Annotated in this window: 57 protein-coding genes (1 of these 57 only partly in view); 22 read left to right on the top strand and 35 right to left on the bottom strand. The window is 61.9% G+C overall.

The window, feature by feature from the left end; translation table 11 throughout:
* Positions 1–69: 69 nt before the first annotated feature.
* The 3 genes from PVZ78_RS13400 to PVZ78_RS13410 form a co-directional block, all read right to left on the bottom strand.
* Positions 70–1,086 (bottom strand): ABC transporter substrate-binding protein, encoded by a 1,017-nt coding sequence (locus PVZ78_RS13400; RefSeq protein ID WP_009048480.1) that lies wholly within the window; start codon positions 1,084–1,086, stop codon positions 70–72.
* A 118-nt stretch (positions 1,087–1,204) separates the two neighbouring features.
* Positions 1,205–1,402, bottom strand: coding sequence for a hypothetical protein (locus PVZ78_RS13405; protein WP_038579802.1), 198 nt, complete (start codon positions 1,400–1,402; stop codon positions 1,205–1,207).
* The gene (locus tag PVZ78_RS13410; RefSeq protein ID WP_031286381.1) at positions 1,399–1,848 is read right to left on the bottom strand and encodes a hypothetical protein; all 450 of its coding nucleotides are present in this window, start codon (positions 1,846–1,848) and stop codon (positions 1,399–1,401) included. The genes PVZ78_RS13405 and PVZ78_RS13410 overlap by 4 nt, the downstream gene beginning before the upstream one ends.
* Positions 1,849–2,392: 544 nt before the next feature.
* Between PVZ78_RS13410 and PVZ78_RS13415 the strand changes: the two genes are divergently transcribed.
* Both PVZ78_RS13415 and PVZ78_RS13420 read left to right on the top strand, forming a co-directional pair.
* Positions 2,393–2,623, top strand: a complete 231-nt coding sequence (locus tag PVZ78_RS13415) for a hypothetical protein (protein WP_016701793.1) — start codon at positions 2,393–2,395, stop codon at positions 2,621–2,623.
* A gap of 66 nt (positions 2,624–2,689) precedes the next feature.
* The gene (locus tag PVZ78_RS13420) at positions 2,690–3,082 is read left to right on the top strand and encodes a hypothetical protein (RefSeq protein WP_028682674.1); all 393 of its coding nucleotides are present in this window, start codon (positions 2,690–2,692) and stop codon (positions 3,080–3,082) included.
* A gap of 20 nt (positions 3,083–3,102) precedes the next feature.
* Here the strand turns inward: PVZ78_RS13420 and PVZ78_RS13425 are convergent, their stop codons facing one another.
* From PVZ78_RS13425 to PVZ78_RS13500, 16 genes are all read right to left on the bottom strand, one after another.
* Positions 3,103–3,321: a hypothetical protein gene (locus PVZ78_RS13425; RefSeq protein WP_009048476.1), complete on the bottom strand. Its 219-nt coding sequence runs from the start codon at positions 3,319–3,321 to the stop codon at positions 3,103–3,105.
* A gap of 131 nt (positions 3,322–3,452) precedes the next feature.
* Complete coding sequence (locus tag PVZ78_RS13430) at positions 3,453–5,078, bottom strand: methyl-accepting chemotaxis protein (protein WP_273828791.1); 1,626 nt, start codon at positions 5,076–5,078, stop codon at positions 3,453–3,455.
* A 217-nt stretch (positions 5,079–5,295) separates the two neighbouring features.
* Positions 5,296–5,700, bottom strand: a complete 405-nt coding sequence (locus tag PVZ78_RS13435; RefSeq protein ID WP_007923643.1) for a TraR/DksA family transcriptional regulator — start codon at positions 5,698–5,700, stop codon at positions 5,296–5,298.
* A 442-nt stretch (positions 5,701–6,142) separates the two neighbouring features.
* Positions 6,143–7,165: an ABC transporter permease gene (locus PVZ78_RS13440; RefSeq protein ID WP_007923642.1), complete on the bottom strand. Its 1,023-nt coding sequence runs from the start codon at positions 7,163–7,165 to the stop codon at positions 6,143–6,145.
* 70 nt (positions 7,166–7,235) lie between these two features.
* Positions 7,236–8,816 carry a sugar ABC transporter ATP-binding protein gene (locus PVZ78_RS13445; RefSeq protein WP_273828792.1) on the bottom strand — a complete coding sequence of 527 codons (1,581 nt, stop codon included), beginning with the start codon at positions 8,814–8,816 and terminating at the stop codon, positions 7,236–7,238.
* Between the two features lie 70 nt (positions 8,817–8,886).
* Complete coding sequence (locus PVZ78_RS13450; protein WP_009048473.1) at positions 8,887–9,813, bottom strand: sugar ABC transporter substrate-binding protein; 927 nt, start codon at positions 9,811–9,813, stop codon at positions 8,887–8,889.
* Between the two features lie 54 nt (positions 9,814–9,867).
* Entirely contained in the window at positions 9,868–10,053 is a 186-nt protein-coding gene (locus PVZ78_RS13455; RefSeq protein ID WP_009048472.1) for a hypothetical protein, read from the bottom strand.
* Positions 10,054–10,183: 130 nt separating this feature from the next.
* Entirely contained in the window at positions 10,184–11,242 is a 1,059-nt protein-coding gene (locus PVZ78_RS13460) for a Gfo/Idh/MocA family protein (protein ID WP_009048471.1), read from the bottom strand.
* A 273-nt stretch (positions 11,243–11,515) separates the two neighbouring features.
* A complete protein-coding gene (locus PVZ78_RS13465; RefSeq protein WP_273828793.1) occupies positions 11,516–12,376 on the bottom strand; it encodes a sugar phosphate isomerase/epimerase family protein in 861 nt (286 codons plus the stop codon).
* A 274-nt stretch (positions 12,377–12,650) separates the two neighbouring features.
* Positions 12,651–13,661 carry a Gfo/Idh/MocA family protein gene (locus tag PVZ78_RS13470; protein WP_101282254.1) on the bottom strand — a complete coding sequence of 337 codons (1,011 nt, stop codon included), beginning with the start codon at positions 13,659–13,661 and terminating at the stop codon, positions 12,651–12,653.
* 34 nt (positions 13,662–13,695) lie between these two features.
* Complete coding sequence (gene iolD, locus PVZ78_RS13475; RefSeq protein WP_273828794.1) at positions 13,696–15,630, bottom strand: 3D-(3,5/4)-trihydroxycyclohexane-1,2-dione acylhydrolase (decyclizing); 1,935 nt, start codon at positions 15,628–15,630, stop codon at positions 13,696–13,698.
* A gap of 143 nt (positions 15,631–15,773) precedes the next feature.
* Positions 15,774–16,595, bottom strand: coding sequence for a TIM barrel protein (locus PVZ78_RS13480; RefSeq protein ID WP_273828795.1), 822 nt, complete (start codon positions 16,593–16,595; stop codon positions 15,774–15,776).
* Positions 16,596–16,630: 35 nt separating this feature from the next.
* Complete coding sequence (locus PVZ78_RS13485) at positions 16,631–18,130, bottom strand: CoA-acylating methylmalonate-semialdehyde dehydrogenase (RefSeq protein WP_273828796.1); 1,500 nt, start codon at positions 18,128–18,130, stop codon at positions 16,631–16,633.
* Positions 18,131–18,174: 44 nt separating this feature from the next.
* Complete coding sequence (gene iolB / locus PVZ78_RS13490) at positions 18,175–18,984, bottom strand: 5-deoxy-glucuronate isomerase (protein ID WP_273828797.1); 810 nt, start codon at positions 18,982–18,984, stop codon at positions 18,175–18,177.
* On the bottom strand, positions 18,981–19,874 hold the full coding sequence (iolE, locus tag PVZ78_RS13495) for a myo-inosose-2 dehydratase (protein WP_273828798.1): 894 nt from the start codon (positions 19,872–19,874) through the stop codon (positions 18,981–18,983). The genes iolB and iolE overlap by 4 nt, the downstream gene beginning before the upstream one ends.
* Before the next feature lie 277 nt (positions 19,875–20,151).
* On the bottom strand, positions 20,152–22,089 hold the full coding sequence (locus tag PVZ78_RS13500) for a bifunctional 5-dehydro-2-deoxygluconokinase/5-dehydro-2-deoxyphosphogluconate aldolase (protein WP_273828799.1): 1,938 nt from the start codon (positions 22,087–22,089) through the stop codon (positions 20,152–20,154).
* Positions 22,090–22,411: 322 nt separating this feature from the next.
* On the opposite strand from PVZ78_RS13500, the gene PVZ78_RS13505 reads away from it, so the two are divergent.
* Positions 22,412–23,332, top strand: a complete 921-nt coding sequence (locus tag PVZ78_RS13505) for a MurR/RpiR family transcriptional regulator (RefSeq protein WP_009048462.1) — start codon at positions 22,412–22,414, stop codon at positions 23,330–23,332.
* A gap of 3 nt (positions 23,333–23,335) precedes the next feature.
* Here PVZ78_RS13505 and PVZ78_RS13510 read toward each other — a convergent pair whose 3' ends face one another.
* Positions 23,336–24,202 (bottom strand): patatin-like phospholipase family protein, encoded by an 867-nt coding sequence (locus tag PVZ78_RS13510; protein ID WP_273828800.1) that lies wholly within the window; start codon positions 24,200–24,202, stop codon positions 23,336–23,338.
* Between the two features lie 272 nt (positions 24,203–24,474).
* On the opposite strand from PVZ78_RS13510, the gene PVZ78_RS13515 reads away from it, so the two are divergent.
* Entirely contained in the window at positions 24,475–24,942 is a 468-nt protein-coding gene (locus PVZ78_RS13515; protein WP_009048460.1) for an NUDIX hydrolase, read from the top strand.
* 384 nt (positions 24,943–25,326) lie between these two features.
* The gene (locus PVZ78_RS13520; RefSeq protein WP_016701777.1) at positions 25,327–25,932 is read left to right on the top strand and encodes a glutathione S-transferase; all 606 of its coding nucleotides are present in this window, start codon (positions 25,327–25,329) and stop codon (positions 25,930–25,932) included.
* A gap of 164 nt (positions 25,933–26,096) precedes the next feature.
* Here the strand turns inward: PVZ78_RS13520 and hcnC are convergent, their stop codons facing one another.
* The 5 genes from hcnC to PVZ78_RS13545 all read right to left on the bottom strand — a co-directional run bounded on the left by hcnC (position 26,097) and on the right by PVZ78_RS13545 (position 30,246).
* Positions 26,097–27,353: a cyanide-forming glycine dehydrogenase subunit HcnC gene (gene hcnC / locus PVZ78_RS13525; protein WP_273828801.1), complete on the bottom strand. Its 1,257-nt coding sequence runs from the start codon at positions 27,351–27,353 to the stop codon at positions 26,097–26,099.
* Positions 27,346–28,755 (bottom strand): cyanide-forming glycine dehydrogenase subunit HcnB, encoded by a 1,410-nt coding sequence (hcnB, locus tag PVZ78_RS13530; protein WP_124354876.1) that lies wholly within the window; start codon positions 28,753–28,755, stop codon positions 27,346–27,348. The genes hcnC and hcnB overlap by 8 nt, the downstream gene beginning before the upstream one ends.
* Positions 28,752–29,069 carry a cyanide-forming glycine dehydrogenase subunit HcnA gene (gene hcnA / locus PVZ78_RS13535; protein WP_016701774.1) on the bottom strand — a complete coding sequence of 106 codons (318 nt, stop codon included), beginning with the start codon at positions 29,067–29,069 and terminating at the stop codon, positions 28,752–28,754. Before hcnA ends, hcnB begins: the two co-directional genes overlap by 4 nt.
* 209 nt (positions 29,070–29,278) lie before the next feature.
* Entirely contained in the window at positions 29,279–29,818 is a 540-nt protein-coding gene (locus PVZ78_RS13540; RefSeq protein ID WP_273828802.1) for a hypothetical protein, read from the bottom strand.
* Positions 29,819–29,907: 89 nt separating this feature from the next.
* Positions 29,908–30,246 carry a hypothetical protein gene (locus PVZ78_RS13545; protein WP_273828803.1) on the bottom strand — a complete coding sequence of 113 codons (339 nt, stop codon included), beginning with the start codon at positions 30,244–30,246 and terminating at the stop codon, positions 29,908–29,910.
* Between the two features lie 184 nt (positions 30,247–30,430).
* Between PVZ78_RS13545 and PVZ78_RS13550 the strand changes: the two genes are divergently transcribed.
* Together PVZ78_RS13550 and PVZ78_RS13555 are read left to right on the top strand one after the other, a co-directional pair.
* Positions 30,431–31,114 carry a response regulator transcription factor gene (locus PVZ78_RS13550; protein ID WP_007930717.1) on the top strand — a complete coding sequence of 228 codons (684 nt, stop codon included), beginning with the start codon at positions 30,431–30,433 and terminating at the stop codon, positions 31,112–31,114.
* Positions 31,092–32,486: a sensor histidine kinase gene (locus PVZ78_RS13555; protein WP_081361912.1), complete on the top strand. Its 1,395-nt coding sequence runs from the start codon at positions 31,092–31,094 to the stop codon at positions 32,484–32,486. Before PVZ78_RS13550 ends, PVZ78_RS13555 begins: the two co-directional genes overlap by 23 nt.
* A gap of 149 nt (positions 32,487–32,635) precedes the next feature.
* On the opposite strand, the gene PVZ78_RS13560 is transcribed toward PVZ78_RS13555, so the two are convergent.
* From PVZ78_RS13560 to PVZ78_RS13570, 3 genes are all read right to left on the bottom strand, one after another.
* Positions 32,636–32,884 (bottom strand): DUF1652 domain-containing protein, encoded by a 249-nt coding sequence (locus tag PVZ78_RS13560; RefSeq protein WP_009048452.1) that lies wholly within the window; start codon positions 32,882–32,884, stop codon positions 32,636–32,638.
* A gap of 11 nt (positions 32,885–32,895) precedes the next feature.
* Positions 32,896–33,147 carry a CsbD family protein gene (locus PVZ78_RS13565; protein WP_103331709.1) on the bottom strand — a complete coding sequence of 84 codons (252 nt, stop codon included), beginning with the start codon at positions 33,145–33,147 and terminating at the stop codon, positions 32,896–32,898.
* 135 nt (positions 33,148–33,282) lie between these two features.
* The gene (locus tag PVZ78_RS13570; RefSeq protein WP_273828804.1) at positions 33,283–34,782 is read right to left on the bottom strand and encodes a helix-turn-helix transcriptional regulator; all 1,500 of its coding nucleotides are present in this window, start codon (positions 34,780–34,782) and stop codon (positions 33,283–33,285) included.
* Between the two features lie 190 nt (positions 34,783–34,972).
* On the opposite strand from PVZ78_RS13570, the gene PVZ78_RS13575 reads away from it, so the two are divergent.
* Entirely contained in the window at positions 34,973–35,506 is a 534-nt protein-coding gene (locus tag PVZ78_RS13575; protein ID WP_038579858.1) for a GNAT family N-acetyltransferase, read from the top strand.
* 311 nt (positions 35,507–35,817) lie between these two features.
* Here the strand turns inward: PVZ78_RS13575 and PVZ78_RS13580 are convergent, their stop codons facing one another.
* Positions 35,818–37,137 carry a sigma-54 interaction domain-containing protein gene (locus PVZ78_RS13580; RefSeq protein ID WP_273828805.1) on the bottom strand — a complete coding sequence of 440 codons (1,320 nt, stop codon included), beginning with the start codon at positions 37,135–37,137 and terminating at the stop codon, positions 35,818–35,820.
* A 240-nt stretch (positions 37,138–37,377) separates the two neighbouring features.
* On the opposite strand from PVZ78_RS13580, the gene PVZ78_RS13585 reads away from it, so the two are divergent.
* The 10 genes from PVZ78_RS13585 to PVZ78_RS13630 all read left to right on the top strand — a co-directional run bounded on the left by PVZ78_RS13585 (position 37,378) and on the right by PVZ78_RS13630 (position 45,896).
* Positions 37,378–38,262, top strand: a complete 885-nt coding sequence (locus PVZ78_RS13585) for an MBL fold metallo-hydrolase (RefSeq protein ID WP_038631737.1) — start codon at positions 37,378–37,380, stop codon at positions 38,260–38,262.
* A 34-nt stretch (positions 38,263–38,296) separates the two neighbouring features.
* Positions 38,297–39,574 carry an NAD(P)/FAD-dependent oxidoreductase gene (locus PVZ78_RS13590; RefSeq protein ID WP_038631734.1) on the top strand — a complete coding sequence of 426 codons (1,278 nt, stop codon included), beginning with the start codon at positions 38,297–38,299 and terminating at the stop codon, positions 39,572–39,574.
* Positions 39,571–40,395, top strand: coding sequence for a sulfite exporter TauE/SafE family protein (locus PVZ78_RS13595; protein WP_273828806.1), 825 nt, complete (start codon positions 39,571–39,573; stop codon positions 40,393–40,395). Before PVZ78_RS13590 ends, PVZ78_RS13595 begins: the two co-directional genes overlap by 4 nt.
* Before the next feature lie 206 nt (positions 40,396–40,601).
* A complete protein-coding gene (locus tag PVZ78_RS13600; RefSeq protein ID WP_273828807.1) occupies positions 40,602–42,179 on the top strand; it encodes a phospholipase effector Tle1 domain-containing protein in 1,578 nt (525 codons plus the stop codon).
* Positions 42,179–42,832: a DUF2931 family protein gene (locus PVZ78_RS13605; RefSeq protein ID WP_169913227.1), complete on the top strand. Its 654-nt coding sequence runs from the start codon at positions 42,179–42,181 to the stop codon at positions 42,830–42,832. The genes PVZ78_RS13600 and PVZ78_RS13605 overlap by 1 nt, the downstream gene beginning before the upstream one ends.
* A 75-nt stretch (positions 42,833–42,907) precedes the next feature.
* Positions 42,908–43,567, top strand: coding sequence for a DUF2931 family protein (locus tag PVZ78_RS13610; RefSeq protein WP_273828808.1), 660 nt, complete (start codon positions 42,908–42,910; stop codon positions 43,565–43,567).
* 75 nt (positions 43,568–43,642) lie between these two features.
* Positions 43,643–44,299, top strand: a complete 657-nt coding sequence (locus PVZ78_RS13615; protein ID WP_273828809.1) for a DUF2931 family protein — start codon at positions 43,643–43,645, stop codon at positions 44,297–44,299.
* 205 nt (positions 44,300–44,504) lie between these two features.
* Entirely contained in the window at positions 44,505–44,939 is a 435-nt protein-coding gene (locus PVZ78_RS13620) for a YeeE/YedE family protein (RefSeq protein WP_053268776.1), read from the top strand.
* A 2-nt stretch (positions 44,940–44,941) separates the two neighbouring features.
* Positions 44,942–45,361, top strand: a complete 420-nt coding sequence (locus PVZ78_RS13625) for a DUF6691 family protein (RefSeq protein WP_029526518.1) — start codon at positions 44,942–44,944, stop codon at positions 45,359–45,361.
* 64 nt (positions 45,362–45,425) lie between these two features.
* Complete coding sequence (locus PVZ78_RS13630) at positions 45,426–45,896, top strand: GNAT family N-acetyltransferase (RefSeq protein ID WP_273828810.1); 471 nt, start codon at positions 45,426–45,428, stop codon at positions 45,894–45,896.
* Between the two features lie 108 nt (positions 45,897–46,004).
* Here PVZ78_RS13630 and PVZ78_RS13635 read toward each other — a convergent pair whose 3' ends face one another.
* Together PVZ78_RS13635 and PVZ78_RS13640 are read right to left on the bottom strand one after the other, a co-directional pair.
* Positions 46,005–46,691: a hypothetical protein gene (locus PVZ78_RS13635; RefSeq protein ID WP_273828811.1), complete on the bottom strand. Its 687-nt coding sequence runs from the start codon at positions 46,689–46,691 to the stop codon at positions 46,005–46,007.
* On the bottom strand, positions 46,691–47,668 hold the full coding sequence (locus PVZ78_RS13640) for a hypothetical protein (RefSeq protein WP_273828812.1): 978 nt from the start codon (positions 47,666–47,668) through the stop codon (positions 46,691–46,693). The genes PVZ78_RS13635 and PVZ78_RS13640 overlap by 1 nt, the downstream gene beginning before the upstream one ends.
* A gap of 589 nt (positions 47,669–48,257) precedes the next feature.
* Here PVZ78_RS13640 and PVZ78_RS13645 point away from each other — a divergent pair.
* Positions 48,258–48,539, top strand: coding sequence for a fructose-bisphosphate aldolase (locus PVZ78_RS13645; RefSeq protein ID WP_273828813.1), 282 nt, complete (start codon positions 48,258–48,260; stop codon positions 48,537–48,539).
* Between the two features lie 454 nt (positions 48,540–48,993).
* Here the strand turns inward: PVZ78_RS13645 and PVZ78_RS13650 are convergent, their stop codons facing one another.
* From PVZ78_RS13650 to PVZ78_RS13665, 4 genes are all read right to left on the bottom strand, one after another.
* Positions 48,994–50,109: a hypothetical protein gene (locus PVZ78_RS13650; RefSeq protein ID WP_273828814.1), complete on the bottom strand. Its 1,116-nt coding sequence runs from the start codon at positions 50,107–50,109 to the stop codon at positions 48,994–48,996.
* Positions 50,093–51,970 (bottom strand): DNA cytosine methyltransferase, encoded by a 1,878-nt coding sequence (locus PVZ78_RS13655; RefSeq protein WP_273828815.1) that lies wholly within the window; start codon positions 51,968–51,970, stop codon positions 50,093–50,095. Before PVZ78_RS13655 ends, PVZ78_RS13650 begins: the two co-directional genes overlap by 17 nt.
* 498 nt (positions 51,971–52,468) lie before the next feature.
* On the bottom strand, positions 52,469–53,362 hold the full coding sequence (gene sigJ, locus PVZ78_RS13660) for an RNA polymerase sigma factor SigJ (RefSeq protein WP_273828816.1): 894 nt from the start codon (positions 53,360–53,362) through the stop codon (positions 52,469–52,471).
* A 2-nt stretch (positions 53,363–53,364) separates the two neighbouring features.
* Positions 53,365–53,805 carry a carboxymuconolactone decarboxylase family protein gene (locus PVZ78_RS13665; protein WP_273828817.1) on the bottom strand — a complete coding sequence of 147 codons (441 nt, stop codon included), beginning with the start codon at positions 53,803–53,805 and terminating at the stop codon, positions 53,365–53,367.
* 206 nt (positions 53,806–54,011) lie between these two features.
* Between PVZ78_RS13665 and PVZ78_RS13670 the strand changes: the two genes are divergently transcribed.
* The 3 genes in view from PVZ78_RS13670 to PVZ78_RS13680 are tightly spaced (at most 10 nt apart) and all read left to right on the top strand, a layout consistent with a single transcriptional unit that may run on beyond the window.
* Complete coding sequence (locus PVZ78_RS13670; protein WP_096373841.1) at positions 54,012–54,557, top strand: PAAR domain-containing protein; 546 nt, start codon at positions 54,012–54,014, stop codon at positions 54,555–54,557.
* 10 nt (positions 54,558–54,567) lie between these two features.
* Complete coding sequence (locus tag PVZ78_RS13675; RefSeq protein ID WP_124303714.1) at positions 54,568–55,350, top strand: hypothetical protein; 783 nt, start codon at positions 54,568–54,570, stop codon at positions 55,348–55,350.
* Positions 55,347–55,386: the beginning of a DUF7079 family protein gene (locus PVZ78_RS13680; RefSeq protein WP_080710522.1), read on the top strand. It continues 329 nt past the right edge of the window; 40 of the gene's 369 nt are visible here — the first part of the coding sequence; it begins with the start codon at positions 55,347–55,349; its stop codon lies off the right edge, out of view. The genes PVZ78_RS13675 and PVZ78_RS13680 overlap by 4 nt, the downstream gene beginning before the upstream one ends.

Below are 55,386 nucleotides of genomic sequence, written 5' to 3' on the forward strand. Positions count from 1 at the left end.
CAGGGTTACGCAAACTTCTGTAGGAGCGAGGCTTGCCCGCGATAGCGATCTCACTCTCACCGCAATCTCTCAATCGAGACTGGCACTGACCTTATCCGCCACATCCCCGGGCAACCACGCCCGCCACACCTGCGGATGCGCCTTGAGAAACGCCCGCGCCGCTTCCCGGGGCGGCGTGTGCTTCTCGCTCATCTCCGCCAGGGCCTTGTTCAGCGCCTCGATCGGCAAATCGACCTTGCCGAAGAACTCGGCGATCTGCGGGTACTGCTTCTGGAACGGCGTGGACACGCCGATGGACAGCTTCGAAGCCAGAGAGCGCGTGGGGCGTGGATTGGGGTGGTCGGCGTCGGTCAGGGTTTTCCAGGCCTCCGCATCGAACGGCGGCTCCTCCAGCTGGATCAGCTTGAAGCGACCGAGCAAGGGGGTCGGCGACCAGTAGTAGAACAGGACCGGCTGGCCGCGACGGATCGATGAAGTGATCTCGGCGTCCAGCGCCGCACCGGAACCGCTGCGGAAATTCACATAGCTGTCGGTCAGGCCATAGGCCTTGAGCTTCTGCTTGTTCACCACTTCCGAGGTCCAGCCGATGGGGCTGTTGAGAAAACGCCCCTTGCCCGGGCTTTCCGGGTCCTTGAACACATCCTTGTAGCGCGCAAGGTCCGTGACGCTGCGCAGGCCCGGCGCCAGTGGCTTGATGCCCTTGGCCGGGTCGCCCTTGACCACATATTCCGGCACCCACCAGCCTTCGGTCGCGCCCTTAACCGTGTCGCCCAGGGCCGCTACCTTGCCCTCGGCCTCGGCTTTGACCCACACCGGGCTGCGTCCGGCCCACTCTTCGCCGATGACCTGGATGTCGTTGTTGGCCAGCGCGGTTTCCAGGGTGATGGTGGTGCCCGGCAAGGTGTCGGTCGGCAGGTCGTAACCCTTCTCGACGATGGTGCGCAGGATATCGGTGATCAGGCTGCCGCTTTCCCAGTTCAGGTCGGCGAAGTGGATCGGCGCCGGTGCCGCCCAAGCGCCGGCGGGCGCCAGCAAAATACCCAGGCCGAGCAGCGCGCCGCCCAGCAGTGTCCGCAGTCCTTTCATGCCTGTGCCCCTTGTGCCGTTCACAGCGTTGCAGGATGGTCTCGCGGTTTGGCACCGCAAGCCTCTGACTAATTGAGTCATCTGACTGTAGTAGAGGTTCCTGCTTTCGACGGGGACTTCAGTTTTCGCCCTGCTCCTGCAGGCGCTGCAACTCGCGGCGCACCATGCTGGCGTATGCCGCAGGCTTCAGGACATACAGCTGCGAAGCCACCCAGGCCAGCCAGGCGCCTTGCAACACGGCTTTCTGTTCGAACAGGCGCTGGGCCTCGGCGCGGGCGCGCGCAAGATGCTGCTGATGGAATTCGGCGCGGCTCACTCGCTGGCCTTGAAGCTCACCAGTTCACCCTTGCGCCATTTGGCGGCCTTGCCGGTCACGGCTTTCAGGGTCTTGGTCAGGCCTTCCTGCAACTGCTGGTTGGCGGCGAACACCGTCACTACGCTGTGGCCTTCCTTGAACAGGATGGCGTGGCCGTCGGCGGTGCTGACAAAGGCGTATTCGCCCAGGCCGTAGACGGTCAGCTTGATCTCGCGAAAACGGATTTCGAACTTGCCGCCTTCACGGCTGGGCAGGACCGCCGCGCGGAAATGATCGCCGACCTTGAGTTCCAGGCGTGGCTTGTCGTCCACGACCAGCGCCGTCTCGGTATCGATTTCGGCGACGTAAATGCCTTCCGGCGTCTGTTCGGTGATGTAGACGAAACGTGACTGGAACTGTTTGACCAACTTTGCGCGCAAATCGCCCAGGACGAACAACGCGTGCATATCAAGATTACTGACTGCCAAGGAAAGATCCCCGAAACTGAAAATGACTCTGCCCGCGTAAACGACGGACAGCAGAAAAAGGCGGCCGAACCGGCGCCGTGACTCCACATGAAAACAATCCGAAAAAGCACCACTCGCCAACGCGTAGGCGCAAACACCGGTTCGCCCCTCCCCAGGACAACCGGAAGGACTACCGGACCGTTTGGCCCGCATCAAGCGCAGAAGAAGTGGTTCCGACCCGCCGAGAAAGCTGCGCACTCACTGTCGATCGGAAAACCTCACGATCCTTTCGTCACCCTTAATGGGACGGGAGTGCTGCAGGTAAACATCAATCTCTGACTGCCGGGGCAATTCTAGAGCAACTTTATGTATTCAGAGCAACCCATGCGTGAGCAAATCGCTGAAAAAACCTCTTTTATCCTGCCGGTCAGCCACTTGCGTGACTTAACTCAGCCATCGACGGGCAACAACTGCCATACTGCCGCGACCTTGAAGCCAGCCACCGGCCAGCTTCACCAGCATATTTTCCAGGGGAAAGTCGGACGTGACGGAATTCGATATAGGCGAGTTTTTCATTCATGGCGAAGCCCGGGACGTCGAGGGCGAGTTCCAGGCCGTGATCGTGATGCGCGCCAAGCCACCGCTGCGCACCGTGCGCTACCACCAGGTGGAAAAGGACCGTTGGTTCAAGACCGCGGAACTGGCCGAAGCTGCCGCCAAGGACGCCGCCCGCGCCCTCAAGCAGGCCGTCGACCAGGGCGCCCTGAACCTCTGAACCCACAGTAAAGGATTGCCGCGCCCGACCGACATATTGGCGAGCCTTCCTGTAAAGAGCGCCATGATGATCGACCTCAACCCACCTGCCCGCCTCCCGTCCCTGGCCGAGTTCGCCCTGCCAGGCGCGGCGGGCAGCGAAAGCCCGGCGAGCGATCCGTTTGACCTGCGCACCGCGATCACCCGGGCGACCAACGCTGCTCCCGACGGCGTGCTCGAAGCGAAAAAGAAACGCATCAGGCTGCTGCGCAAACAGATCGAGCAATTGCAGCAACGGCTGCGCAAGGCCAACGAGCGCCTGGCGATGGTGCAAAGCGCCGCCCGGCATCGCACAACCGACGCGCACATGCAGGCCTTGTCCGCCGCCCGGGCCCAGGCGCAGGCCGCCAGCAGCGCCTTGTCGATGGCCCAGGTGGCACTGTTCCAGGCCGAAAGCGCGGTGATCGGCAGCGAGGTCTGAAGGCGCGGGTGCCTGCGCCCTCAGGCCGAACGGCTGAACAGCGGGTGTCCGGCCTTGTCCCGCGCCAGCTGGGCCAGCCAGGACGCCTGGCATTCCACGGCCTCCTCCCGGCTGGCGAACGGCGCGCCGCGGCGCTCGCCATTCACCAGCACGACCCAGCACACATTCAGCCCGACCGCGCGAAAGGTGGCCGGTACACCGCTACCAATCATCACTGCGACATCGACTTTGCTTTGCATGAGGACTTCTCCTGACAACTAGTTAGCTAGCTAACAATGTCGTCATACTAATGAGTTCCCATACTGGGAAAAAGCCATCTCTTGCACAGCTTCGTTGCAGGGCCGGTAACAATGGCCGGCCCTGCCCGGCTTCAGCCGCGCGCGGCCTCGACAGCCTGCTCCGGCTTGTAGCCCAGGCGCAGGCCGCCCCAATGCCGGCCCTTGACCCTGATCGGCACCGACAAATCGTGCATCAGCTCGCCGGTATCGCGAGTATAGGTTTGCAGCAACAGTGGCTGCTGGTGGCTGCCGCAGCGGATGCCGGTGCGGTCCTCGAACTTGCGCTTGGTGCGGTTGTGCAAGGTATCCACCTGCGGATCGCCGGTCAGCGGCTGCGAGAACACCTGGTTGTGGGTCGGCACGTAGCCCTGGGGTGTGCAGGCGATGGCGAACACCAGGCCTTCGTGACGCGCCAGCAACGGCTCCTGGATCGCCGGCAGCACCTGATCGGCGTAGCGGTCGAAGCGGGTCTGGTATTTCACCGGCTGGGTATTGGCGATCGGCTGGTAGCTGCGGTCGAACAGGTCGTCGAGGCTGATGCGGCTGGCGTCCAGGTCCGCCTCGAACTGCTCGGCGATGCGCCGCGCGCCTTCCTGGGCCAGGTCGTAGATGCGTTGGTGATAGTCATCCAGGCCGACCTCGGCCAGGCGTTCGCTGATGATTTCCGCCTGCCCTTCCATCTGCACCGCCGCCTCGGCCAGTCTGCGGGTCTGCTGGTCGCTCACCGCCAGGTCGCCGCGCACCTGCTCCACGGCATGGAACAAGCTGTCCAGTTGCTGGCGATTGGTCTCGGCGCCTCTAGCGATCTCGCCGACCTGGCTTTCCACCCCGGCCGCCAGCCGGGCGATGTTCTGCAAATGCTGGCCGGTGGACTCGACCTGCTCCACCCCGGTGTTCAGGTCGCTGGACAGCTGGCGGATCTGCTCCACCACCTGGGCGGTGCGCTGCTGGATATCGCCGACCATCACCCCGACCTCGTCGGTGGCGGTGGCCGTGCGCCCGGCCAGGCCGCGCACTTCATCGGCCACCACGGCGAACCCGCGCCCGTGCTCCCCGGCCCGCGCCGCCTCGATGGCGGCATTCAGCGCCAGCAGGTTGGTCTGGCTGGCAATCGACTGGATCACCAGCGCCACCCGCTGGATGTCTTCGCTGCGCTGGCTCAAGGCTTCGATCAGTTCACGGCTGTCGTTGGCGCTTTGGCTGAGGCGGTGCATGCGGGTGATCGACTCGCCCAGCACCACGCTGCCTTCGGCGCTGCTGCGGTGGGCTTCGCTGGCGGCGCTCAGGGCCTGCTGGCTGAGCTGCGCGGCCAGTTGCTCGGTGTGGATCATCGCCTCGGCGCTGCTGACGATGCGCGCCGCCGAGTCCAGTTGCGACTGCACCCGCCCGGCCAGTTGCCGGACCGAATAGGCCACGCCGGCGGCCGACAGCGCGTTATGGCTGGTGCTGTAGGACAGGTCGCGAGTCAGCGCGGCGATCTCGCCGTTGTCGACGCTGCTCGCCGGCGCTGCGGCCTTGGGCCTGGCCAGGCGCGGCAGCCAGACGATCAGCAGCATCAGCGGCACGGCAAGGTAGAAGGCAAGCAGCCCCTGGGACAGGGCATACAACACCAGCAGCAAGGCGCTGCTTTGCAGGGCTGGACCCCACCAGCGCCGGGTGGCTTGGGCTGTTGGCAGCGGTTGCGCAGTGGCAGCCGACAAAGATCCGTCTTGCGTCATCTGGATTACCCCACGTTTTTCTAATTATTTGCTCTGCATTGAACGCCACTAAAAAGCCATTATCCATGGTCCATTAGTCGCAGGTTTGCAGCAGATCAATAGAAATGCGCGAGGGGCTTTCAGGGCGCCCACAAACGACTCGCGGGCAAGCCTGCCAGCCCAGGTGCAGTGGCGACCTTGGGGTGGGGCTTGCCCGCGAGGGGAGAAGTCTTGGCGATCAGGCCTGACGCTGGTGCTTGTCGATCTGCTCGTGACGTTCCTGAGCTTCGATGCAGTACTTGGTGGTCGGGCTGATCAGCAGGCGTTTCAGGCCGATCGGCTCGCCGCTGTCGTCGCACCAGCCGAAGCTGTCGTCGCCGATACGGCCCAGGGCCTGCTCCAGTTGCGGCAGCATGCGCTGGTCGCGGTCGATAGCGTTGACCAGCCAGGTCCGCTCTTCCTCTACGGAAGCTGCGTCGGCAGGGTCGGCCGGGGTGTCCAGGCTCTCAATGGCGATTCGGTTCTGTTCGATGCGCTCGTGGGTTTCGACCTTCATGGCCTGCAACAGCTCAGTGAAAAAAGCCAGCTGCTCGGCGTTCATGTAGTCATCCGCCGGCATGGCCAGCAACTTTTCCTTTGTCATTGATTTCTCTATAAAAAATACGTGCATTAAGGCGAATTAAAGCTGTTTTCCGTGCCCCCTTTCGGGGCATCGGAAAGGCGCCATACATTCCAAGCGCCACCCGGCACTCAATTTACGAGGGGCGGCAGTCTAAGGCCCGTTTGAGGCCTCAGCAACTGAAATGACATCGAATTTGTCCGACAAGCCCTGAAAGCCCGCCAGGGCTGGCTTTGGCGGCGGTTATCGGAGTGCGTTTATAACAAGAAATTCCATCGGCCGGGGTCTTTTAGAAGACAAACGGCAACGGCAGGCCCGAAAAAGGCCTGCCGCTGCCGTGGTGCAAGGCTTCTGTAGGAGCGAGGCTTGCCCGCGATAATCGTCAATACGCCGCGGTGCATCAGATGCTAAGCGTTATCGTTGAAGTCCATCGCGAGCAAGCTTCGCTCCTACAGAAGCACAGGGCTCAGCGCTTGAGCTTGCGCTTGTTGCGGTACTGGTCGATGACCACCGCCACCACGATGATCAGGCCCTTGATGATGTCCTGGATGTAGGCATCGACACCGACGAAGGTGAAACCGCTGGCCATCACCCCGAGGATCAGCGCTCCGATCACGGTGCCGGTGATGCGCCCCACGCCACCGGCCAGGCTGGTGCCGCCGATCACCGCCGCGGCGATGGCGTCCAGCTCGTAGGACATGCCCATGCCCGCCTGCCCGGTCGCCGCCCGCGCCGAGGCCACCACCCCGGCCAGCCCCGCCAGCAGCCCGGCGATGCTGTAGACGATCACCAGGTGGCGCTTGACGTTGATCCCCGAGGTCCGCGCCGCCTGCATGTTGCCGCCGATGGCGTAGGTGTACTTGCCGTACTTGGTGTAGCGCAGGGCGATATGGAAGATCACCGCCACCACCAGGAAGATGATCACCGGCATCGCGCCGTGGCCGATGGCCGTGTAGGAATCCGAGAGCATGCTGATCGGCTGGCCTTCGGTGTAATAACGCGCCAGGCCGCGCGCCGAGACCATCATGCCGAGGGTAGCGATAAAGGGCGGGATGCCGGTGATGGCGATGATGCTGCCGTTGATCGCCCCCGCCAGCAGCCCTACCCCCAGCCCGGCCACCACCGGGATCCACACCGGCAGGTCGGTCAGCGACGGGAACACCGCGCGGGTGAAGTCCGAGGTCTGCGCCAGGCTGGCGGCGATCATCGCCGACAGCGCCAGCACCGAGCCGGACGACAGGTCGATGCCGGTGGTGATGATCACCTGGGTCACGCCGATAGCCAGCAGGCCAATGATCGACACCTGCAGGATCATCAGCACCAGGCGCTGGGAGTTCATCAGGAAGCTCTGGTCGCGCACTATCCAGCCGAACAGTTCGAACACCAGGCCGATGCCGATCAGCACCAGGAAGATGCTCAGTTCGGTGGGCAGGCGCCGGCGCGTTCTGGCTGGCGCCGCCGCGGGTTTGTTTTCCAGTATCGCGTTCATAAGCCTTCACCTTCTTCTTGTATGGCCGGCGGCGAACACACCTCGCCGGTGGCCTTGATACGTTTGCCGGCTAGTGGACCAGGGACATCCCGGAAGCCAGTTGCATGACCTTCTCCTGGGTCGCTTCGCCGCGGTCGAGGGTGCCCATCAGTTCGCCCTCGTGCATGACCATCACCCGGTCGCTCATGCCCAGCACTTCCGGCAGCTCCGAAGAGATCATGATCACCGCCATGCCTTCGCCGGCGAGGTAGGCGATCAGCCGGTAGATCTCAGCCTTGGCGCCGACGTCGATGCCGCGGGTCGGTTCGTCGAGGATCAGCACCCGCGGGTTGGTCATCAGCCAGCGGGCGAGCAAGGCCTTCTGCTGGTTGCCGCCGGACAGGGTGTCGATGCACTGCTCCAGGGACGGGGTCTTGACCCGCAGCTTCTTGCACATGTCTTCGCACAGGGCGCGCAGGGCCTTCTGCTGGATGAAACCGTTGCCGGCATAGTGCGGCAGCACCGCCATCTCCATGTTTTCCAGGACCGACAGGCAGGGGAACAGGCCGCTGAGCTTGCGGTCCTCGGTCAGCAGGGCAAAACCCTTTTCGATGGCCATGTGCGGGTCGCTGATGCGCACCGGCTGGCCGTCGAGGCGGATCTCGCCGCCGTCGCTGGGGGTGATGCCGAAAATCGTCTCGGCCACGTTGGTGCGGCCCGAGCCCATCAGCCCGGCGATGCCGAGAATCTCCCCGGCGTGCAGGTCGAAGGACACCCCCTCAAACACCCCGTCCAGGCGCAGGTCGCGCACCGACATCAGCAGCTCGCCTATGGGCTTCTCGCGCACCGGGAACAACTGGCTCAGTTCGCGGCCGACCATCATCGAGATCAGGCTGTCGCCGTCCATGCTGTCGGCCCGTTGCAGGCCGATGTAGGCGCCGTCGCGGAACACCGCCACTTCATCGGCGATGGCGAACACTTCGTTCATCTTGTGGGTGATATAGATGATGCCCTTACCCTGGGCCTTGAGGTCGGCGATGATCGAGAACAGGTGCGCCACCTCTTTCTCGGTAATGGCCGAGGTCGGCTCGTCCATGATCAGGATGTCGGAGTCGTAGGACACCGCCTTGGCGATCTCCACCATCTGCCGCTCGGCGATGCTCAGGTTGCCCACCTGTTCCTCGGGGTCGAGGTTGATCCGCAGGCGTTCCAGCAACAGCGCGGTGCAGCGGTGCATCTCGCGGTGGTCGATCATATGCAGGCCGTTGAGCTGCTCGCGGCCGATCCAGATGTTCTCGGCGATGCTCATGTGCGGCATCAGGTTGAGTTCCTGGTGGATCATCGCGATCCCCGCCTGCAAGGCCGCCAGCGGCGTCTCGAAATTCACCCGCTGGCCCTTGAGCCGCAGCTCGCCGGCGTCCGGCTGGTAGATCCCGGCGATGATTTTCATCAGGGTCGACTTGCCCGCGCCGTTCTCCCCCATCAGCGCCAGCACCGTGCCGGGACGCACCCGCAGCTGCACATCGGACAGGGCGACAACCCCGGGAAAACCCTTGCTGACGTTGATGACTTCCAGCAGGTAGGGCTGCTGTTCAGACCCGGACTGGGCAGACTGGACGGCAGGCTGCACAGCCGCCGCCGGGATGCTCGAAGCAGTCGCTGAAGCGAACATGATCAGGTACTCCATCCGCGGGGCAGCCGGGCCACCCCGTCGGCTTATTGTTGTTATGGAACGGACGAGCTTATTTGAACTGGGCGACGTTTTCCGGGGTGATCAGGCGATAAGGCACCCACACCGCCTGCTCCACCGGCTCGTGCCTGGCCATCTTCACCGCGGTGTCGATCGAGCCGTCGGCCTGGCCCTTGGCATCCTGGAACACCGAGACCGCCAGGTCGCCCTTCTGCACCGCGCGCAGGCCATCGGGCGTGCCGTCGACCCCGGCGATCAGCACGCTGCCCTTCTCCACCCCGGCCTGCTTCAGCGCCATGGCGGCGCCGATGGCCATTTCATCGTTGTTGGCCACCACCGCGTCGAACTTGCGGCCCTGGGTCAGCCAGTCGTTGACCAGGGTCATGGCCTTGTCCCGCAGCCAGATCCCGGTCTGTTCCTGCTCGACCTTGATCCCCGGATATTTAGCCAGCACTTCCTTGACGCCCTTGGTGCGGTTGGTGGTGGAGTTGTTCGCCAGGTCGCCCAGCAGGATCACCACCTCGCCCTTGCCGCCCATCTTGTCGGCCAGGTACTGCATCTGCATCTGCCCGGCCTCCAGGTCGTTGGAGGCCACGGTGACCACGCCCTTGGGCAGGTTCAGGTCGTCCGGACGGCGGTTGACGTAGACCAGCGGAATCCCGGCCTTGACCGCCGCCTCGGTGATCTTGCGGGTCGCCGCGGTGTCCACCGGGTTGACCACGATGGCATCGACCTTCTGGCTGATAAAGCTTTCCACCTGGCTCAGCTGCTTGACCACGTCGGCCCGGGCGTCCTCGAACTGCAGGGTGACGCCGTCCGGCAGGGACTTGGCTTTCTGGTCCATGGATTCGCGCAGGTAGGTCAGCCAGGTGTCGTCGAACTGCGACATGCTCACGCCGATCTTCAGGTCGGCGAACGCCGAGCCGCTGCCCAGCAACAGGGACAGGGCGAGCGTGGCAAAACGGGTCTTGGTCTTCATGAAAGGTCTTTCTCCACATTCTTGTAGGTTTTATGGATAAAGCGCAGAAACCACTCAGTGAGGCAGACGCACGATCGGCGCGCCGGGCATGCAGCACACCAGCGCGCCCTTGCGTTCGACGCAAAGCAGGCGGACCAGGGACTGGACGATGGCGGCAGGCCGGGATGTTTGGCGAGACAGCGGACGGCGGCGCAAGAATGCGCGACGAAGCAGATGCAAAGCGGAACTGAAGGTTTTCATCGACGGTACCTGTTGTTTTTGTTGGCGGGTTCCACTCGGCTCAAGGCGGGCTTGAGGTCGGTGCGAGAACCCTGCTAGTCGGCAACCTGGAAACGACTTTATTGGAAAATAATTTCTATATCAACTCATTTTAGAATTTTATTCCAAATTCATTCTGCAGCCGGAAATCGGCCATTTCCACCACCTGGCGCTGGCGCCAGCTCAGGCGCGCGGCGTCCAGTACGCGGGTGGTGGCCAGGGCCTCGGCCGGCGTCACCGGCAGCGGCCCCTGCCCTTGCAGCGCCGCCTGCCAGCGTTTATAGAACTGCAACCAGTCGCCCCGCTCGGAGGCTATCCGCTCACGAATCTCGCCCTGCTCGAACCAGCCCCAGCGCCGGTGTTCCTCGACGCCCCAGCGCTCGCCCTCGGTCTGCGGCGACAGACCGGCGACCAGCGCCTGCTCCTGGCCGTCCAGGCCCTCGACCGTATAACTGCCGGCCGAACCGCTGACCCGGAACCGCGGCCCCTGGCAGTTCTGCAGACAACTACCGGACAAATGTGAAACCACGCCATTGGCATGGCTCAGGGCGAGGAAAAAACCGTAGTCGCAGGTCGGCGCCTGGGCGGCGTACTGCAACTCGGCGTAGACCCGGGTCACCGGGCCGAACAGCTGCAAGGCCTGGTCCACCAGATGGCTGCCAAGATCGCGCAGGAACCCGCCGCCGCTGGCATTGCCCACGGCCTGCGGCACATAGCGCTCGACCCGCGACTCGAAGCGGCTGACGCTGCCCAGGGTGCCGCTGTCGATCAGCTTGCGCAGGGTGAGGAAGTCCGAGTCCCAGCGCCGGTTCATGTACAGGCTCAGCGGCACCCGGCGGGTTGCAGCGGCGTCGATCAGCGCCCGCGCCTGTTCCACGTCGCTGGCGAAGGGCTTGTCGCTGACCACCGGGACACCGCGCTCGATGGCTTCCAGCACCAACGCCGCGCGGCCCTCCAGCGGGGTGGAAATCACCAGCCCGTCGACCCCGGCCGCCACCAGTTGCTCGATGCTGTCGAAGGCCCGCACCCCGGGATGCTCCGCCGCCAGCAGTTGCCGGCGCTCGGCCGAGCGGGTGACCACCCCGACAAAAGTCGCGCCGGGCAGGCTGGCAATCAGCGGTGCGTGAAAATGTCGGCCGCCATGGCCGTAACCCACCAAACCAATGCGCATCGCAAAGCCCTCCTTATATAGAACCGTTGTACTGCTGTAGCCGCTGGCGCAGCCTGCGATCGACCACGCGGTAACGGTAATCAACTCGCCCTTGTAGGAGCGAAGCTTGCTCGCGATGGAGGTCAACGATGACGCGTATTTCCTGACGAAACGCAGCATCTTCAGGTTCATCGCGAGCAATCGAGCGTCGACCGGCTGCTCCTACAAACGGCGGTACGTAGAAATGCCGGCCGCTCCCCATTCGATCCGCATGATCCGACCACAGGGGTCGCTTCAGCGGCACAGTTCGCTGCTGACCCGCTCCAGCATCATCCGGTTGGATTCGTCCGGGCGGTCTTCCCAGGCGAACACCGAGACCGTGGCGATGCCGTCGAACTGGATCTCGCGCAAGGTATCGAAGAACGCCGTCCAGTCCACTTCGCCCTGGCCGATGTCCAGGTGCTGGTGCACGGTGGCGGTGACGCCCGGCGGGTTGACGATATAGCGCAGGCTCGAAGACGCCTTGTGGTTGTAGGTGTCGGCGATGATCAGGTGGCTGAGCTTGCTGCCCGCATACTTGAGCATCGAGGCGATATCGCCCTTGCCGTCGTCGTAGAAGAAGGTGTGCGGCGCCGCGTACAGGTAGTTGATCCAGTCCCGGTCGAAGCCGCGGATGATGTCCACCGACTCGTTGTTGCGCTCGCAGAAATCATAGGGGTGGGCCTGGATATCCAGCTTGATGCCCTCGCGCTCGAACTCCGGAATCAACTCGTCCATGGAGCGCATGAACTGGTTCTCGCACACCAGCGGGTTGTCCGACTGGCCGGTGAACTCAGTGTTGACCAGCTCGCAGTCCAGTTCCACGGCGATCTGGATCGCCCGCTTCCAGTTGCGCACCGCCGCCATGCGCAAGCCTTCGTCGGCGGCGGCCCAGTGGTACATCGGCAGCAGCGACGAGAGCTGCACGCCGCTGTCATTCAGGGCCTTGCGAAACGCCTTGATCCGCGCCCGGTCGACCCGGGGCGCCTTGTAGAACGGCAGGAAATCCTCGCGGGGCGACAGCTCGATGTACTCATAGCCCAGTTCGGCGGCCTTGTCGGTCATCTGGCCCAGCGGCAGGTGGCGGTACATGTAGGGGTCCAGTGCAATGCGCATTTTAGTGTTCTCCCCAAATCTGAAGTAGTGACCTGTAGCCGCTGCCGCAGGCTGCGATAAGGCCGAAGGCCTTCAGCGATCTTGAGGCCTTGCGCGCCCTTCGGTCGCGATCGCAGCCTTCGGCAGCGGCTACAAAGTTGCTGCCTACCCTGTAGGAGCGAAGCTTGCTCGCGATGGACGTTAACGATGACGCGTATTTTCTGGATAAACGCGGCGCTCTCAGGTTCATCGCGGGCAATCGAGCGTCGACCGGCTGCTCCTACAAAATCAGCATTCAGCCGTAGAATGCCGGGCGCGGCGGTTGCGCGACCTTGACGATCTGCCCGCTGTTCTGCGCCTCGATGCAGGCATCGGCGGCCACCGCCGCGGCATAACCGTCCCAGGCCGAAGGACCGCCCACCTGCCCGGCCCGCACGCCGTCGATAAAGGCCTGCAGCTCGACGTCATAAGCGGCGATAAAGCGGTCCTTCCAGTCCATCAGGATCGCGTTGGACAACTTGGCCTCGCTGCGCAACTGCACCTGGGACGGCTCCGGCAATTTGGCGATGCCGGTCTCGCCCACCACTTCGCACTGGATGTCATAGCCGTACTGGCAGTTGACGAAGACCTCGACGTCGATGCGCGTGCCCTTAGCGGTTTCCAGCAGCACCACCTGCGGGTCGCGCAGATGCGCCAACGCCTTGCTCGACTTGCGCGGGAACACCACCTGCACCGACACGTAGTCGTCGGCCAGCAGCCAGCGCAGCACGTCCAGCTCATGGATCAGGGTGTCGGTGATCGCCATGTCGGTCTTGTAGTTCTCGCCGACCCGCGGGTTGCGGTGGGCGCAGTGCAGCATCAGCGGCTCGCCGATCTGGCCGCTGTCGATCACCGCCTTCAGCGCGCGGTAGCCAGCATCGTAGGGGCGCATGAAGCCCACCTGGACCAGGCGCTTGCCGTGGGCCATCTCGGCCTCGACGATCTTGCGGCAGCCGGCGGCGGTCACCGCCAGCGGCTTCTCGCAGAACACCGGCTTGCCGGCGGCGATGGCCGCCAGCACGAACTCTTCATGGCTCGGCCCCCAGGAGGTGACCAGCACCGCCTCGACCTCCGGCGCCTTGATCAGCGCGTGGCCATCGGGATACACCTCGGCGGCGATCTTCAGCTCGGCCACCACCTTCGCCGCCTGCTCCAGGTTGATATCGGTGACCGCCACCACCTGGCTGCCCAGCAGGGTCTGGCTGCAACGACGGATATGGTCCTGGCCGATGGCCCCGGTACCGATGACGCCCAGTTTCAAAGACATGGTGCTACTCCTGTTGTTGTTCGTTCGAGAGCAATCAGTACTGCCGGGCCTTGGCCAGGCGTTCGTTGAGTTGTCTGGCCACCGCATCGGTACGGGCGCTGGTGGACACCTGCGCCACCCCGACCCGCCACCAGGACAGGTACTTGTGGATCATGGTCTTGGGCAGGACCTTGATATCGATCAGGGTCGACACGCTCTGGGTCCGCGCATCGGCCAGGGCCGCCTGCAGCTCTTGCACGGTCCTCACCTTGTAGGTCTTGCAGCCATAGGCCGCCGCGCTCATGGCGAAATCCACCGGCACGAAGGCACCGTCGAGCTTGCCGGTTTCCGGGTTGCGGAAGCGGAACTCGGTGCCGAAGCTGTCCATGCCGTGTTCCATCTGCAGGTTGTTGATGCAGCCGAAGGTCATGTTGTCCAGCAGCACCACGTTGATCTTGCGCCGCTCCTGGATCGAGGTGGCCAGCTCCGAATGCAGCATCAGGTAGGAGCCGTCGCCCACCAGGGCGTAGACCTCGCGCTGGGGCTCGGCGAGCTTGACCCCCAGGGCCGCGTTGACCTCGTAGCCCATGCAGGAATAGCCGTACTCGACGTGGTAGGTGTTGACCCCCTTGCTGCGCCAGCTGCGTTGCAGGTCGCCGGGCAGGCTGCCGGCGGCGGCGACGATCACCGCGTCGTCGGCCAGGGTCTGGTTGAGCACCCCCAGCACCCGGCTCTGGGTCAGGCAGGAGCCGGTCAGTTCGATGAATTCGCGCAGCACCGCCGGGTCCATGTGGTCGTTAATTTCCGGGACAAAACCCTCGGCGTGGTATTCGACCTGGTAGACCCGGTCCACCTCCGCGTCCAGCTGCGCCCGCGCCTGGCTGATCTGCGCGCCCCAGGCCGCCTGGTAGTCGCTGCGCGCCAGGGCCGCGGCCAGTTCGTTCAGGCCTTCCCGGGCATCCGCCAGCAGCTGCACGCCATCGAGTTTCAGGGCATCGCAGGGGCTGATATTCAGGTTGAGAAACTGCGCATCGGCGCGGAACAGCGACTTCGACGCGGTGGTGAAATCGCTGTAGCGGGTGCCGATGCCGATGATCAGGTCCGCCTCCTTCGCCAGCAGGTTGGCCGCCAGGCAACCGGTCTCGCCGATGCCGCCGAGGTTCAGCGGATGGCTGGAAACCACCGCGCTCTTGCCGGCCTGGGTTTCGGCGAAGGGAATGTCGAAGCGCTCGGCAAAGGTTTGCAGAGCTTCGTTGGCCCCGGAGTATTTGACCCCGCCGCCGCAGATGATCAACGGCTTGCGCTTGCCGGCAAAGGCCGCCACGGCATCCGCGAGCATGGCGGCGCTGGCCGGCCGGCGTTCGATGCGGTGCACGCGTTTTTGCAGGAAGTAATCCGGGTAATCGTAGGCCTCGGCCTGCACATCCTGGGGCAAGGCCAGGGTCACCGCGCCGGTTTCCGCCGGGTCGGTGAGCACGCGCATGGCGTGGATCGCCGCGGTCATCAGTTGCTCGGGGCGGTTGATCCGGTCCCAGTATTTGCTCACGGCCTTGAAGGCATCGTTGGTGCTGATGCTCAGATCGTGGAACTGCTCGATCTGCTGCAATACCGGGTCGGGCTGGCGGCTGGCGTAGACATCGCCGGGCAGCAGCAACAAGGGAATGCGGTTGGCGGTGGCGGTCGCCGCGGCGGTCAGCATGTTCGCCGCGCCCGGGCCCACCGACGAAGTACAGGCGTAGATCTTGCGCCGCAGGTGCTGCTTGGCGAAGCCGATGGCGGCGTGGGCCATGCCCTGCTCGTTGCGGCCCTGATGCACCAGCAGCTCGCCGCTGTCCTGCTCCAGTGCCTGGCCCAGGCCGAGCACGTTGCCGTGGCCGAAGATGGTGAAGATCCCGGCGACGAACTTGCTCTGCACCCCATCGATCTCGACGTACTGGTTGTCGAGGAATTTCACCAGGGCCTGGGCCATGGTCAGTCGTGTCGTAGTCATGTCTGCACCTTCAATAGATACGCTGAACCCTGTAGGAGCGAGCTTGCTCGCGATGGATTCAGACTCACCGCGTTTCTACAGGCATATCGCGTCATCGTTAGCGTCCATCGCGAGCAAGCTCGCTCCTACAGTGGGGGAATGCATCAGGCCAGGGCCTGCTTGAGGTGGTCGATGCTGGCGCCGATCGCCCGCTGGATATCCGCCAGCCCATGCACGCTGTCGGCGAAGGGTTCGAACGACAGGTGGCCGCTGTAGCCGCGCTCGAGCAGGGTCTCGATCTGCGCCGCGTTGCCGAGGATGTCGCCCTCGCCCACCAGCACCCGATGGCCGTCGCGGATGCTCGCCAGGGGCGCCTCGCGATCCTCGACCCCAGAGATATGCACCAGCCCGGTGAGCTCGGGGAAGAACTCCTGCTCGCCGGCCAGGTGATGGTGAAAGGTGTCGTGCACCAGGCGGAACACATCCAGCCCGCCGATGGCGCGGATCGCCTCCACCGCCGTGCGCTTGCGCCGCAGGGAACATTCCTCGAAGCCCAGGGGTTCGATAAACCCGAGAATCCCGTGCTCGCGCAGGATCGGCGCCAGCTCAGTCAAGGCAGTGCGCAAACCGGCGCTGCGCTCGGCTTCATTGCGGCTATCAGCACGATCATTCAGCGGGCACATCACCAGACCGCGGGCGCCGCAGTCGCGGGCATAGGCGGCGAGCTTCAGGGCCTGGGCGCGACGCTCGTCGTTCCAGACATCGAAGGGGTACAGCGCATTGATCGACAGCACCTGGATGCCGTGGGCCGCGCACAACTGGCGCACCTGTTGCGGCGGCGTGCCGTCTTCGATCTCCACGCCCGCAAGGTCATTGCGGATCTCGATGGCATCGGCTTTCAGGGTCACCGCCAGCTCGATGAACGCCGGCAGGCTCAAACGTGGGGCAACCATACGATTCAGGGCGAAACGCAGGGGCTGGCTCATTATTCTTGTTCTCCAGAGCAACGGGTTGAAGGGTTTTACTTGGCGGTCGGCATGCTGAACTCGGGGCCCTTGGCGATGCTGTCCGGCCAGCGCTGCATCACACTCTTGTAGCGGCTGTAGAAACGCAGGCCTTCCTCGCCGTAGGCGTGGTGATCACCGAACAGCGAGCGCTTCCAGCCGCCGAAGGAATGCCAGGCCATGGGCACCGGGATCGGCACATTGATGCCGACCATGCCGACCTTGATGCTGCGGGCGAAGGCCCGGGCCACGCCGCCGTCGCTGGTGAAGCAGGACACGCCGTTGCCGAATTCATGGGCGTTGATCAGCGCCACCGCGCTGGCGAAATCCGCTACCCGGACGATGCCCAGCACCGGGCCGAAGATTTCCTCCTGGTAGATGCTCATCTCGGTCGTCACGCCGTCGAACAGGGTGGCGCCGACAAAGAAGCCCTGCTCTGCCCCCGGCACCTTGAAGCCCCGGCCGTCCACCAGCAGTTGCGCGCCCTGGGCCACGCCCTGGTCGATGAAACCTTCGACCTTGGCCTTGTGCTCGGCGGTCACCAGCGGCCCCATGTCGCTGTCGCCCTGCATGCCGTTGCCGATCTTCAACTGGTCGATGCGCGGCCGCAGTTTCTCGATCAACCGGTCACCGACATCACCCACCGCCACGGCGATGGAGATCGCCATGCAGCGCTCGCCGGCCGAACCGTAGGCCGCGCCGATCAGGGCGTCGGCGGCCTGGTCGAGGTCGGCATCGGGCATCACGATCATATGGTTCTTCGCCCCGCCCAGGGCCTGCACGCGCTTGCCGCGGGAAGTGGCCTGCCGGTGGATGTACTCGGCGATCGGCGTCGAGCCGACAAAGGAAATCGCTTCGATGTCCGGGTGCTGCAACAGCCCGTCCACCGCCGCCTTGTCGCCCTGGACCACGTTGAACACGCCATCGGGCAGCCCGGCTTGCGTCAGCAGGCGGGCCATCAGCAGGCTGGCGGACGGGTCGCGCTCGGACGGCTTGAGGATGAAGCAGTTACCGCTGACCAGGGCCAGCGGGATCATCCACAGCGGCACCATCACCGGGAAATTGAACGGGGTGACCCCGGCGCACACGCCCAGGGGCTGGCGCAGGTTCCAGTTGTCGATGCCGCCGCCGATGTTGTCGCTGAAAGCGGTTTTCAGCAGGCTCGGCGCGCCACAGGCGAACTCGACGATCTCGATGCCGCGGGTCACTTCGCCGCGGGCGTCGGACAGCACCTTGCCATGCTCGCGGGTGATGATCTCTGCCAGCTCGTTGTGGTGTCGGTCCAGCAGTTCCTTGAACTTGAACATCACCCGCGAACGGCGCAGCGCCGACTGCTCGGACCAGGCCGAGAAGGCCTTCATCGCCGAAGCAACGGCATCGTCCACCGTCTTCTGGCTGGCCAGGGCGACCTGGGCCTGCACGCGGCCGGTGGCCGGGTTGAATACGTTGGCGAAGCGCTCGCCGCTGCCTTGCACCTGACCGTCGATGTAATGGCCGATTACCGGGGCGTCACTCATTGTTCTTGTTCTCCATTCGACTGTTGGAATTCAGATGTTGGAAATCACAGATCCAGCAGCCAGCTGTGCTGCGGATCGTTATGGAACTGCCAGACCCGCTTGGGCCCGGCCATGACGTTCAGGTAATAGGACTCGTAGCCATAGGGCACGCTGACCGGGTGGTAACCCTTGGGCACCACCACCAAGTCGCCGTGTTCCACGGCCATGGCCTCATCGATGCTGCGGTCATCGGTGTAGACCCGCTGGAAAACAAAGCCCTGGGGCGGATTGACCTGGTGGTAATAGGTCTCCTCGAGAAAGCTCTGGTGCGGCAGGTCGTCGGTGTCGTGCTTGTGCGGCGGGTAGCTGGAGGAATGCCCGGACGGTGTGCGCACCTCCACCACCAGCAGCGAATGGGCCGGCTCGCTGTCCGGCAGGATGTCGCACACATAGCGGGTGTTGGCGCCCTTGCCGCGCACGCTGCGCCTCATGCTCGCAGGAAGGATCAGCCGGGGGCCGAGACTGTTGCTGGTAGCGCCGGGAGCGGCGCAGACGGCGATCTGCACATCGCTCAGGGCCGTGACCTGGGCCTGGCTGCCGGGTGGCAGGTAGACGGCGAAGGGCGACTTGTCCTCGAACACCGACTGCCGGTCGCCGAGGTTGTCCCAGCCGAAGGCGCCCTGCCCCGGCGCCTCGCCCTGAATGCCGATGCGTCCGCTGAGCAGCACCAGGCACAGCTCTTTATCACCGGCACTGAGAGGCAGGCTTTCACCGAGGCTCAGGCGGTAGGCGGCGAAACCGACGTACTGCAGCCGGCCTTCAGCCAACTGGACCATGGTCCGGCCTTTGGTTGCGCTTTTTACCAGCAGGCTCATTGTCCGGTCCTCTCATCTAGCAATGCGCGCAGGGTGTCATAGCCCTTCTTGGCATAGACGTAGCTCGGCGCCACCGCCGGGTCCTGCTCGGCCTCCACCACCAGCCAGCCCTGGTAATCGGCGGCCAGCAGCTCGTCCAGCAGCGCGGCGAAATCGATGTCGCCATCCCCCGGCACGGTGAAGGTGCCGTTGATGATGCAGTCGGGGAAACTCCACAGGTTGTTGCGCGCCAGCTGCACCACCGGCTTGCGCACATCCTTGAAGTGCACGTGGCAGATGCGCCCGATGTGCTTGCGCAGCACCTCCAGCGGTTCGCCGCCGCCCATGTAGCAGTGGCCCGAATCGAACAGCAGGCCGACTTCGCTGCCGGTCAGGCCCATCAACTTATCGATGTCCGCCGGCGATTCGACGTAGGCGCCCATATGGTGGTGGTACGCCAGGCGCACGCCCTGGGACAGGGTGAAACGCGCCAGCTCGGTGAGCTTGTCGGCGTATTCCTGCCAGGCCTGCTCGCTGTGAAAACGCGGACGCTCCACCAGGGCAATGCGCTGGCCCTGGATCGAGTCGGCGACCTCGCCGTAGACCAGCACCCTGGCGCCGTTCTGCGCCAGCAGCTGGACATGGCTGGCGATGGCGTCGATCTCCTCGGCCACCGAGCGCCGGGCCAGGCGGCTGGAATACCAGCCCGAAACCAGCGCCAGGTCATACGGGCGCAGCACATCGCCGACGCCCTTGGCATCCTTGGGGAACTTGCCGTTGAGCTCGAAACCTTCGTAGCCGATTGCCTTGCCCTCGCTCAGCGCCGTGCTCAAAGGCGTTTCGCCGCCGAGGGACGGCAGGTCGTCGTTGCTCCAGGAAATCGGGTTGATGCCAATTCGGATTGCGGGCATGGCTGCACCTTTTATTGTTTTCTAAAGCGTTCTGAAAAATTCCCGGCCTCGTACCCACTGCCGTAGCCCCTGTAGCCCTGTAGCCCTGTAGCCCTGTAGCCCTGTAGCCGCTGCCGAGCGTAGCGAGGCTGCGATCGAGCGCGCAGCGCTCGCAAAACCTGACAACGCGTAGTGTCAGGTACAACGCTTGCGGTGGCTGCGCCACCGATCGCAGCCTCGCTACGCTCGGCAGCGGCTACAGGTGTTGCGTCAAGGCTCTTGCGGTCAGGCTCTATGCTCAGGCGCGGGCGGCGCGCCAGGCGTCGATCAGCTCGACGAAGGTCGCCTGCACCCGGCGGATCAGGGTTTCGTCGTCGATCTCGCTGGCCAGCCAGGCCCGGCTCGGCTCGTGGAAAATCGTGCGGCCCACGGCGAACCCGCGGCAGGTGCGGCTATTGCCGGCCTGGCGGAAGCCCTCGGCCAGGGCCGCCGCCGGGGCGTTGAGACCCAGCAGCACCACGCCACGGCAATAGGGGTCGCGCTCCTCGATCAGCTCATCGAGCTGCTTCCACTGCTCGGCGCTTTGCGCCTCGATCTTCCACCAGGCCGGAAAGATGCCCAGGTTGTACAGGCGCTTGAGGGCGCGGTAGAGCACGTCCGGGTGGGTCGAGGGGTGGTCCTTGGGCGGAATGATTTCCAGCAGCAGCTCATGGCCGCTGACCTGGGACGCCTGGTACAGGCCCTTGATCTGCGCTTCCTGCTCCAGGCGCAGCAGCGGCTCGTCGTCCGGGTGGTACTGCACCAGGCACTTGATGATCTGCTCCTGGGGCCAGGCAATCAGGTTGCTGCCGATCGAACGCCCGTGTTCGAAGGCCAGCGGCCGCGAGCCCTGGACCTCCACCGGCCGCGCCACCCACCAGCCACGGCCGGTGGCGGCGTTCAGCGAGTCCTGGCCGAAACGCTGGTCGGCCAGCAGGCCGACATCGGCCTCGACGCCCTGCGCGCGCAAGTCGGCCTCGACCCGCTCCACGGCCTGGATAAACAGCTGCTTGAGCTGACTGATGGACTTGAGCTCGCGCCCGCCCTTCTGCGCCAGTTCCACCAACTGCCCACGATGATCGAAGGCAAAGATGAACAGCTGCTTCCAGGCCTTGCGCGGCACGCTGACCTGATGCAGGCGCTGCAGGGTGCTGTCCTGGTCCGGCCGGGTGATGGGTACCGGGCTGCTGAACAGGTAATCCAGCTCGGCGCGGGTCGGCATCGCCGGCGCGCAGGCATGGCGCGACACGACTAAACCGCCGCAGGCATTGGCCAGCTGGCAGCAGCGCTCGTCGCTGGCGTCCTCCAGCCAGCCGCTGAGGAAGCCGGACATAAAGGCATCGCCCGCCCCCAGCACGTTGAGCACTTCGACCCGCACCCCGGGGTAAATGGCGCCGTCTTCCAGGCGCGCCGGGATCGCCCCGTGGATCACCGTGCAGCCCTGGGGGCCGAGCTTGACCACCAGGGTCGCGGCGGTCAGCGAACGCACGGCGCGCAAGGCGCTGAGCAAGTCGTCGCTGCCACCGGCGATGAGGAATTCTTCTTCGGTGCCGACGATCAGGTCGAAGCGCGGCAGGATCTTCTGCACATGGGCGCTGACGTTCTGGTCGGCGACAAAGCGGGTCTCGCCATCAGCCTTGCCGGCCAGGCCCCAGAGCACCGGGCGGTAGTCGATGTCGAGCACGCGCTGGACGTTGTGCCGTTCGGCGTACTCCAGGGCCTGGAGGCTGGCCTGGTACACGCTGTCGGTGGAGAAATGGGTGCCGGTGATCAGCAAGGCTTTGCTGGAGGCGATAAAGGCTTCGCTGATGTCTTCGGCGCGCAGGGCCATGTCGGCGCAGTTCTCGCGGTAGAACACCAGGGGGAAGGTCTCGCGGTCCTTGAGACCGAGCAGGACCAGGGCGGTCAGGCGCTGCGGATCGACCTTGATCGCGCTGACATCGCAGCCTTCGCGGGCCAGGGACTCCACCAGAAAACGCCCCATGTGATCGTCGCCGACCCGGCTCAGCATCGCCGAGCGCAAGCCCAGGCGTGCGGTGCCGAAGGCGATGTTGGCGGACGAGCCGCCGAGGTATTTGGCGAAGCTTGAGACATCTTCCAGCCGGGCCCCGACCTGCTGCGCATAGAGGTCGACGCCCAGGCGTCCGAGGCAAATCAGATCCAATTGACGCCCATTGGCAAAACGAGTCTGGCCCATGCTGGCTCCTGTTATTTTTATCAGCCTGCGCGTGGCACCGAGGTAGGCGCCGAACGCTCGTGGTGGATGCAGACTAAAACGTTCACCGGCACCAATCAATATTTTTTCTATAAATTTTTTACGTGGAATATTTTTTCCAATAAACTTTTTCAAGGCCGGTCCAGGCAGCGTGCATCGTTTCAGCAGACGGCCTGTGGGCCCGCGCCTCAAGATTTTCCCTGCGCCGACCCTGTAGACTGCGCACAGCCCACCTATTGTCAGGGAATGGATCAACCCGCCCGTTCCCATCAAGTACAAGCCAGTAAGCACAGAAGGATTGCCTATGTCCCGCACCGATCAGCCGGCCACGACCGAGAGCCCGCAAGACAGCGACCTCGCCAGCCCCCCGATCAATGCCGAACGCCTGTTGCAGCTGATCACCCAGGAATACGAAAGCCTGCCGCGCCAGCTCAAGCGCATCGCCAGCTACATGAGCCAGCAGAGCGACCGGATCATGGTCGACCGCATCAGCGACATCGCCCGCGAATGCGAGGTGCACCCTTCGGCCATCGTGCGCTTCTCCCAGCGCTTCGGTTTCAGCGGCTTCAGCGAGATGCAGGCGCTGTTCCGCGAGGCCTACACCCACAAGACCACCCCGGTCCAGAACTACCAGCAGCGCATCCGCAGCATGATCGCCAACAAGTCGCAGAAGGCCAGCGGCGGCGACCTGGCGCGCGAGTGCATCAATGCCACCCTGTCGGGCATCGAGCGCCTGGGCCTGGAGCTGGATGACGCAGCCTTCGACAAGGCCGTGGACCTGGTGGTCAACGCCGACAACATCTACGTGGTCGGGGTGCGCCGCTCCTTCGCCGTGGCCGACTACCTGGTGTACAACCTGCAGCACACCAACAAGCGCATCCACCTGGTGTCGGGCCTGGGCGGCAGCTACCGCGAGCAGATGCGCAGCATCCGCCCCAACGACCTGGTGATCGCCATCAGCTTCACCCCGTATGCCAAGGAAACCCAGCACTGCCTGCGCATCGCCCAGCACCATCAGGCCAAGACCCTGATCATCACCGACAGCAACCTGTCGCCCCTGGCCAAGCGCGCCAACAGCGTACTGCTGGTCAACGAAGGCAGCTCCTTCGCCTTCCGCTCTTTGAGCGCGACCCTGTGCCTGTGCCAGGCGCTGTTCATCGCCGTGGCCTACCGCCTGGAACTGAAGGTCGACGAGATTCACGAGCAGGCGGGGTTCGAGGACTGAGCCTCACCCCGCCGAGTGCGTATGCGCCTGCAACGCCCCCGGCACGCCGGTGCGCAGCAGGCCGCCCTCCTCGACCCAGGCCAGGGTCTGCCGGTGGGCCCGTTGCAACAGTTGCTCGGTCTGGCTGAAGTCGAACACCGAAATGCCCAGCGGACACAACGGCGCGACCACATGGATCGCCGCCTGTGGCGAATAGAGCTCAATGTCCCGCACCAGCTGGCGCATGCTCATCAGGTTCAGGGTGTGCAAGGCCAGGGCGATCAAGCCGCTCGGCGGTCGCGGGCAGGCGCAACCGAATCCGGTCGGCACCACGATGACCCGGGTCGCGCCCAGCGACACCGCCGCGGCGATCGGGGTGTTACTGGCGACGCCGCCGTCGACCAGCAGCTTGTCGCCGATCTGCACCCACGGAAACACCAGCGGAATCGCGGCACTGGCCAGCAGGGCCTGCTCGACGCTACCACTGGATAACAGCTCCTCGGCCCCGGTGAGCAGGTTGGTGGTGACGATATGCAGGGGCAGTTCGGTGTCTTCGATGCGGGTGACCGGCAGCACCCGGCGCACCAGGCTCGCCAGCGCCGACGAGGGCAACAGGCAGCCGCGACGCTTGAGCACGGATGACAGCGCGTCAATCACGGAAAACGGAAACACGTCGGCCTTGCGCAAGCCACGCCAGAAATCGGCCAGTTCGGCGACGCCGCGGGCATTGGGCCTGGCGGCAAAGTAGGCGCCGTTGAGGGCGCCGACCGACGCCCCGACCACCAGGTCGAACACCACGTGTTTTTCGATCAGCGCCCGCAGCATCCCCACCTGGACAGCCCCGAGGCTGCCGCCACCGGCAAGGACAAGGGCGGTTTTGGTGGGATGCATAACGCTTCTCCTGCCAACACTCAGCCTTCCTACACAATAGCGCTGCCACACTCCGCTACGAGGCCGTCTGGCGGCTCCCGTGCCATCGCATGCTTTTCATCTGAAAGACCGGCACCGGCTACATCGCTCACCTACGCTGGGTAACGGATGCTCCACAGCACACTCGTGCTTGCGCTGCTCAATCAAGTGCTGGTCATGGGCATCAGGACACGTCCCTCGTAGTGCCAGGGAAGTTTGAGGTTAAAAGTTCAAACTCACGCAAGGAGCGCATCATGGTCGATAAAGCATACGCAATTCTTCTCCATTCCGAAGACGAGGATAATGGCTACCTCTACTTCCCCATTAAACGCGCCAATCTCGTGTATGGCGGCATGCCGCAGTTTTTCGGCGGAACCAAGAATGCGGGAGAGACCGATCACGACACTATCGCCCGAGAGATGAAAGAGGAAAGCGACGGTAAAATCACCTTGGGCAGCGGTGGGTTGACGTCAATCTACAAGTCCAGGGTTGGCAACAATAACTACAGCTTTTATGTAGCCGAGAACTACCAGGGCAAGAATTTCCTGGGCAGCCTGACCAACAGCGAGATGAGCAGTATCCAGCAGTTCTTCGTGCAAGTCGGGCTGCAGGACGATGTTGAGGACCTGCTGAAATCACTCAAGATTGTTCCGACTGCAGAGTTTACCGAGTCCGAAACCTATGAGGCCTTCAATCGGGCAATCGCCTGGAGTGAACAATAAACAAGCGGTTTGAAATGCACGGCGGTTTATTGAGCCGGCCAAACCGAAACAGTCGAACAGGCTCGCTACTGTTTCGGGCACTTGAACCCGCAGTGCAATATCAGGCTGCGGGTTTTCAACCGTTATCAACGGTATATAGACAGGAGTACTTGGCGGGACTTGTACAACTCCGACGCTTATAGCCCGCCTCATGTTTTCAGATTGCCCGCGAACGTTGCTCCGACAGCCACCCGAGAACGTTCACCCTCGTCTTATTGCACCTGGAATAGCCGTCATCGGTGATTGACAGCAATCACCAGCCCCCGATAGCCAACCCCGGACATTTGCCGCTAAATTAGCCGCTGCCCTCCCCCTGTCTCGTTGTTCCGCACAAGGAAATGCTCAATGAAACTGATCGGTATGCTCGATTCACCCTATGTTCGCCGTGTCGCCATTACCCTCAAGCGCCTGGATATCCCGTTCGAGCATGAGGCGTTGTCGGTGTTTCGCACCTTCGAGCAGTTCCAGCGCATCAACCCGGTGGTCAAGGCGCCGACCCTGATCTGCGACGACGGTACGGTGCTGATGGATTCGTGCCTGATCATCGACTACCTGGAAGCCCTGGCCGGCCGCAGCCTGTTGCCGGCGGCGCCCCAGGCGCGGGCCCACGACCTGCGGCTGATCGGCCTGGCGCTGGCGGCTTGCGAGAAGTCGGTGCAGATCTACTACGAGTACCAGCTGCGCCCCGCGGAAAAACAGCACGAACCGTGGCTGGAGCGGGTTCGCGGGCAGTTGGCGGCGGCCTATGGCGAGCTGGAGAGAGAATTGGAGAAACGTCCGCTGGCCACCGACGGCGGCATCGATCAGGCCGGTATCAGCCTGGCCGTGGCCTGGAGCTTTACCCAGCTGGTGGTGGCCGAGCACCTGGATGCCACGCGGTTCCCAAGGGTCAAGGCGTTTGCGGAGTATGCGCAAGGGTTGGAGTTGTTTGTCAGTACACCGATGGTTTGAGGCCACGGGACGACGCGGTGTTACCGCAGCACCGCGTCATCGTTCACGTTCATCGCGAGCAAGCTCGCTCCTACAGAAGGTCGCGTTGTTCATAAGATCGAGAACGACGCAGTCCTTGTAGGAGCGAGCTTGCTCGCGAAAAAACTTCAGGGCGACGCGCTACCTCAAGCCAGCGCCACCTGCAACGGCGCCACCGCCTGCAGACCGAAACGCTCGGCGAGGAACGGCGTGATATCCAGCGGCAACGCCTCCTCATTCACCAACCGATCCAGCAGCACCCCGGTGATCGCCGAGGTCAGGATGCCAGTGCGGAAATGCCCGCAGGCGTTGAGGTAGCCCTCCACCCCGCACATCGGCCCGAGGATCGGCAGCTCATCCGGCGAGCCCGGGCGCAAACCGGCCCAGCAGCGCTTGAGGTTGACCTGTTCGAGCTGCGGCACGCAGCGCACCGCGCCCTGCACCAGGCCCTGGATTTCCCGGTAGGTGGTGCTGATGTCGAAGCCTTTGTCCTCGGTGGTGCTGCCGATCAGGATCTCGCCGTTGTCCTTCTGCGCCATGTAGCAATCGCTGGTGGTCAGGCAACCGTTGAGCAGTTGCGGCATGCGCTCGGTGAGCAGGATCTGGCCCTTGACCGGCTTCACCGGAATGCTCGCGCCAGTGGCTTGCAGGCTCAGCTCGGCGGCCCAGGCGCCAGCGGCGTTGATCAGGGTGTCGCAATGGAAAACCCCCGCCTCCGCCGTCTGCACCCCGCTGATCCGGCTGCCCTGGTGCAGCACGCCGGTGACGTTGGTGTTGAAGTACATCTCCACGCCGTTCTGCCGCGCGCCTTCGGTGTAGGCGTCGGCCAGGCGGAACGGGTTGACCTGGTGGTCGCAGAGAAATTCCAAGGCCCCCTGGGCGTCATGGCTGACGTTCGGCTCCGCCTCGCGCAGCGCCGCCTGGTCGAGCCAGCGCACCTGATGGGCCAGGTGCGGAATGCAGGCCACGATGTGCTCGGCGTAGAGCCGGTCCTCGTCGTCGTAGATCACGAACTTCAGCCCGGTACGCTCGAACTTGAAGTCCATGCCATGGCGCTCGCGCAGCTCCTGGTGCAGCTGCGGGTACAGGCCGTTGGATTGCAGGGCGAAGTCGAAGAACGACTGCGGCAGGATATGCGGCGTGCTGGAGTCCACCAGCACCGCCGAACCCTGGGCCTGGCGCTTGTTACGGGCCGACATCATGCGAAAGAAGATCACCCCGCAGCCCAGCCCCACCGACTCGCCGATGGCCCACAGGCCGCCGGCCGAGGCGCGGGTGGCATTGCCCGGGCGCTTGGCGTCGATCAACGCCACCCGCAGGTTCTTGCGCTTGGACAACTGGTACGCGCAGGAAGCGCCGATCACACCGCCGCCGGCGATGACCACGTCGTAGAACTTACTCATGATTCAAAGCGTCCTTGCTCGGTTGAGGGAAAGCGGAAAAGGGAATCGGGTCCAGGGGGAAACGCGGGCGCAGCCAGCCCACATCCTGGCGCCCGGTGGCCTGGCGCAAACGGTCGCTGCAATAGCCCACGCACATGCGGCCCTGGCAGTCGCCCATGCTCACCCGGGTGCGCATCTTCAGGCTGGCCATGTCCTGCACGCCCTGCTCCAGGGCGCGGTCGATATCGCCTCGGGTGGCGTGTTCGCAGCGGCAGATCAGGGTGTCGGCGGCCGGCAGTTCGATCTGCCCGGTGCCGCGTTCGGTGTAGCGGTCCACCGCCGCGCGGAAACGCGTGATGGAAGCCAGTTTGTTCTGGTACTTCTGGCGCCGCTCCAGGGCCGCCTCGTTGCTCAGCACATCGCGCTGCATCAGGATCGACAGCGCGGCGATGCGCCCGGTGAGCATCGCTGCCTCGCCGCCGCGGATCCCGCCCATGTCGCCGGCCAGGTGAATGTGCGGCTCACTGCTTTGCTGCCAGACGTTGGCCGTGGCGCGCAGGTAGCCGTCGTGGCTGAAGCCGTGGTTGAGGCCCATCTGCTGGCTGAGCTGGGTACGCGGGATAAAACCGTAGCCCACCGCCAGGGTCTGCGCGGCGACCTGTTGCTGGCGGCTCAGGTCCGGTTCCCAGCGCGCCGAATACGGCGCCACGCTGACGCTTTCCAGCCCGTCCGCGCCCTGGGCCTCGACCACGCCCCAGCCGTAGTGCATGGGAATGCGGTGCAGCTTGAGGTAGGCGAGCATGCTCAGGCCGTCGAGGAACAGCTGCGGCTTGTTCAGCAGCGCCAGGCTTTCCTTGGCGATCCGGCCAAAGGTGCAGGCCTCGTAGACCGCCGCCACGTGCGCGCCACTGGCGTGCAGCTGGCAGGCCACCAGCGGCAGCAGCGGCCCGGTGCCGGCGATCACCACCGGCCCGCGCGGCTTGACCACGCCGCTCTTGATCTGCAACTGCAAGCCGCCCAGCAGCATCACCCCGGGCAAGGTCCAGCCGGGAAACGGCACGCTGCGCTCATGACAACCGGCGGCCAGCAGTAGCTGCGGATAGGCCACTTCCTGCAACTGCTCGTCGGCATCCAGCAGGATCAGGCTGCCCTTGCCTTCGGCCCCCACCACCCGGTGGTTGAGGCGCACGTCGATCATCTGTTCACAGTCGGAAAAGGCGCCGTGCAGTTTCGCCAGGGCTTCGCAATAACGCGGCCCCAGGTAGTCCAGCTGCACGCCGTCGCGCAGCGGCCCGCGGTAGACCACACCGCCCAGGCGCGAGGCCTCGTCGATCAGGGTACTGCGCACCCCGTGCTCGGCCAGTTCGATGGCCGCGGCCATACCCGCCGGGCCGCCGCCGACGATCAGTGGATTCAGGCTCATAGCACCTCCTCCGCCTCGACGATGCGGTTGACCTCGGTCTGCACCTGCATGCCCGGCCGCACCTGGGTCTGGCAGGCCCGGCGCTTGTGCCGGCCGTCGATCTGCACCAGGCAGCAATGGCATACGCCCATGCCGCAATAGGCGCCGGCCAGCTGGCCGTGGTCGTTGCGCGCCACCTGACGCAGCCCGAGGGACTGGATGACGCTGAGTACGGTTTCACCAATCGCCGCCGTCACCGGCTGGCCATTGAGGCTGATGGTCATATCCGCCTGTTGCAGCGGCTGGATATCGAAAGTTCGTTCGGTATGGCGCATCAGTAAATTCGTCCTTGAACGGAGTGAAGAGGAATGCCAGCGTCCTGCTGTGCATCGCCCTGGACCGGATCATCGACCCGGTCCAGGGTTGCGCGGCGCCAGCTCCTCGGGGCTAACACCGGGCCAATCTAGTAGGTTTGTCGAACAAGAACATTGATCTGGGCCAAGCAAAGCACAAGGCTCTGGAATAAGCCTTGCGCCGCCCTGCCCTAGCTGGAGAACACGTAGCGGCCCTTGACCTTGCGCGGCCCGATAAAGGCGAAATCCGGAAAGATCAGGCTGCGCACATACATGGCGAAAAACACCACGCCCAAGGTAATGGCCGCGCCGATCAAAGTGCCCAGCGGGTCCTCGGCATAACCTTCGAACAAGCGCGGGAATTGCGACAGGGTCAGAAGGGCATAGACGGTGTAGGCGTTGGCCGAAGGTTTATGGAAGCCCCAGGCGAACAGCAGCGGCACCACCCCGCCCAAGAGCCCGAACACCCAGGCGGCCTTCGGGCCTATGACCGAACCGAGGAAGAACCCGGCCACCGCGCCGACCACCGCCTGCAACAGCATCACCGCCAGCAGGATCTGGATCTTGCGCCGGTGCCGGGCATAGAGCTTGGGGTCGGAATAGCCGGCGATCCAGAACGCCAGCAGCCGCTCCTTGATACCGCTGCCGGCAAACGCGGCAAAGGTTTCGCCCCTGGAGCGCCCGGCCTCGAGGCTGGCGATGACCTGGCGCTTGGCTTGCTGTTTGTCCATCCGTGTTGCCCCCGATAGTGGCCCCCGGCGGCGCCGTGCCGGCAACGCTAGTAGAGGCGCCCGGGCCTGTCCAATCGGCGTCTACGGCGTTATTTACGCTTGTAGCTCTTGTTGCCGCTCGGGGTCAGGCAATAGACCCCGTCCCGTGGCCCGGTGCAGAAACTGCCACCGCCACAGGGGCAGCCGTCGCTGCTGCGCAACAGGCTTTGTGGGCGCGCCGCCTGCCCCGAGTCGCCGTAGCGCGCGGCGCAGTTTTGCCTGGAACCGCTGATGGAGCCGTCGTTGCATAAAAACAACTCGCCGTCGCAACCGGCGATCCCGCCCTTCTTGCCCGAGCAGGGTTGATTGGCGGCGAACGCCGGGGCCGCCGCCAGCAGCAACAAGCCGACGCCCAGGGCTTTGAAGTCGAGGTAATGAGGTAGGTACATTGCGCAGCATCCATGCCAGCCGGTAATAGCTGGATGATATCAACGATTGCCGCACCCGGCCCGCCTGCTACCCTGCGTTCGCCAGGGCACTGGCGCGAAGATGAAAGATTTTTTAGAAAGCCCGCGGCGATTTCTTGGCAAAATGCAGGCCTGCGTCATGAAATCCCCAATCAGGTAAGCCCTTATGACCCGCATTCTGACCATCGAAGACGATGCCGTAACCGCCCGCGAAATCGTGGCGGAACTGAGCAGCCACGGGCTGGACGTGGATTGGGTCGACAACGGTCGCGAAGGCCTGGTGCGCGCCGTCAGCGGCGACTACGACCTGATCACCCTCGACCGCATGCTACCCGAGCTGGACGGCCTGGCGATCGTCACCACCCTGCGCACCATCGGCGTGTCGACGCCGATCCTGATGATCAGCGCCCTGTCCGATGTCGACGAGCGCGTGCGCGGTCTGCGCGCCGGTGGCGACGACTACCTGACCAAACCCTTCGCCTCCGACGAAATGGCGGCCCGGGTCGAGGTGCTGCTGCGGCGCAAGAGCACGGTGCAGGAATTCGAAACCAGCCTGCGGGTGGCCGACCTGGAGCTGAACCTGATCAGCCGCGAAGCGACCCGCGCCGACCAGCTGCTGAGCCTGTTGCCCACCGAATACAAGCTGCTGGAATTTTTGATGCGCAACACCGGCCAGATCCTCTCGCGGATGATGATTTTCGAGGAAGTCTGGGGTTATCACTTCGACCCGGGCACCAACCTGATCGACGTGCATATCGGCCGTCTGCGTAAAAAAATCGATCCGCCTGGCATGACCCCGCTGATCCGCACCGTGCGAGGCTCGGGTTATGTCATTGCTGAACCCCTCTAAGGGCTGGCGCTCCTCCAGCAGCCGCCTGCTGGCGCTCTACAGTTCACTGTTCGTGGCCTGGAGCTGCATCCTCATGGGCGTCATGTACTACGAGGTGTCCGGCTACCTGGAAAGCCTCGCCAAGCACTCGCTGATGCAGCGCCAGCACCTGTTCGCGCGCTTCCAGGGCGAGCAGCTGGAAGAAGCCCTGACCACCAGCATGACCTTCGACATGCGCGCCATCGACGCCTACGGCCTGTTCGACGAGCGGCGTCACTACCTCAGCGGGCCGATCCGCGAGATCCCCGACGACCTGCCGCTGGACGGGCAGATCCACGAGCTCAAGAGCTGCATCGACTCCGACGACCCCAGCCTGCCCCGCGACAGTTGCGACGCAGTGGCCACCTACACCCGCGACGGCCGCTGGCTGATCCTGGTGCGCGACAACGGCTCGCTGTTCGCGGTGACGCGGATCATCCTCCACGCGCTGCTGTGGGGCGTGTCGCTGACCATCATCCCCGGCGCCGCCGGCTGGCACCTGCTCCGGCGCCGGCCGCTGCGGAGGATCCGCGGCATCCAGGCCAGCGCCGAGGCGATCGTCGCCGGCGACATGACCCACCGCCTGCCGCTGTCCAACCGCCGCGACGAGCTGGACATGCTGGCGGCCATCGTCAACGCCATGCTTGACCGCATCGAACGGCTGATGAACGAGGTCAAGGGCGTGTGCGACAACATCGCCCACGACCTGCGCACCCCGCTGACCCGCCTGCGCGCCCAGCTGTATCGCATGCAACAACAGGCGGTCGAGGGCACGCCGGAAGCCTTGCAGCTGGACCAGGTGCTGGCCGAGGCCGACCGGCTGATGGCGCGTTTTCGCGGCTTGCTGCGGATTTCCGAAATCGAGGATCACCAGCGCCGCTCGGGGTTTGTCGAGCTCGACCCGCTGCCGTTGCTGCGCGAGCTGTATGACTTTTACCTGCCGCTGGCCGAGGAAGGCCAGCTGACCCTGACCCTGGATGTGCCGGACAGGCTGCCAAGCCTGACCGGCGACCGCGCCCTGCTGTTCGAGGCCCTGGCCAATCTGTTGAGCAACTCGATCAAGTTCACCCCGCCGGGTGGCGAGGTGATTCTGCGCGGGGTGGAGGATGGCGGCTGCACGCGCCTGGAAGTCCTCGACTCCGGCCCCGGCATCCCCGAGGCCGAGCGCAAGGCGGTGTTCCAGCGCTTCTACCGGGTCGACGACAGCAACTCCCACGGCGGCTTTGGTTTGGGCCTGTCCATCGTCGCCGCCATCGTCAGCCTGCACGGCTTCAAGCTCGACGTCGGCAGCAGCGACAGCGGCGGCGCCCGCCTGAGCCTCGATTGCCGGCCGAGTTTGATCGCCAAGGACTGAACTGCTGCTACAGAGGAACACGTTCTTTTTCTGTAGGAGCGAGGCTTGCCCGCGAAAAATCCTCATGACAACGCGGTGTTTCAGACAACCCGCGTTATCGTTCACCACCATCGCGGGCAAGCCTCGCTCCTACAGAGGCGGCTCCCCGGTCAGGACAGGTGCACCAGGCTGATGGAATTGCTGCGCAACTCGTACAGCAGTTCCTCGATCATCGCCAGCACGTCCGCCTCTGTCGCGAGCGTGCGCGGGTCGATGCCGGTGACCACCAGGTCGACCCGTCCGCTTTCAGGCTCGAAGACCCGCAGGGTCAGTGTGGAGTCGGAGCCGGTGCTGAAGGCACAGGCCAGGGGCGCGAAGCCCTGTTCGATGTAGCGGCGCAACTGCGCCTGGGAAATCACCCAGGCCTCCCTCAGTGGCGACGCCACAACAGGCCGGCCAGCAGGCCGATCCCGGCGAGGATGGCGACGCTGGCCAAGGGTTTGTTGCGGACAAAAGTGGAGACGCTATCCAGCGCATCGCCATAGGTTTCCTGCAACTGCCCGGCGGCCTGGCGGGCGGCGCCTTCCAGGCGCATCTGCTGGTCGTCCAGCAGCTCGCCTACTGCACCCTGGGCCTTGCCGGCCGCCGTGCCCATCGCACCTTTGATCTGTTCGCTACGCATCGTGCATTCCTTCAGCTGATGATGTTCGGTGCACGGCCCGTGTCCGCCACGGCACCGCACATCACCCAGCCTAAGAAACCCCGTGAAGCCGCAGAAGCGTCATTTGTACTGGTGACGCTGGTGCATTTGCACCGGTCAGCGCTGCGTCTTGCCGCGACGGTCGCCGCTGAACAGCCCGCGCTCGCGAGCCCAGACAATGGCCTCGGCGCGGCTGTGCACTGCCAGCTTGGAATACACCGTGGCCACGTGATTGCGCACCGTGCTGGGCGCCAGTTGCAGGCGCGCGGCGATCTCCTTGTCGGCCAGGCCCTCGCAGATCAGCCCCAGCACATCGCGCTCGCGGGCGGTCAGGTCGGTAAAGGACGCGCTGGGCTGCTCGGCCTGGTTGGCGCTGCGGACATTGGCCAGCTTTTCGATCAGGGTCTGGCTGAACCACGAGGCATCGCGCATCACCTCCTCGATCGCCGACACCAGCTCCAGCTCGGAGCGCTTGCGCTCGGTAATGTCCATCAGCACCAGCAGGTAGCTGGGCTTGTCCTGGATGTTCACGGTGTCGGCCGAGACCACGCAGTCGAGCAGTTCGCCGCCCTTCTTCAGCACCCTGAGGTCGAGGTTGCGCACATCGGCGCTTTTCTCCAGGGCGCCGAACAGGCTGGCGCAGGCCTGCGGGCTGGCGATAAAACCGACTTCTTCCACGGTCTTGCCCAGCAGCTCTTCGGCGGCATAACCGGTGCTGTCGAGAAAGGCCTCGTTGACGTCGACTATCTGCTGGCTGTCGGCGCCGCACACCAGGGTCGGCACCGGCGTCAGGCGGAACGCCTTGGCAAAACGCTCCTCGCTCTGGCGCAGGGCAACCTCCGCCTTGCGCCGCGGCTCCAGGTCCATGAAGGAAAACAGCATGCAGTCTTCTTCGTTGATATCCAGCGGCTGGCCGGCGACGATCACCAGCTTGCTGCCGCCTTCGGGCAGGCGCAGCTCGGCCTGCATCTGCGGGATGGTCGCGCCCTGGTTCAGGCGCTCGATGGCCAGGTCCTTGCGCTCGGCGCCCTCCAGCACATCCACCTCGTACACCGAGCGGCCGATCACCTGGTCGCGGGCATAGCCGGTCATTTCCAGAAAGCCCTGGTTGACCTTGATGTAGCGCAGGTCGCTGAGGCGGCAGATCACCGCCGGCGCCGGGTTGGAATTGAAGGTCTTCTCGAAACGCTGTTCGGCGCTGGCCCACTCGGTGGCATCGCTGAGGATCAGCACCAGGGACTCCACCTCGCCGGCGCGGTCGGTGAGGATCATGCTGCGCACCCGATGCACCCAGGTGCGCGCCTCCTCGCCCTCGCCGCTGCGCACCTCCACCACCACATCGCTGAAGGTCTCCCCGGCGGCGACCCGGTTGATCGGGTAACTCTCCAGGGCCAGGGGGTGATTGTTGCGATAACGCAGGGCGAAACGCTCGGCGTACTGGCGATCGTCGGCGCCCAGCTCACTGATGTCTTCGACCCCGTGCATGGCCAGCGCCGCCTCGTTGGCCCAGACGATGCGCCGGTCCGCCTCGAGCAGGATGACCCCGTCGGACAGTCCGGAAATGATCTGCTGCAACTGGCGGCGATTGGTTTCGGTGGCGAGTAGATCCTGGCTCATGTCAGCTCCTGAAAGGCCCGGCGCTACGGGCAAGGCGGCGGATAAAGGGGGCAGAAACTACGACCACGGCGCATCGCCATCGTGCCCTGGAACCCATGCGCCAATGACAGCGGAGTACTGGAGCCTCACCTGCGCAAAGGCTAAGCTGCCGCACCCGGCCCGATCCGCCAATGCCATCAAGGAGCGAAGCATGATCACCATCCGTGAAGCTGACAGCCGCGATATCGATGCCCTCCAAGCCATCGGATGCGCCACCTACCGCGAGCATTTCTCCTCGATCTGGAGTGCTGAAGGCATACAGCGGTTTCTCGACCAGGACTTCTCCCTCCGCAGCCTGCAAGACTCTCTTGCCGCCAAGAGCGAGCATCTGTGGCTGCTGGCCCTGGACGAGCAACAGCAGCCCATAGGTTTCGCCAAACTCAACTGGGCACGGCCCACCCCGGGCAGCGGCATTCCCGGTGCCGAGTTGCAGAAGATCTATCTGCTCAAATCCCAGGCCGGCAAGGGGCACGGTCGCCGCTTGCTTGAGCATGTGCTGCAGCGCGCCACCGATGCCGGTGAACCCTGCCTGTGGCTGGACGTGCTCAAGAGCAACATTGGCGCCCAGCGCTTTTATGCCAGCGCCGGCCTGCGCCAGATAGGCGAGGTCCCCTTCAACACCGACCTGGAGCAAATAGGGATGTGGGTGATGGCCTGCGACCTGCCCGGTCGCGGCGACCGATAGCCGCCCCGCTCGCCCCTGTAGCCGCTGGCGCAGCCTGCGATAGACCCGAAGGGTCTCCGGCGCCGGCAAGATCGCCGCGAGCGTTCCGCTCGATCGCAGCCTGCGGCAGCGGCTACACGCGCATTGAGCAAGGCCGGAATATCGAGGGTGTCCCCGTTCCCTGTAGCCGCTGCCGAGCCCCGCGAGGCTGCGATAGACCCGAAGGGTCTCCGGCGTCGGCAAGATCGCCACGAGCGTGCCGCTCGATCGCAGCCTGCGGCAGCGGCTACACACGCATTGAGCGGGGCCGGGATATCAAGGGGTGAACAGGTTCAGGAAATGCCCAGGGCCTTCAGGCGTCGGTACAGGGTGCGTTCGCTCAGGCCCAGGGCCTTGGCCAGTTCACTGCGTGAGCCTTCGAACACTTCCAGGGCGTGGGCCAGTTGCTCCAGGTCCTTGCCCGCGCGGCGCCGGCTCGGCTGGGTGGTGGTGGCGCTGCCGGCACGCAATTCCTCAGGCAAGTCCTCGACCCGAATCACCCCGTCGTCGCTGAACAAGCGCGCCCGTTCGAGGATATTGCGCAGCTCGCGGATATTACCCGGGTAGGCATACAGGCCCAGGCGCTCCAGGGCCTGCGGCGCGACCCGCGGCACCGCGCCCGGCGCCAGGCGTTGCAGCAGGCTGTCGATCAGCAGCGGCAGGTCGTCGCTGCGCTCGCGCAGGGCCGGCAGGCGGATCGGGAAGGCGCTGATGCGGTAGTACAGGTCCTGGCGGAAGGTGCCGGCGGCGACCATTTCCTTGAGCGGCTTGTGGGTCGCCGAGACCAGGCGGAAGTCCGAATGCACAGTGCGCAGGCTGCCCACCGGACGAAAGCTGCCGGACTCGATCAGCCGCAGCAGCTTGACCTGCATCGCCAGCGGCACTTCACCGATCTCGTCGAGAAACAGGGTGCCGCCATGGGCTGCTTCGGCCAGGCCGATCTTGCGTTGCAGGGCGCCGGTGAAGGCGCCCTTCTCATAGCCGAACAGTTCGCTCTCCAGCAGGGTCTCGGTCAGGCCGGTGCAATCGACCACCACCAGCGGCCCACCGGCGCGCGGACTGCCATCGTGCAGGGCGCGGGCGAACAGCTCCTTGCCGGTACCGGACTCCCCTTGCAGCAGCACCGGGATCTGCGACGGCGCCGCCCGCTGCAGGGCGCTCAAGGCCTCGTTGAAGGCCGGCGAACGGCCCACCAAACCCTTCTGCTGCGGCTGTACCGAGGCCACCGCCACCGAACTCAAGCGCTCGACATAGGCCACCACCTGCCCCGTGTCACCGAGGATCGGCCGCAGCTCGACGTCCACATGCTCCGGCCCGCGCGGAGTGTGATGGATATGCAGCAGGCGCTCCGGCAGGCGGGTCTCGAAGGCCTTGCGCATCGGACAATGTTCGCCGGCCTGGTCGCACGGCACCGCGAACTGGTGGGACACCCGGTAGCACTTGGCGCCGACATGGGGTTTGCCCTCGACGCCGAACTGGCGCTGGTAGGCGGTGTTGGCCGCGAGGATGTTGTAGTCGGTGTCTAACAGGATCGTCGGCTGCGCGTCATGTTCCAGATAGGACATCAGGGCTAACATTTCAGCACTGGCAAGGGCATGGGTGGACTGGGGCATGGCAACTCCTGGGCGTTGCGCGGCAGCTTAAACCATGAACCCGGCTTCTGCCATTTTCTGCCAGAAACTGCCAATCGACTGCCACCTACAATTGACAGTGACAGCCGGAACGCCCACCCCAGGCCTTTGAATTCAATGAATGGGCGGTAAAAGCAGCGCGCGCCGGTTGGCACGCTTATTGACAGTCCAAGGGATGACTGCCCGCCTTGGCCGGCGTCACCCTATTGTTCGGAGAGCCCAATGATCATCGGCGCATCGCTGTGCGTAGAAGCCTTTTTCGACCACCAGACATGGACCATCAGCTACCTGGTGATGGACCTCGACACCCGGCGCTGCGCGCTGATCGACAGCGTGCTGGACTACGACCCCAAGTCCGGCCGCACCCGCACCGAGTCCGCCGACAAACTGATTGCCCGGGTGCGCGAACTCGATGCCCAGGTCGACTGGATCCTCGAGACCCACGTGCACGCCGATCACCTGTCCGCCGCGGCCTACCTCAAGGCACAGCTCGGCGCCCGGGTGGCGATCGGCAACCAGATCACCGTGGTGCAACAGGTGTTCGGCAAGTTGTTCAACGAAGGCCAGGGTTTTGCCCGTGACGGCAGCCAATTCGACGTGCTGCTCGAAGACGACAGCCGCTTTGCCATCGGCAACCTCCAGGCCCGCGCCCTGCACACCCCCGGCCATACCCCGGCGTGCATGACCTACCTGGTACAGGTCGGAGAAGAGACCGTGGCCTTTGTCGGCGACACCCTGTTCATGCCCGACTACGGCACCGCCCGCTGCGACTTCCCCGGCGCCGACGCGCGCACCCTGTACCGTTCCATCGGCAAGATCCTCGCCCTGCCACCGCAGACCCGGCTGTTCATGTGCCACGACTACCTGCCCAACGGCCGCGAGCTGCAATACATGACCACGGTCGCCGAACAGCGCGCCAACAATATCCATATCCATGAAGGGATCGATGAAGACACCTTCGTGCGCATGCGCGAAGCCCGCGACGCCACCCTGGAAATGCCGGTGCTGATCCTGCCTTCGGTGCAGGTCAACATGCGCAGCGGCCAGTTCCCCGAGCCCGACGACAACGGCGTGAGCTACCTGAAGATCCCGCTGAACGCCCTTTAAAACCTATAACGCCACTCCACCAGGAGACGCTGCCATGCGCCCGATTTCCCCCATCCAACGAGCCGTCAACGGCAGCCACCAGGTGCTGATCGTCGGCGGCGGCGCGGCTGGCATTGCCACCGCGTCCAGCCTGATCAGCCGCGAACCGCACCTGGACGTCGCCATTATCGACCCGGCCGACACCCACTATTACCAGCCCGGCTGGACCCTGGTCGGCGCCGGGGTGTTCCGCGCCGAAGACACCGCGCGCAGCATGGCCTCGCTGATCCCCAAAGGCGTGACCTGGATTCAGGCCGCAGTGAGCAGCTTCGAGCCGGAGCACAACGCCCTGCTGCTCAACGACGGTCGCGTACTGGGCTATGACCAGTTGGTGGTCTGCCCAGGCCTCAAGCTCGACTGGAACGCCATCGACGGCCTGAGCGAAACCCTGGGCAAAAACGGCGTGACCTCCAACTACCGCTACGACCTCGCGCCCTACACCTGGCAACTGGCGCAGAACCTCAAGCAGGGCCAGGCGCTGTTCAGCCAGCCGCCGATGCCGATCAAATGCGCCGGCGCGCCACAGAAAGCCATGTACCTGTCCTGCGATCACTGGCTGCGCAGCGGCCGGTTGGGGCAGATCAACACACGCTTTTTGAATGCCGGCGGCGTGCTGTTCGGCGTGCCGGACTACGTACCGGCGCTGATGGAGTACGTGAAGAAGTACAACATCGCCCTGGATTTCGGCCACAACCTGGTGGCGGTGGACGGCCCCGGCAAACGGGCGACCTTCGTGCGCAACAACGCCGATGGCCAGCAGGAACGCATCGAGCTGCCCTTCGACATGCTGCACGTGGTGCCGCCGCAGACCGCCCCGGACTTTATCCGTAACAGCCCGCTGGCGGATGCCGCCGGCTGGATCGACGTCGACCCGCACAGCCTGCAACACAAGCGCTACAGCAACATCCATGGCCTCGGCGACGGGACCAATACCAGCAACGCGAAAACCGCCGCGGCGGCGCGCAAGCAGGCGCCGGTGGTGGCCACCAACGTGCTGGTGAACCTCAAGCGCCTGCCGACCCGGGCGCAGTACGACGGTTACGGCTCCTGCCCGCTGACCGTGGAGCGCGGCAAGATCGTCCTCGCCGAATTCACCTACGGCGGCAAGGTCGCGCCGAGCTTTCCGGCCTGGCTGCTGGACGGGCGTCAGCCGACCCGCCGCGCCTGGTGGTTGAAGGAGCGCATCCTGCCGCCGCTGTACTGGCGCGGCATGCTCAAGGGCCATGAGTGGCTGGCGCGGCCCAGCCTGGTGACGGACCTGCCGGAATCATGAGTGAGTACAGCTTGTTGGGCGCCGGGCTCGGCGCGCTGATCGGGGCGATCCTGGCATTGACCGGGGCCGGCGGTGGGATTCTCGCGGTGCCACTGCTGGTGTTCGGCCTCGGCCTGAGCATGGTCGAGGCCGCGCCCATCGGCCTGCTCGCGGTGGGCCTGGCGGCCGCCGTGGGCGCGGTGCTGGGGCTACGCGAAGGCATCGTGCGTTACCGCGCCGCCGGCTTCGTCGCCACCATCGGCATCCTTATGGCGCCGGTCGGCCTGTGGCTGGCCCACCGCCTGCCGAACCTGCCCCTGGCCCTGCTGTTTTCCGCGGTGCTGCTGTACGCCTGCGGGCGCATCCTGCTTAAGGCCACCCGCGAACTGCGCCACGGCCAACCGGCACCCCGCGCCGAGTTCCGCCCCTGCGTGCTCAACCCGCTGCAAGGCCGGCTACGCTGGACCCTGCCCTGCGCCCGCGCCCTGACCTTCACCGGCATGCTCTCGGGGCTGCTCTCCGGGCTGCTCGGGGTCGGCGGCGGCTTCGTGATCATCCCGGCCCTGACCCGCTACACCAACCTGGACAGCAAAAGCATCGTCGCCACCTCCCTGGCGGTGATCGCCCTGGTGTCCACCGGCAGCGTGATCACCGCCAGCCTCAGCGGCGTGATGCACTGGGCGGTGGGCGCGCCCTTCGCCGGCGGCGCGGTGCTCGGGCTGATTGCCGGCCGTCAGGTCGCCCGTTACCTAGCGGGGCCGCGGCTGCAGCAGTTGTTTGCCTTGGTGGGGATGCTGGCGGCGGTGATGCTCAGCCTCGGAGCACTCGGCGCCTGGCGTTGAACCCGCAATCGCGAGCAAACGCTCTTCTGTAGGAGCGAAGCTTGCTCGCGATAGCGCCCGCCCAGACGGCAAAAATATCTCGGCAATCAATCGCTCCTACAACCAAATCAGCACCTGCCCAGCCTCTTGCAGATTCCTCCTAAATCCATCGCCCGCCATTCCCGGTACGGTTTCCAGCGCCCCTTTTGCCTGAACCAGGACCACCCATGGCCAGCAACGGACCCGGGCCAATGCCCAACCTTCTACGGCCCGCCAACCCCAACCAGCGCCCCGCTGAACGCGCCGCCGAGACCGAACAGCCCAGCTACGGCGAACAGCTCTGGGCCCAGTACGAGAAATACGCCAAGGAGCCCTCACCACCGCCCGACAAGGTCCAGGTGGCGCTGCGCATTGGTGTGTTTTTCGATGGCACGGGCAACAACGCCAGCAACTCGGCCATGGGCCAGATTTGCGGGGCGCAGCATGCCATTGAAGCCAGGGATATCGATGGCAGTTGCAAGCCGTATATGAGGGATCCGGAGAGTAGTTATGGGAATGATGTGAGTAATGTTAAGCGGTTGAGTGATTTGTACTTTTCCAACCAGAGAGCCGAAGGAGACGGCCTGCAAAAGCGGGCTTTCCGCTCAATCTATGTCGAGGGTATTGGCACTCAGACTGGAGAGAAGGACAGCTTGATCGTCTCTGGTACAGGGCGTGGAAATACAGGCGTGACTGGACGGGTACGACAATCGTTTGAACACATAAAAGTGATCATTCAGAACTTCCAGCAAGAAAACCCTGACTGTGAAATTGCTTCGCTAATCTTTGACACCTTCGGTTTTAGCCGTGGCGCCGCGGCGGCCCGACATTTCGCCAATGAAGTCGTACGCTGGCTCGGGCCACTCGAGTTGATTTTGTACGACCACTCCAATGCTTTCAGCCCCCGCTTTAACCGACAGTACGGCCACGATGTTGATATAGGTTTTATCGGCTTGTTCGACACCGTGCCGTCGGTTGCTGGGCTGAGCAATCTGGGTAACGTGCGCAGCGCCATTGCCCCTGGTATCAAGCTGCACCTCGACCGTCACTACTTTCGCTCGGTGATTCAATTGGTTGCCCGCGACGAGTACCGCGCCAACTTTGCCCTGAGCCGGGTCAAACCCGACCACGTAGAGATCACCCTACCCGGCGCGCACTCGGATATCGGCGGCGGTTATCTGGATGAGGTGCAGGAGTGTGTACTGGTCAGTCCGATGCAGGCGCTGGAGGTGCCATTCAATACTGATGTGACCCAAACCTCGATTTACCGAGACGCGGTACAGGCAAAATCGCGCTGGCTGGCCAAGGGCTGGCCCACACAATGGCTGGAGATCGTCACACCGGAGCCTATGGTTCTGCCGCAAGATCCGCAGGACCGTCTCGGCTTACGACAAAAACGAGTGTATGTGGGCGTGCAGCTCAAGCGCCCTATGAGCAACAGGCTATCGAGGGTGTATCTGCGTGTGATGTATGAGTTGGCCAAGGAGAACGGCGTACGCTTCAACACCATCGACGAACAAGACCCGGACTACGCCATACCGCAAGAGCTGCAAGCCCTTTGTGACAGATTTGTCGCCGGTGACTACAGTACGACTCCAGCTGAGGAGACCATGCTCAAGCTGCGTTATATCCATCTCTCGGCCCACTGGAACCACCCGCTTGGCAAACAGGATGGCGGCAGCCTTAAAGTCGTCTACATCAACGCCCCCACGGCGGATGCCGTGCGAGTGCAACACCCTCACGTACCTGACTGGACGCTTTGGTAATGAGAGTATTCATCGCCCTACTGGGCGCACTGCTATTGACTGGCTGTCAGGCCAGTGACCCGCTATCCGGAAAGAATGATCCTCACTTGCCTTGGTGGAGCCTCAACTTCACTGAGCCGTATTACATGAAGGTATGGGTTGAAGACACAGCGGTAGAGGATATCAACGGCATACTGTTTCGCCGGACTGGCGGTGGTTCTGCTGCTGGTGGCAACCCAGGCTATGACAAGGAATGGGCCAGAGGTTGGGATGGCGTCGGAGATACCGGCAAGCCGGTGGTAGGGGCTGATCTTCCCAAGCACATCTTTGTCCGCTGGCAGTCTGTGGTAGAGCCACAGACTTATCGGGCCTGGGTGGATATCCCGGAAGAAGCCCTACAGATTATGCGCAAGGCGACCGCCCGACGTTGTGCCTTGTACCCCAAACGTGGCTCTTCTTATCTGGCATCCCTTTATTTGGGCCTTGCCCCCGGAGGAATCATTCAGGTTTGGGTAAGAGACGAATGCTACCGCCCGATCAAAGTCGCCCGCACCCAAGCTGAAGTCGAGCCGCTAGGCCCCCACCTGGGCAAATCCAACGGACACTATTACCCCCTGCCCGAAAACTCCAAACGCTACATAGAGCAATACGGTATTCCCTATGGCAGTTGGTAGGCAGATCCCTTCTGATATCGAAGCGCGTTGCTAAATGACTACGTCCCCTCACGTACCTGACTGGACGCTTTGGTAATGAGAGTATTCATCGCCCTGCTAGGCGCACTGCTGTTGACTGGCTGTCTGGCTAGCGACCCGCTATCTGGGAAAAACGACCCCAAGGCACCTTGGTGGCAGCTTGGCTTCAGCGAGCCGTTCTATATGAAAGTTTGGGTTGAAGACAGCGCTGTTGAAGATATCAACGGCAAGCTATTCCTTCGCACTGGCGGCGGCTCCGCTGCGGGTGGTGATATGGGTTACGACAAAGAGTGGGCCAGAGGATGGGGCGGGAAGGGAGTTGGAGGTAGCGGTAAATCAGTGGTTGGCGCTGACCTGCCCAAGCGCATTTTCGTACGCTGGCAATCGGTCGTAGAGCCACAGGCCTATCGGGCATGGGTGGATATTCCAGAAGAGGCCCGGAAAATCATGACCACCTCGACTAACCGACGCTGCCCGGAAACTCCGCATCAGACTGCTCGCTATATGGCATCGGTCTATTTAGGCCTGGCCCCCGGTGGCATCGTACAAGTCTGGGTCAGAGATGAATGCCGCAACACAGTCAAAGTCGCCCGTGCGCAAGCTGAGATTGAACCGCTGGGGCCGCACCTGGGTAAATCAAACGGGCACTACTACCCGCTACCCGAGAATTCCAAGCGCTACATAGAGAAGTACGGCATTCCCTATGGCAGTTGGTAGACAGAACCCTTCTGATATCGAAGCACGCTGCTCAACAATCACGTTCCCTCACGTACCTGACTGGACGCTTTGGTAATGAGAGTATTCATCGCCCTGCTGAGCACACTGCTACTAAGTGGCTGCCTGACCACCGATCCGCTATCCGGAAAAAACGACCCCAAAAATCCCTGGTGGGAGCTTGGCTTTACCGAACCCTACTACATGAAAGTCTGGGTCGAAGACAGCGCAGTAGAAGATATCAACGGAATGCTGTTTCGACGCACCGGTGGTGGAACTGCATCAGGCGGCAACCTCGGTTACCAAAAGGAATGGGCCAGAGGCTGGAGCGAAGTTGGTGGTGATGGCAAATCGGTGATCGGTGCCGACCTGCCCAAACGCATTTTCGTTCGCTGGCAATCGGTGGTTGAACCGCAAACCTATCGGGTATGGATCGATATCCCGGAAGAGGCCCGACAGATCATGCGCAAGACCACGGCCCGTCGGTGCCCGGAAACGCCACAGCAAACCGCCAGCTATATGGCCTCAGTCAATCTAGGGCTGGCGCCGGGAGGCATTGTCCAGGTCTGGGTAAGAGATGAATGTCATCACCCAATCAAAGTCACCCGCGTCCAAGCTGAAGTTGAGCCTTTAGGGCCGAGCCAAGGCAAAACCAATGGCCGTTACGCCTACCAGATCAGTGAAGGGTCCAAACGCTACATAGAGAAATATGGCATTCCCTATGGCAGTTGGTAGGCTCCCCTTCTGGTAGAGGGACGCCTTGGTAATGAGAGCACTCATCGCCCAACTGACGCGCTAATGCTCTACCGCATACCGCTGCTCTCACAGACAACTCCCCACCTGACAGCACCACTCCCCTCTAGCCACCTCGCACATATCGCACCACCACCCCAAAGACTAAACTCCACTCACCCTTCCCTCTCATGAGCCCCATATCCCCATGAACATCGACTGGCTGCACTTCACGCCCTGGAGCGCCCTCGCCGGTGGCGCGCTGATTGGTCTGGCCGCTGGCATATTTGTGATGGCCAACGGGCGCATTGCCGGGATCAGCGGCTTGCTGGGCAGCCTGCTGCAACCGGGCAGCGAAGGCTGGAGCGAAAAGGCCCTGTTCCTCTCGGGCCTGCTGCTGGCGCCGTTGTTCTGGGGGCTGTTCCAGGTGTTGCCGACGATCGAGTTCCAAAGCGGCATCGCCGGCCTGATCGGCGCCGGGCTGTTGGTGGGCCTGGGTACGCGCTACGGCGCGGGCTGCACCAGTGGTCATGGCGTCTGTGGCATCTCCCGATGGTCGCCGCGCTCATTGGTCGCCACCCTGAGTTTTATGCTGACCGGCTTTATCACCGTCTGGCTGCTGCGCCACGGGATGGGGCTATGAACATGCGCAAAGTCACGGCCTTTATCGCCGGCCTGTTGTTTGGCCTCGGCCTGCTGCTGTCAGGCATGACCAACCCGACCAAGGTCCTGAATTTTCTGGACCTGGCGGGCCAGTGGGACCCGTCCCTGGCCCTGGTGATGTTCGGCGCCATCGGCGCTGCCTGGTGGCCGTTCCACTGGGCCATCAAACAGCCCAATGCCCTGCTCGGCGCGACCATGCAATTGCCCACCCGCCGCGATATCGACCGCCGCCTGATCGGTGGCAGCCTGCTGTTCGGCATCGGCTGGGGCATCGCCGGTATCTGCCCGGGGCCGGGGCTGACCCTGCTGTTCACGTTCCATTGGCAGGCCTGGGTATTTGTCCTGGCCATGCTGGCGGGCATGCTGCTGTTTCAGTGGCTGGAAGCGCGCCGCACGCACTGAGCCCTTGGCGAACCGGACCCGCCAAGGTTAGTGTCCGGGTCTACCTCTCAAAGGATGCCCCCACATGGACTGTGAAATCCGCCCCGCCCACGAGCAGGACGCCGACGCCATCAGCCGCCTGATCATCGCCGCCCTGCAGACCAGCAACGCCCAGGACTACCCAGCCGCCGTGATCGCCCAGGTGCGGCAAAACTTCAGCCCGCACGCCGTGCGCCAGTTATTGAGCAAACGCCAGGTCTGGGTGGCCCAGGCGGCCGGCGAAATCGTCGGCACCGCCAGCCTTGACGGCCATATAGTGCGCTCGGTCTTCGTCGCCCCGGAAAGACAAGGCCAGAGCGTCGGCCGCCAACTGATGGCCGAACTCGAACGCCAGGCCCTGAACGCCGGCATCACCCAGCTGACCGTGCCCTCCTCGATCACCGCCGAAGGCTTCTACGCCAACCTGGGCTTTCGTACCCTGCGCGAGCAATACCATGGCGAGGAACGCACCCTGATCATGCAACGCGAGCTAGATCAGACAACGCACAACCTGTAGCCGCTGCCGAGCAACGCGAGGCTGCGCCCGACTGCGCAGCAGTCGCCAAACCTGCAAGCACAGCCTGCCTGACTAAACACCAAGCCAACCTACAAAACCAAAACCGACTCAAGGCAAAGCCTCAAACCGCCCACTCCCCTCATTCCACTGAAACCCCGGCAACTTGCAGTCGCTCAAACTGATCCGCAGGCTCTCCCCCTCCGCCTGCACCTGCAACATATCCACCCCTTGATACAGACAGCCCGGCGCCGCCAGCGTCAGGGTCTGCAACGGTTTGCCGCTGGCCTTGTCCACCACCTCGATCGCCGTTATCCGCTGGTCATTGCCCTGCATCGGCACCTGGAAATACCAGCGTTTGGTAGACGCGCTCTGCAACAGCGTGGTGTTCGGCTGCGGCCACGAGTAGTCCGAGTTCACCAGGGCCACCAGCTTCAGGGCGATGGGCAAGGTCTTGCCGGTGCGATAGCTGGTCCAACTGCCACGCACCTGCTCGCTCTGGCGGCTGACCATCAGGTCGTTGAACTGCAAGCGCGCCACCGGCAGGCCCTGCTCGTCCAGCTCGTCCATGGCCAGCACCTTGTTGCTGAAGCTGAAGGTCGGCTTGAGGCGGATCGGCGTGCGATAGCGCTGGTAGGCATAGGTCCCCTGGTACAGCGCGTTCTGGTTGCCCAGCGTCAGCACAATGGCCTGCTTGCCCAAGGTGCCCTGGTACACCCCATGGGCCGCTTGCGCCGGCACTAGCCACGACACCAGCCACAACGCCGCCAGCCCGCGAAAAAGATCAACCACTCGCATCAGAAACGCTCCTCGCCAGACTGAATAAATTCCAGCCGGTCAGGGCTGATCACGCGGTAATAGTCCCAACGCCGGGTGCCCGCACTGAAGTTGACAAAGTCCTGCTTGCTGAACTCCATCTGCCCGCCCGCGGCAAAACGCACCGTGCCCTGTGCGGCGAACTGCTCCAACTGCGGATGGCGCAGATACGCCTGGGTCTGTGGGTGATACAGGTAATACTGGGTCGGCGCGCACAGCACACCGCCGTACGGGCCGTTCAAGCTGTAGCTCTGCACTTGGAAATCGATGGTTGAATCGGCATCGAAATGCTCGAAGGTCAGGGTGCGGGTCCCGGTCGGAGCCAGGCACCACTGCCCGCCCACCTCCTGCACCACCTCGCCGGTGGCCCGGCTCAGCACCCGGATGTTGTCCACCCGCCCCGTGTCCTCCCCGGCGTTGCGCACGGCATGCACACTGAAATAGAACTGCTTGTCGGCCGCCGGCTGCAACAACTCACCGTCAAAGGCCTCGCGCTGACTCCCGCCAAAACGCATCACCCGCTGCAACTGCAACGGCTGCTGCACGCCCGTGCGCAAATCGACCAAGGCCCCCTGCAACGCCTCGGCCCCCTCGGCAAAGGGCTGCAACGACACAGCCGCCGCCGGCAAGGTCGGGTTATCCATGATATTGATCAACAGCCCCCTGCCCGGACGAAACGGCGTGAGCTCCAAAGGCATCGGCAACCGCTCGGCCCCGCTAAACCAATAGCCAGACATCCCGCCGCCATATTGCGAGTCATAGGTGAGCGCCAGCTCCACCGGCGTATCGCCGAGCGTGCCGCGATAGGTGGTGATGGGGTTGGCGTTGGCCGTGGGCACACTCAGCGCCATACCCACAAACAGCACCGGAGCCAACCGGGATAGAAAATGCCCCAGGCGAGACACACCACCCCGCGTCCTTGCCCCTACTCGCCTCCCGCCACCAACGGACTGGGTCATGCCTGCGCTCCTTGCAATAGGTAAAAGGCGCGCAGGATAGCAAAGTTGGTTGGGAATCAGAGGGTGTTGCTGCGGCCCTGTAGCCGCTGCCGAGCCCGCGAGGCTGCGATGGGGCGCGCAGCGGCCCTAAATCGGCACACCACGATTGTTCAGACATACCAATGCGGCGACTCGCTAACCGCTCGTTGATAGCGCTCTTTGCCAGAGCTGCAACCTGGCCGGAAACTGAAATTGTCCAACAGGCCGTTGAGCAATCTGCTGAAGGGGATGAGAGGCAAACACAGACGCCCCTTACAGGCAAACTAGATAGATCCTACAGCGCCGCCATTACCCCAACGCCTATAGTTTCTCTGTCTACTGACTCCGGTCAGCAGCAGGGTTTCGCAGCCCAACAGAAAGATTCAAACAACACAGTCAATGACAACTCAGGCAAACTTCGCCTGCGTTTCGTTTATGGCGGCTGTGCGTGGGAGGCCTTCGGGTCTGCCGGGTTTGTTTCTTTCCTCGGTCTGCGAACCCGCGTACAGCTGCCACCCAGTTGATTCGCAGCAACAGGTGGCGATTTCTCATTTTTGGAAGAAACGACACCATGAAAACTCAAAACTCGTCCGAACGCTTTATTCCTCTGACCCCAATTGCCAGTGATGGACCGGTGCTATTTGTCGACAGCCATGCGCCGCTGGTGGATTTGCATGCATGTGCTAGCGAGCGTTTGGTCACGGCGCTCGATTATTTAAATCTGATGGCCTGCACGACCTTGCGCGACTCTAGCAATAAAGATATCGGTATTGTGACAAACACCGCCAGGCTCTTACTACAGGACGTACGAGATGTATTGGTGGTGATTGAGGCTCGAACTTTTAGCGCATGATCTAGGACACTAAAAAACCGGAAAAAACCGGCTTTTTAGTGTTTAAAAATCACCAAAAAGCATATTTTACAAATAAGATTGGGCATAATTAATACCCCCTCTCAGCACAACCACCCGCAACACTTAACCTTCATGCCACCATTTGCCATAAAGAAATGTTTTATAAATCATTAGCAAACTTGGAGTCACCCTAATAATTTTGGTGGACAAAGCATGACCATAACCAGGATGACTCGCTGGAGGGCAGTCTTTTAAGAGGACAGCCAAATACAAACTTTCTGGCTTTCAGCTTACTGTAGTCATCAGGTGGCCGGGCTCAGCTAAAGACAGTCTCGAATCTTTTAACTAACAAAGCTGATAGAACGTTTTCGAGAACATTCTATCCACTTCTTAAACCTGAAAGCCAGTGAGATCACACAACATCTTTCTCACAAAAAATCTCTTAACCTGACAGTTAGATCTCTCGACAGATGTCATTCCAGGAAATACGATGCTCGTAACCAGTATCCTCATCACTTTCCACCAAATCAACATAATCCGATAGAAACTCAGTAGTATTAGGCAAAAGCCTGAGATAGTAACCAATCGTATCGATTACTCCGTTTACGATTATTTCACATCCATTTTGCTTCAAGAACTCGCTCTTCTTTTTGTTGATTATTTCAACATCTTCAGAGGCGACCCCTTCTGTAGAAAGCAAATAATAGCGACTGACTGACTCAGCACGAACTTTTTCTATTGCCTCAGAGACATCCACAACGGCAATTGGCTTACCAAATTTAATCTCTACTGCTTCTATAGGACTTCCGTCCTTGCTCACTACAATATCCCCAACTGTCCCTGCCTTCCTATCGGCTGACTTCATACGTTGTATAGGCTCTAGACTTTGCCCCTCAAAGCGCAGCATTTTATCTAAAATACACTTATAAATCGCATAAATAGCCAGCTGCGGGAGTCTAGGCGCATTATTTTTATACTTATGATTAAAGTGCTTAAATATAAGCACCTTAACCGAATCAATCGGAAGATTCTTAGGTCTTGTCATGACCACCTTATCTTTGTTCCGCACCAAAATCAGTTCAATCATGATGCTTACCATCATAAAATAAATCAGATCCGGATTCTGGGACTCATTAGCATCATTCACAACCTCGACCAAAAGAGGACCACATGCCTTTGGTACGGTTTTCAACTGAACACCTCGAAGGAGTACCGGTGCAAACGAAAGAGTCTGAGTTAACCAGTGCGTTTCAACATTTCGTGGAAGTGAGTGTTCAATTAAAAATGGTATCGTCACCTTTGTATCAAAGGCTCTTGCAGAAAATCCGTTCTCATACTCCTCCTTATGCGCCCTTATATCCTGTTCCGGATGCAAGACCTTATAGCTCAACAAAGTTAATGCAGCGCCACGTGACGCATGCTTTATCTTTGATAGTTCTCTCACCTTAGATATCTGCTCTTCATAGCGAAAAAACTCTTCTGGCGGCTCGCACTCTTCGTTTACCAAAGCCTCTGCATGCTTATAAACTTTTTCAAGCAGAGTACTTAGATCCTCATACACTGTCGACATAAACTACTTCCTCTGTAGAAAATTTAACCTTACTTTCAACCATTGCTTTTGGTGACAAAAGAGGAAATGGATACGTACAGATCACCCTGCCTCGCCCAATAATTGGATGGCTAACCCAAGTCCTAACGTCATAACGGAGTGCGCGCATAGAATCGATAGCGGACTCTAACTCCTGTCGCGTCAGCTCAAACTTCGTTAAGAGTACCTCTTCAGAGATAAAATCACCGCAATTCGAAGTCTGACTAAAAAAGCTGATTAGCTCTGCAAGCTTTCTATTAGAACGGTTTTCAATAGAAAATTCGACATCTACAACATCACCTCGGTTAGCATAATGCCCATAAATATCAATAAGAGTAAAAAACTTTGACCTCCCTACAAGTGCAGCCTCCACCTCTTTCCAACAAAAAAACACCTCACTAATTTCGCTAACATTTGCAGAAAGCGATAACGTATCAAACTTCGGAAGATACTTTTTCAGGCCGCTGATTTTTATTTCAACATGAAGCAATGCTTGTTTTCCTGAGCATTGCTCGTCCATATCTATACGAATATGCGTGCCGGCCTCCGTAATAAGCACCTGGCTTTGCTGAGAAACTCCCTTTATTTTCTTAGCACTCAACTCCCGTAAATACTTTGTAGGCCTATAAACAAATATTTTCTCAGTTTTCGGCTGAACCGCCTCAGGATCAGAATACTCAGTCAGACAACCATACTTTTCTTTAATTGCATTAGCCGCAACAACTTTAAACTGCTGACTTCTTTCTCGCTGTCTTTGCCTGAAAGTAGATTTAAAGTACGGAGGGCGCAAGTCAAGCTTGGCACAAACTTTTTCAGAAGAAAAAATCTGCCCCTTCACACTTTCGGCAATACAGTAAGCCAATCTAGGTGGAACAGAGTTACCTATCTGTTCAACACATTGCCCGTAAGACCCCACAATCTCATACTGATCAGGGAACGACTGAAGCCTCTTAAGCTCATCTATAGTGAAGTGCCTACTATTCCAATGAAATGGACCTGTAAACTTACCAGGACTGGCTTTCAAAGTCCGACAAGGCTCCTTTCTATTAACTTTGTATAGAAGATCATGAAACTTCGATCGCCAAGCAAATACAGGTTCTGGGTGCCCCATTTCAGCAGTAAAAAAAGCATAATTTAGTCCTTCGGGAACCTCAGGAAGCAGATGTCCATAAAGACCTCCCAAACCGCTCCCCTTAGTTTCGCCAGGAACCTGAAGACTGGCAATAGCCTTTTCAACAGAAACAAGAGGTTCCCCTGAAAGAGAGTCAGGTCCATGAGTTGGCATAGGAAAACAGAAACTCCCATTCCGAACACCAACCATCACTAAACGCTCTCGATGTTGCGGCACACCATAATCAGCAGCGTCAATAACCTCAGCATGGAGTTCGTAGCCATGTTCAGAGAAGGCCTTAACTATTTCTCTCCATGGCCCCCCATTATTTGCGCCCGGCAAACCATACACATTCTCGAAAACAAAAACTCGAGGCTTAATTACATCAAGAATATTGCAGTATTCTTCATATAATTGCCCTCTTAAGTCTTGCGTGCCGATCACACCTCCAGATCGCCGACCAGCAGCGGAGAATGTCTGACATGGAGGACCGCCAATAATGCACTCAATTCCTTGATCCTTATAAATTGACGGATCGAAGGCCCTGATATCCATATTATGGATAACTGTACCTTTATCAAAAAAAACCCCTCTACTTCTATTTTCCTCAAGAGACTTACAGTACTTTGACTCAAGCTCTACACAGGCAACGATTTTAAATCCGGCCATGTGAAAGCCAACATCAAGCCCCCCGGCCCCCGAAAACAAACTTAATGTCTTGATACCACTCATACAACTACCTCTTAAATAAAAGCCCCACACAAGGAAGCGCTTCATTATATATGTTATTTTGATGAAACACGACAACCCCAAAGAAACTTGCCGTCTCACCACCAATCAGAAACAACAAACATGTCACTTTATAAAGTCAACAACTAACAATACAAAAAACATACACCACCGGTGTAACACTAAATAAATTCATTAGCTATTTTGCTCTATCATCTACCGTTGAGACCGACACATAGCCCCACTACTGTATATAAAAACAGTTCAAGAATCCAGATTGAATTGGAACCACCTGTCCATAAAACCGCAAAGAGAGCCCCCACTCCCGACCTTTAATGCGATAGACGCTTCGCCTTGGCGTATAGGGTACCGTGGCGCACGTCTCAAGGTCCCCAAGAGACGAGGCTCACCGACGAAATGACTGGGTTCGGCATCCCCTGCGCAGGACCACAAGAAATGTCTTATCAATGAGGGTAATTATTCAATAGGCCTCTAGCTAGATTAGTGAGCGAGCAAACCTTTCAGCCCCAACCCCACCAACTTATCCGGATTCCGCATGATGAAGACGCGGTTCACCCTTCCCTCCCCGTCATACCCAAAACTCACCACCGCAATCACCTCCCCTTCCCCCCGCAACACCACCCCACGCCCACCATTGATCTCCACCTCCTGCCACTGATACCCCCGCCAGTACTTGCTCAACGACTCGCCCACAAACGCCAGCACCGCTTCCAGCCCAAACAAGGTCTCGCGAATGGCGCTGGCTTTGCCGCCGCCATCGGCGCACAGCTCGACGTCTTCGGAGAGCATGGCGGCCAGGCCTTGGGTCGAGCCGCTGGTGATGGCGCTGTGGAAGGCGCTCAGCAGTTGTTCCTGGCGCGAAGGGTCTGGCTGGTAACGGGCCTGGGTGTTGCCCAGGCTGGCTTTGGCGCGGGAGACCAGTTTGCGGCAGGTGGCTTCCTGGACGCCGAGGGTTTGTGCGACTTGGGGGTAGTCCAGGTCGAAGATGTCGTACAGCAGGTAGGCGGCGCGTTCCTTGGGGGTCAGGCGTTCGAGCAGGAGCAGGAAGGCGGTGGACAGCGATGAGGCCAGTTCATGGCTCTGTTCGGGGGAGTTGTGATGCAGGCTGTGGATCGGTTCTGGCAGCCAGGTGCCGACGTAGTCCAGCCGCGAGCGCTGGGCCGAGCGCAGCAGGTCGATGCAGTGCCGGGTGCAGGCGGTGGTCAGCCAGGCGGCCGGGGTGGCGATGGAGGCCTTGTCGGCCTCCAGCCATTTGATGAACAGGTCCTGCACCACGTCCTCGGCCTCGGCGCGCGAGCCGAGGAGGCGGTAGGCCAGGCCCAGCAGGAAGCTGCGACGGCTTTCGAACACCGTCGTGTCATCGATTCGATCCATCCTCAGTGCCTCGACACCTGCAAGCGATTCCACAGGTTGATCATGCCGATATCGGCCGTCAAGGCGGCGATCTGCGCTTCGCTGAAATGCTCGCGCAGGGCGGCGCGCAACGGGCCGAAGTCGGTGTCTTCGCGCAGCACGGTGAGGGCTTCGGTCCAGGCCAGGGCGGCGCGTTCGGCGGCATTGAAGTCGCTGACATGGCGCCAGACCACCAGGCGGTCCAGGCGCTCGTTGCTTTCGCCGTCTTCGCGGGCCTCGCGGGTGTGCATCTTCACGCAGAAGCCGCACTGGTTGATCTGCGAGGCGCGCAACACCACCAGGTGGTGCAGCTTGCGCGCAAGGCCATGGGCGTCGATCAGGCCGTGGACCTGGCCCAGGCTTTCGAAGATCTCGGGGATGGTTTGCAGCAGGTTGACGGCTTGGATCGGGTGGCTGGATGACATGGGGTGGCTCCGTTAATTGAGGGATACACCGACATGACGGGCCAGCCTGGGGGTTTGTGACGGGGTGACGAAAAATAATTCGGGGATCTTTTCCCGGCCCGATAAAAGCACCCCATCCAAAGCAAACAACGCCACGGGCGCCCAACGCCTGCGAGATCTCTGTTAGGTTATTGCCCCCAACAAGGATTTATTGACAGGAGGTCATTATGGCAAAACCAGCCGCACGCCAAACCGACCCGACCAGCTGCCCGATCCCAGGGCACGGCACCAACCCAATAGCGACAGGCTCCCCAAACGTTTTCTTCGACGGGCTTCCAGCTGCACGCCAGGACGATACTTGTACCTGTGGCAGTACCCTGTCGACGGGTTTGGCCTCAACGGTCTTCATCAACGGCAAGAATGCTGCAACCATCGATACCGGCGGCACTCATGGCAACATCGTAATAGGCGGCTCTGGCACGATAATTATCGGAGATTCGCATACGCCGGCACCATTCACCTCTCCTACCCCCATGACCATTCCTGGGAATTGGATTGGCTTTAAGATTCCGGCCACCGAGAGCTATGAAGGGCTTTCCTGTGTTGCACACTTCGAAGATGGATCGGTGATGCAAGGCGTGTTTGATGCAAAAAACACCGTGAAATTTTCAAACCCGACAGGCAAGGCCTGCACAGCGATTGATTACGGTACTGAAGACGCTTCAGAGAGTGTCTCAATCCTCGATAGCATTCTCAGCAAGATTCAGAGATAAGGACCCAGTCGTGACGGAACCGATGCTCATTACAGGCAGCTACATTATAAAAAGAGAGCATGATCTACATAGCTCACCTTTGGAAATGGCGATTGCTGGAATGGAAGGTGCTGCTGCACGCTTTGCTACTGATGCAATCAAAGATGCCAATACTCGAGCGAAGTACCAAAGTAAAATTAAGGAAATGTCTCGACTAGTTGAAGCCGAAGTGCTGGCAGGCAACGTCACGGCCAAAGACGGTGTCGCCTATTGCCAAGAAATGCGTAACAACATCATGAATGAGCATCGAAAGTTCACATCAGCCCAAGGTGTCGCTGTAGCAGAATATATCAAGCTCAACGGGCCCACACTGCAAACGACCCTGGACAAGTACGCTCACTCACTTTACAAGAAAAAATTTGACCTTTTAACCGACGCAGAGAAATCCAAAGTCCATTACCTGATTCTGAAAAAGTCTGGCGTGGATAATGCAAAGGTTACTCGAGGCACCAAGACGATGAAGGTGACAGGAAAAGTTGCCTGGATCGTGACCGCAGCCTTTGCAGCTTCGGAGATTTACAAAGCTGATAACAAAGCCAAGGAAACCGGACGCCAAGGAATCATCTTGGGTAGTGGCGCCACAGGCGGAGCCTTGGCAGGCCTGAGCGTATCAATGTTGTGTGGGCCCGGCGCCCCGGTTTGCGCCATTGCCGTTGTGATCGCAGGCAGCATTGCGGGAGGCATCCTGGGTGAGTACGCAGCAGACAGTCTTGACGATGAGTTGGAGGAGTTCCTGACATGGGACGTGCAATGACCGACGAAGAACGCTCTTATGTCTACTGGGCATTGT

The sequence above is a fragment of the Pseudomonas sp. SBT1-2 genome, from assembly GCF_028640875.1.
Taxonomy (GTDB): domain Bacteria; phylum Pseudomonadota; class Gammaproteobacteria; order Pseudomonadales; family Pseudomonadaceae; genus Aquipseudomonas; species Aquipseudomonas chlororaphis_I.

Bases quoted from the DNA above. Each gene is read 5' to 3' on its own strand.
- PVZ78_RS13400 (WP_009048480.1), bottom strand. From the start codon at position 1,086: ATGAAAGGACTGCGGACACTGCTGGGCGGCGCGCTGCTCGGCCTGGGT.
- PVZ78_RS13410 (WP_031286381.1), bottom strand. From the start codon at position 1,848: ATGCACGCGTTGTTCGTCCTGGGCGATTTGCGCGCAAAGTTGGTCAAA.
- PVZ78_RS13420 (WP_028682674.1), top strand. From the start codon at position 2,690: ATGATCGACCTCAACCCACCTGCCCGCCTCCCGTCCCTGGCCGAGTTC.
- PVZ78_RS13425 (WP_009048476.1), bottom strand. From the start codon at position 3,321: ATGCAAAGCAAAGTCGATGTCGCAGTGATGATTGGTAGCGGTGTACCG.
- PVZ78_RS13430 (WP_273828791.1), bottom strand. From the start codon at position 5,078: ATGACGCAAGACGGATCTTTGTCGGCTGCCACTGCGCAACCGCTGCCA.
- PVZ78_RS13435 (WP_007923643.1), bottom strand. From the start codon at position 5,700: ATGACAAAGGAAAAGTTGCTGGCCATGCCGGCGGATGACTACATGAAC.
- PVZ78_RS13440 (WP_007923642.1), bottom strand. From the start codon at position 7,165: ATGAACGCGATACTGGAAAACAAACCCGCGGCGGCGCCAGCCAGAACG.
- PVZ78_RS13445 (WP_273828792.1), bottom strand. From the start codon at position 8,816: ATGTTCGCTTCAGCGACTGCTTCGAGCATCCCGGCGGCGGCTGTGCAG.
- PVZ78_RS13450 (WP_009048473.1), bottom strand. From the start codon at position 9,813: ATGAAGACCAAGACCCGTTTTGCCACGCTCGCCCTGTCCCTGTTGCTG.
- PVZ78_RS13455 (WP_009048472.1), bottom strand. From the start codon at position 10,053: ATGAAAACCTTCAGTTCCGCTTTGCATCTGCTTCGTCGCGCATTCTTG.
- PVZ78_RS13460 (WP_009048471.1), bottom strand. From the start codon at position 11,242: ATGCGCATTGGTTTGGTGGGTTACGGCCATGGCGGCCGACATTTTCAC.
- PVZ78_RS13465 (WP_273828793.1), bottom strand. From the start codon at position 12,376: ATGCGCATTGCACTGGACCCCTACATGTACCGCCACCTGCCGCTGGGC.
- PVZ78_RS13470 (WP_101282254.1), bottom strand. From the start codon at position 13,661: ATGTCTTTGAAACTGGGCGTCATCGGTACCGGGGCCATCGGCCAGGAC.
- iolD (WP_273828794.1), bottom strand. From the start codon at position 15,630: ATGACTACGACACGACTGACCATGGCCCAGGCCCTGGTGAAATTCCTC.
- PVZ78_RS13480 (WP_273828795.1), bottom strand. From the start codon at position 16,595: ATGAGCCAGCCCCTGCGTTTCGCCCTGAATCGTATGGTTGCCCCACGT.
- PVZ78_RS13485 (WP_273828796.1), bottom strand. From the start codon at position 18,130: ATGAGTGACGCCCCGGTAATCGGCCATTACATCGACGGTCAGGTGCAA.
- iolB (WP_273828797.1), bottom strand. From the start codon at position 18,984: ATGAGCCTGCTGGTAAAAAGCGCAACCAAAGGCCGGACCATGGTCCAG.
- iolE (WP_273828798.1), bottom strand. From the start codon at position 19,874: ATGCCCGCAATCCGAATTGGCATCAACCCGATTTCCTGGAGCAACGAC.
- PVZ78_RS13500 (WP_273828799.1), bottom strand. From the start codon at position 22,089: ATGGGCCAGACTCGTTTTGCCAATGGGCGTCAATTGGATCTGATTTGC.
- PVZ78_RS13505 (WP_009048462.1), top strand. From the start codon at position 22,412: ATGTCCCGCACCGATCAGCCGGCCACGACCGAGAGCCCGCAAGACAGC.
- PVZ78_RS13510 (WP_273828800.1), bottom strand. From the start codon at position 24,202: ATGCATCCCACCAAAACCGCCCTTGTCCTTGCCGGTGGCGGCAGCCTC.
- PVZ78_RS13515 (WP_009048460.1), top strand. From the start codon at position 24,475: ATGGTCGATAAAGCATACGCAATTCTTCTCCATTCCGAAGACGAGGAT.
- PVZ78_RS13520 (WP_016701777.1), top strand. From the start codon at position 25,327: ATGAAACTGATCGGTATGCTCGATTCACCCTATGTTCGCCGTGTCGCC.
- hcnC (WP_273828801.1), bottom strand. From the start codon at position 27,353: ATGAGTAAGTTCTACGACGTGGTCATCGCCGGCGGCGGTGTGATCGGC.
- hcnB (WP_124354876.1), bottom strand. From the start codon at position 28,755: ATGAGCCTGAATCCACTGATCGTCGGCGGCGGCCCGGCGGGTATGGCC.
- hcnA (WP_016701774.1), bottom strand. From the start codon at position 29,069: ATGCGCCATACCGAACGAACTTTCGATATCCAGCCGCTGCAACAGGCG.
- PVZ78_RS13540 (WP_273828802.1), bottom strand. From the start codon at position 29,818: ATGGACAAACAGCAAGCCAAGCGCCAGGTCATCGCCAGCCTCGAGGCC.
- PVZ78_RS13545 (WP_273828803.1), bottom strand. From the start codon at position 30,246: ATGTACCTACCTCATTACCTCGACTTCAAAGCCCTGGGCGTCGGCTTG.
- PVZ78_RS13550 (WP_007930717.1), top strand. From the start codon at position 30,431: ATGACCCGCATTCTGACCATCGAAGACGATGCCGTAACCGCCCGCGAA.
- PVZ78_RS13555 (WP_081361912.1), top strand. From the start codon at position 31,092: ATGTCATTGCTGAACCCCTCTAAGGGCTGGCGCTCCTCCAGCAGCCGC.
- PVZ78_RS13565 (WP_103331709.1), bottom strand. From the start codon at position 33,147: ATGCGTAGCGAACAGATCAAAGGTGCGATGGGCACGGCGGCCGGCAAG.
- PVZ78_RS13570 (WP_273828804.1), bottom strand. From the start codon at position 34,782: ATGAGCCAGGATCTACTCGCCACCGAAACCAATCGCCGCCAGTTGCAG.
- PVZ78_RS13575 (WP_038579858.1), top strand. From the start codon at position 34,973: ATGATCACCATCCGTGAAGCTGACAGCCGCGATATCGATGCCCTCCAA.
- PVZ78_RS13580 (WP_273828805.1), bottom strand. From the start codon at position 37,137: ATGCCCCAGTCCACCCATGCCCTTGCCAGTGCTGAAATGTTAGCCCTG.
- PVZ78_RS13585 (WP_038631737.1), top strand. From the start codon at position 37,378: ATGATCATCGGCGCATCGCTGTGCGTAGAAGCCTTTTTCGACCACCAG.
- PVZ78_RS13590 (WP_038631734.1), top strand. From the start codon at position 38,297: ATGCGCCCGATTTCCCCCATCCAACGAGCCGTCAACGGCAGCCACCAG.
- PVZ78_RS13595 (WP_273828806.1), top strand. From the start codon at position 39,571: ATGAGTGAGTACAGCTTGTTGGGCGCCGGGCTCGGCGCGCTGATCGGG.
- PVZ78_RS13600 (WP_273828807.1), top strand. From the start codon at position 40,602: ATGGCCAGCAACGGACCCGGGCCAATGCCCAACCTTCTACGGCCCGCC.
- PVZ78_RS13605 (WP_169913227.1), top strand. From the start codon at position 42,179: ATGAGAGTATTCATCGCCCTACTGGGCGCACTGCTATTGACTGGCTGT.
- PVZ78_RS13610 (WP_273828808.1), top strand. From the start codon at position 42,908: ATGAGAGTATTCATCGCCCTGCTAGGCGCACTGCTGTTGACTGGCTGT.
- PVZ78_RS13615 (WP_273828809.1), top strand. From the start codon at position 43,643: ATGAGAGTATTCATCGCCCTGCTGAGCACACTGCTACTAAGTGGCTGC.
- PVZ78_RS13620 (WP_053268776.1), top strand. From the start codon at position 44,505: ATGAACATCGACTGGCTGCACTTCACGCCCTGGAGCGCCCTCGCCGGT.
- PVZ78_RS13625 (WP_029526518.1), top strand. From the start codon at position 44,942: ATGCGCAAAGTCACGGCCTTTATCGCCGGCCTGTTGTTTGGCCTCGGC.
- PVZ78_RS13630 (WP_273828810.1), top strand. From the start codon at position 45,426: ATGGACTGTGAAATCCGCCCCGCCCACGAGCAGGACGCCGACGCCATC.
- PVZ78_RS13635 (WP_273828811.1), bottom strand. From the start codon at position 46,691: ATGCGAGTGGTTGATCTTTTTCGCGGGCTGGCGGCGTTGTGGCTGGTG.
- PVZ78_RS13640 (WP_273828812.1), bottom strand. From the start codon at position 47,668: ATGACCCAGTCCGTTGGTGGCGGGAGGCGAGTAGGGGCAAGGACGCGG.
- PVZ78_RS13645 (WP_273828813.1), top strand. From the start codon at position 48,258: ATGAAAACTCAAAACTCGTCCGAACGCTTTATTCCTCTGACCCCAATT.
- PVZ78_RS13650 (WP_273828814.1), bottom strand. From the start codon at position 50,109: ATGTCGACAGTGTATGAGGATCTAAGTACTCTGCTTGAAAAAGTTTAT.
- PVZ78_RS13655 (WP_273828815.1), bottom strand. From the start codon at position 51,970: ATGAGTGGTATCAAGACATTAAGTTTGTTTTCGGGGGCCGGGGGGCTT.
- sigJ (WP_273828816.1), bottom strand. From the start codon at position 53,362: ATGGATCGAATCGATGACACGACGGTGTTCGAAAGCCGTCGCAGCTTC.
- PVZ78_RS13665 (WP_273828817.1), bottom strand. From the start codon at position 53,805: ATGTCATCCAGCCACCCGATCCAAGCCGTCAACCTGCTGCAAACCATC.
- PVZ78_RS13670 (WP_096373841.1), top strand. From the start codon at position 54,012: ATGGCAAAACCAGCCGCACGCCAAACCGACCCGACCAGCTGCCCGATC.